General features: G+C 67.3%; 53 protein-coding genes (2 of these 53 cut by a window edge). 26 read left to right on the top strand and 27 right to left on the bottom strand.

Going from position 1 to position 56,621, the window contains the following annotated elements; translation table 11 throughout:
- The 3 genes from cysS to DYQ94_RS11585 form a co-directional block, all read left to right on the top strand.
- On the top strand, positions 1-170 hold the final stretch of the coding sequence (cysS, locus tag DYQ94_RS11595; protein WP_160954543.1) for a cysteine--tRNA ligase. The gene continues 1,255 nt to the left of window position 1, outside the view; only the last 170 of its 1,425 coding nucleotides appear in the window; its start codon lies beyond the left edge, outside the window; its stop codon occupies positions 168-170.
- 289 nt (positions 171-459) lie between these two features.
- Positions 460-897 (top strand): SufE family protein, encoded by a 438-nt coding sequence (locus DYQ94_RS11590; RefSeq protein WP_016903219.1) that lies wholly within the window; start codon positions 460-462, stop codon positions 895-897.
- A complete protein-coding gene (locus tag DYQ94_RS11585) occupies positions 894-2,144 on the top strand; it encodes an MFS transporter (RefSeq protein ID WP_039521872.1) in 1,251 nt (416 codons plus the stop codon). Before DYQ94_RS11590 ends, DYQ94_RS11585 begins: the two co-directional genes overlap by 4 nt.
- A 198-nt stretch (positions 2,145-2,342) precedes the next feature.
- Here the strand turns inward: DYQ94_RS11585 and dksA are convergent, their stop codons facing one another.
- A complete protein-coding gene (dksA, locus tag DYQ94_RS11580) occupies positions 2,343-3,386 on the bottom strand; it encodes an RNA polymerase-binding protein DksA (protein ID WP_080689536.1) in 1,044 nt (347 codons plus the stop codon).
- Positions 3,387-3,476: 90 nt separating this feature from the next.
- Between dksA and yidD the strand changes: the two genes are divergently transcribed.
- From yidD to eutC, 6 genes are all read left to right on the top strand, one after another.
- Positions 3,477-3,764 carry a membrane protein insertion efficiency factor YidD gene (yidD, locus tag DYQ94_RS11575; protein ID WP_046343020.1) on the top strand — a complete coding sequence of 96 codons (288 nt, stop codon included), beginning with the start codon at positions 3,477-3,479 and terminating at the stop codon, positions 3,762-3,764.
- Positions 3,761-5,110 (top strand): dihydroorotase, encoded by a 1,350-nt coding sequence (locus tag DYQ94_RS11570; protein ID WP_160954544.1) that lies wholly within the window; start codon positions 3,761-3,763, stop codon positions 5,108-5,110. Before yidD ends, DYQ94_RS11570 begins: the two co-directional genes overlap by 4 nt.
- Complete coding sequence (locus DYQ94_RS11565) at positions 5,110-5,949, top strand: M23 family metallopeptidase (protein ID WP_160954545.1); 840 nt, start codon at positions 5,110-5,112, stop codon at positions 5,947-5,949. Before DYQ94_RS11570 ends, DYQ94_RS11565 begins: the two co-directional genes overlap by 1 nt.
- A 207-nt stretch (positions 5,950-6,156) precedes the next feature.
- On the top strand, positions 6,157-7,521 hold the full coding sequence (gene eat, locus DYQ94_RS11560; RefSeq protein WP_024940405.1) for an ethanolamine permease: 1,365 nt from the start codon (positions 6,157-6,159) through the stop codon (positions 7,519-7,521).
- On the top strand, positions 7,518-8,927 hold the full coding sequence (locus DYQ94_RS11555) for an ethanolamine ammonia-lyase subunit EutB (protein ID WP_039521883.1): 1,410 nt from the start codon (positions 7,518-7,520) through the stop codon (positions 8,925-8,927). Before eat ends, DYQ94_RS11555 begins: the two co-directional genes overlap by 4 nt.
- Entirely contained in the window at positions 8,924-9,775 is an 852-nt protein-coding gene (gene eutC / locus DYQ94_RS11550) for an ethanolamine ammonia-lyase subunit EutC (RefSeq protein ID WP_160954546.1), read from the top strand. Before DYQ94_RS11555 ends, eutC begins: the two co-directional genes overlap by 4 nt.
- A gap of 9 nt (positions 9,776-9,784) precedes the next feature.
- On the opposite strand, the gene DYQ94_RS11545 is transcribed toward eutC, so the two are convergent.
- Both DYQ94_RS11545 and DYQ94_RS11540 read right to left on the bottom strand, forming a co-directional pair.
- Positions 9,785-10,075, bottom strand: coding sequence for a hypothetical protein (locus DYQ94_RS11545; RefSeq protein ID WP_104589885.1), 291 nt, complete (start codon positions 10,073-10,075; stop codon positions 9,785-9,787).
- Positions 10,076-10,252: 177 nt separating this feature from the next.
- The gene (locus DYQ94_RS11540) at positions 10,253-10,741 is read right to left on the bottom strand and encodes a pyridoxamine 5'-phosphate oxidase family protein (RefSeq protein ID WP_024940409.1); all 489 of its coding nucleotides are present in this window, start codon (positions 10,739-10,741) and stop codon (positions 10,253-10,255) included.
- Between the two features lie 456 nt (positions 10,742-11,197).
- On the opposite strand from DYQ94_RS11540, the gene DYQ94_RS11535 reads away from it, so the two are divergent.
- Complete coding sequence (locus DYQ94_RS11535) at positions 11,198-12,337, top strand: putative acyl-CoA thioester hydrolase (protein ID WP_425519424.1); 1,140 nt, start codon at positions 11,198-11,200, stop codon at positions 12,335-12,337.
- Positions 12,338-12,511: 174 nt separating this feature from the next.
- On the opposite strand, the gene DYQ94_RS11530 is transcribed toward DYQ94_RS11535, so the two are convergent.
- Genes DYQ94_RS11530 through efp form a run of 6 tightly spaced genes read right to left on the bottom strand, consistent with a single transcriptional unit; the run spans position 12,512 to position 17,535 of the window.
- Positions 12,512-13,201, bottom strand: coding sequence for a squalene/phytoene synthase family protein (locus DYQ94_RS11530; protein ID WP_160954548.1), 690 nt, complete (start codon positions 13,199-13,201; stop codon positions 12,512-12,514).
- Between the two features lie 28 nt (positions 13,202-13,229).
- Entirely contained in the window at positions 13,230-13,955 is a 726-nt protein-coding gene (locus DYQ94_RS11525; protein WP_425519420.1) for a phosphoglycolate phosphatase, read from the bottom strand.
- A 55-nt stretch (positions 13,956-14,010) separates the two neighbouring features.
- Positions 14,011-14,730 carry a bifunctional 2-polyprenyl-6-hydroxyphenol methylase/3-demethylubiquinol 3-O-methyltransferase UbiG gene (gene ubiG / locus DYQ94_RS11520; RefSeq protein ID WP_024940414.1) on the bottom strand — a complete coding sequence of 240 codons (720 nt, stop codon included), beginning with the start codon at positions 14,728-14,730 and terminating at the stop codon, positions 14,011-14,013.
- 29 nt (positions 14,731-14,759) lie between these two features.
- Positions 14,760-16,097: a TRZ/ATZ family hydrolase gene (locus DYQ94_RS11515; RefSeq protein WP_024940415.1), complete on the bottom strand. Its 1,338-nt coding sequence runs from the start codon at positions 16,095-16,097 to the stop codon at positions 14,760-14,762.
- A gap of 18 nt (positions 16,098-16,115) precedes the next feature.
- A complete protein-coding gene (locus DYQ94_RS11510) occupies positions 16,116-16,916 on the bottom strand; it encodes a PA3715 family protein (RefSeq protein WP_456362850.1) in 801 nt (266 codons plus the stop codon).
- A gap of 52 nt (positions 16,917-16,968) precedes the next feature.
- A complete protein-coding gene (gene efp / locus DYQ94_RS11505; protein ID WP_007962665.1) occupies positions 16,969-17,535 on the bottom strand; it encodes an elongation factor P in 567 nt (188 codons plus the stop codon).
- A gap of 103 nt (positions 17,536-17,638) precedes the next feature.
- Here efp and epmB point away from each other — a divergent pair, with 103 nt between their 5' ends.
- The gene (gene epmB / locus DYQ94_RS11500; RefSeq protein WP_160954550.1) at positions 17,639-18,667 is read left to right on the top strand and encodes an EF-P beta-lysylation protein EpmB; all 1,029 of its coding nucleotides are present in this window, start codon (positions 17,639-17,641) and stop codon (positions 18,665-18,667) included.
- A gap of 96 nt (positions 18,668-18,763) precedes the next feature.
- Here epmB and DYQ94_RS11495 read toward each other — a convergent pair whose 3' ends face one another.
- The 3 genes from DYQ94_RS11495 to DYQ94_RS11485 are packed head-to-tail and all read right to left on the bottom strand — an operon-like array spanning position 18,764 to position 22,626.
- The gene (locus tag DYQ94_RS11495) at positions 18,764-20,881 is read right to left on the bottom strand and encodes a putative bifunctional diguanylate cyclase/phosphodiesterase (protein WP_024940418.1); all 2,118 of its coding nucleotides are present in this window, start codon (positions 20,879-20,881) and stop codon (positions 18,764-18,766) included.
- Positions 20,878-21,807, bottom strand: coding sequence for a phosphate/phosphite/phosphonate ABC transporter substrate-binding protein (locus DYQ94_RS11490; protein ID WP_160954551.1), 930 nt, complete (start codon positions 21,805-21,807; stop codon positions 20,878-20,880). Before DYQ94_RS11490 ends, DYQ94_RS11495 begins: the two co-directional genes overlap by 4 nt.
- Before the next feature lie 51 nt (positions 21,808-21,858).
- Positions 21,859-22,626 carry an RNA methyltransferase gene (locus DYQ94_RS11485; RefSeq protein ID WP_160954552.1) on the bottom strand — a complete coding sequence of 256 codons (768 nt, stop codon included), beginning with the start codon at positions 22,624-22,626 and terminating at the stop codon, positions 21,859-21,861.
- 116 nt (positions 22,627-22,742) lie between these two features.
- Between DYQ94_RS11485 and DYQ94_RS11480 the strand changes: the two genes are divergently transcribed.
- Positions 22,743-23,576, top strand: a complete 834-nt coding sequence (locus DYQ94_RS11480) for an inositol monophosphatase family protein (RefSeq protein WP_016905058.1) — start codon at positions 22,743-22,745, stop codon at positions 23,574-23,576.
- Positions 23,577-23,940: 364 nt separating this feature from the next.
- On the opposite strand, the gene DYQ94_RS11475 is transcribed toward DYQ94_RS11480, so the two are convergent.
- Positions 23,941-24,552, bottom strand: a complete 612-nt coding sequence (locus DYQ94_RS11475) for a superoxide dismutase (protein WP_016904847.1) — start codon at positions 24,550-24,552, stop codon at positions 23,941-23,943.
- Between the two features lie 257 nt (positions 24,553-24,809).
- On the opposite strand from DYQ94_RS11475, the gene DYQ94_RS11470 reads away from it, so the two are divergent.
- Both DYQ94_RS11470 and DYQ94_RS11465 read left to right on the top strand, forming a co-directional pair.
- A complete protein-coding gene (locus DYQ94_RS11470) occupies positions 24,810-25,259 on the top strand; it encodes a guanyl-specific ribonuclease (RefSeq protein WP_160954553.1) in 450 nt (149 codons plus the stop codon).
- A complete protein-coding gene (locus DYQ94_RS11465; protein ID WP_160954554.1) occupies positions 25,256-25,681 on the top strand; it encodes a barstar family protein in 426 nt (141 codons plus the stop codon). The genes DYQ94_RS11470 and DYQ94_RS11465 overlap by 4 nt, the downstream gene beginning before the upstream one ends.
- A 208-nt stretch (positions 25,682-25,889) precedes the next feature.
- On the opposite strand, the gene DYQ94_RS11460 is transcribed toward DYQ94_RS11465, so the two are convergent.
- Positions 25,890-27,782, bottom strand: coding sequence for an ATP-binding cassette domain-containing protein (locus tag DYQ94_RS11460; RefSeq protein WP_160954555.1), 1,893 nt, complete (start codon positions 27,780-27,782; stop codon positions 25,890-25,892).
- A 109-nt stretch (positions 27,783-27,891) separates the two neighbouring features.
- On the opposite strand from DYQ94_RS11460, the gene dbpA reads away from it, so the two are divergent.
- Positions 27,892-29,268, top strand: coding sequence for an ATP-dependent RNA helicase DbpA (gene dbpA / locus DYQ94_RS11455; protein WP_160954556.1), 1,377 nt, complete (start codon positions 27,892-27,894; stop codon positions 29,266-29,268).
- A 146-nt stretch (positions 29,269-29,414) separates the two neighbouring features.
- Here the strand turns inward: dbpA and DYQ94_RS11450 are convergent, their stop codons facing one another.
- Positions 29,415-29,975 (bottom strand): adenine phosphoribosyltransferase, encoded by a 561-nt coding sequence (locus tag DYQ94_RS11450; RefSeq protein ID WP_024939306.1) that lies wholly within the window; start codon positions 29,973-29,975, stop codon positions 29,415-29,417.
- 94 nt (positions 29,976-30,069) lie between these two features.
- On the bottom strand, positions 30,070-31,626 hold the full coding sequence (locus tag DYQ94_RS11445; protein ID WP_160954557.1) for a protein adenylyltransferase SelO: 1,557 nt from the start codon (positions 31,624-31,626) through the stop codon (positions 30,070-30,072).
- A 169-nt stretch (positions 31,627-31,795) separates the two neighbouring features.
- Here DYQ94_RS11445 and DYQ94_RS11440 point away from each other — a divergent pair, with 169 nt between their 5' ends.
- Positions 31,796-32,671, top strand: a complete 876-nt coding sequence (locus DYQ94_RS11440; protein WP_160954558.1) for an alpha/beta hydrolase — start codon at positions 31,796-31,798, stop codon at positions 32,669-32,671.
- Between the two features lie 106 nt (positions 32,672-32,777).
- On the opposite strand, the gene DYQ94_RS11435 is transcribed toward DYQ94_RS11440, so the two are convergent.
- Positions 32,778-33,476 carry a glutathione S-transferase gene (locus DYQ94_RS11435; protein ID WP_024939303.1) on the bottom strand — a complete coding sequence of 233 codons (699 nt, stop codon included), beginning with the start codon at positions 33,474-33,476 and terminating at the stop codon, positions 32,778-32,780.
- 175 nt (positions 33,477-33,651) lie between these two features.
- Positions 33,652-33,861, bottom strand: a complete 210-nt coding sequence (locus tag DYQ94_RS11430) for a cold-shock protein (protein ID WP_006451993.1) — start codon at positions 33,859-33,861, stop codon at positions 33,652-33,654.
- 267 nt (positions 33,862-34,128) lie between these two features.
- On the opposite strand from DYQ94_RS11430, the gene DYQ94_RS11425 reads away from it, so the two are divergent.
- The 4 genes from DYQ94_RS11425 to DYQ94_RS11410 all read left to right on the top strand — a co-directional run bounded on the left by DYQ94_RS11425 (position 34,129) and on the right by DYQ94_RS11410 (position 38,585).
- The gene (locus tag DYQ94_RS11425) at positions 34,129-34,608 is read left to right on the top strand and encodes a YaiI/YqxD family protein (RefSeq protein ID WP_160954559.1); all 480 of its coding nucleotides are present in this window, start codon (positions 34,129-34,131) and stop codon (positions 34,606-34,608) included.
- A gap of 62 nt (positions 34,609-34,670) precedes the next feature.
- On the top strand, positions 34,671-35,219 hold the full coding sequence (locus DYQ94_RS11420; RefSeq protein WP_024939301.1) for a YaeQ family protein: 549 nt from the start codon (positions 34,671-34,673) through the stop codon (positions 35,217-35,219).
- Positions 35,216-36,397: a BaiN/RdsA family NAD(P)/FAD-dependent oxidoreductase gene (locus DYQ94_RS11415; RefSeq protein ID WP_160954560.1), complete on the top strand. Its 1,182-nt coding sequence runs from the start codon at positions 35,216-35,218 to the stop codon at positions 36,395-36,397. The genes DYQ94_RS11420 and DYQ94_RS11415 overlap by 4 nt, the downstream gene beginning before the upstream one ends.
- Positions 36,398-36,515: 118 nt before the next feature.
- Positions 36,516-38,585: a GGDEF/EAL domain-containing response regulator gene (locus DYQ94_RS11410; RefSeq protein WP_046343058.1), complete on the top strand. Its 2,070-nt coding sequence runs from the start codon at positions 36,516-36,518 to the stop codon at positions 38,583-38,585.
- 104 nt (positions 38,586-38,689) lie between these two features.
- On the opposite strand, the gene htpX is transcribed toward DYQ94_RS11410, so the two are convergent.
- On the bottom strand, positions 38,690-39,568 hold the full coding sequence (htpX, locus tag DYQ94_RS11405; protein WP_160954561.1) for a protease HtpX: 879 nt from the start codon (positions 39,566-39,568) through the stop codon (positions 38,690-38,692).
- 97 nt (positions 39,569-39,665) lie between these two features.
- Between htpX and gluQRS the strand changes: the two genes are divergently transcribed.
- From gluQRS to phaR, 3 genes are all read left to right on the top strand, one after another.
- Positions 39,666-40,565: a tRNA glutamyl-Q(34) synthetase GluQRS gene (gluQRS, locus tag DYQ94_RS11400; protein WP_160954562.1), complete on the top strand. Its 900-nt coding sequence runs from the start codon at positions 39,666-39,668 to the stop codon at positions 40,563-40,565.
- Between the two features lie 84 nt (positions 40,566-40,649).
- Entirely contained in the window at positions 40,650-41,390 is a 741-nt protein-coding gene (locus tag DYQ94_RS11395) for a beta-ketoacyl-ACP reductase (protein ID WP_024939297.1), read from the top strand.
- A gap of 158 nt (positions 41,391-41,548) precedes the next feature.
- A complete protein-coding gene (phaR, locus tag DYQ94_RS11390) occupies positions 41,549-42,112 on the top strand; it encodes a polyhydroxyalkanoate synthesis repressor PhaR (RefSeq protein ID WP_024939296.1) in 564 nt (187 codons plus the stop codon).
- 47 nt (positions 42,113-42,159) lie between these two features.
- On the opposite strand, the gene DYQ94_RS11385 is transcribed toward phaR, so the two are convergent.
- The 6 genes from DYQ94_RS11385 to DYQ94_RS11360 form a co-directional block, all read right to left on the bottom strand.
- Positions 42,160-43,110: a TraB/GumN family protein gene (locus tag DYQ94_RS11385; protein WP_160954563.1), complete on the bottom strand. Its 951-nt coding sequence runs from the start codon at positions 43,108-43,110 to the stop codon at positions 42,160-42,162.
- Positions 43,111-43,138: 28 nt separating this feature from the next.
- Entirely contained in the window at positions 43,139-44,077 is a 939-nt protein-coding gene (locus tag DYQ94_RS11380; RefSeq protein WP_160954564.1) for a DUF1684 domain-containing protein, read from the bottom strand.
- Positions 44,077-45,948 carry a DNA mismatch repair endonuclease MutL gene (gene mutL, locus DYQ94_RS11375; protein WP_160954590.1) on the bottom strand — a complete coding sequence of 624 codons (1,872 nt, stop codon included), beginning with the start codon at positions 45,946-45,948 and terminating at the stop codon, positions 44,077-44,079. The genes DYQ94_RS11380 and mutL overlap by 1 nt, the downstream gene beginning before the upstream one ends.
- A gap of 137 nt (positions 45,949-46,085) precedes the next feature.
- Positions 46,086-47,786 (bottom strand): N-acetylmuramoyl-L-alanine amidase, encoded by a 1,701-nt coding sequence (locus tag DYQ94_RS11370; protein ID WP_126966066.1) that lies wholly within the window; start codon positions 47,784-47,786, stop codon positions 46,086-46,088.
- A 70-nt stretch (positions 47,787-47,856) separates the two neighbouring features.
- On the bottom strand, positions 47,857-48,357 hold the full coding sequence (gene tsaE, locus DYQ94_RS11365) for a tRNA (adenosine(37)-N6)-threonylcarbamoyltransferase complex ATPase subunit type 1 TsaE (RefSeq protein ID WP_054592731.1): 501 nt from the start codon (positions 48,355-48,357) through the stop codon (positions 47,857-47,859).
- A complete protein-coding gene (locus DYQ94_RS11360) occupies positions 48,354-49,841 on the bottom strand; it encodes an NAD(P)H-hydrate dehydratase (RefSeq protein WP_126966065.1) in 1,488 nt (495 codons plus the stop codon). The genes tsaE and DYQ94_RS11360 overlap by 4 nt, the downstream gene beginning before the upstream one ends.
- 24 nt (positions 49,842-49,865) lie before the next feature.
- Between DYQ94_RS11360 and queG the strand changes: the two genes are divergently transcribed.
- Positions 49,866-50,933 carry a tRNA epoxyqueuosine(34) reductase QueG gene (queG, locus tag DYQ94_RS11355; protein WP_126966064.1) on the top strand — a complete coding sequence of 356 codons (1,068 nt, stop codon included), beginning with the start codon at positions 49,866-49,868 and terminating at the stop codon, positions 50,931-50,933.
- A 54-nt stretch (positions 50,934-50,987) separates the two neighbouring features.
- Entirely contained in the window at positions 50,988-52,328 is a 1,341-nt protein-coding gene (gene xseA, locus DYQ94_RS11350; RefSeq protein ID WP_160954566.1) for an exodeoxyribonuclease VII large subunit, read from the top strand.
- 235 nt (positions 52,329-52,563) lie between these two features.
- Here the strand turns inward: xseA and DYQ94_RS11345 are convergent, their stop codons facing one another.
- Entirely contained in the window at positions 52,564-53,811 is a 1,248-nt protein-coding gene (locus DYQ94_RS11345; RefSeq protein WP_160954567.1) for a virulence factor, read from the bottom strand.
- A 244-nt stretch (positions 53,812-54,055) separates the two neighbouring features.
- Positions 54,056-55,921 carry a formylglycine-generating enzyme family protein gene (locus DYQ94_RS11340; protein ID WP_046345973.1) on the bottom strand — a complete coding sequence of 622 codons (1,866 nt, stop codon included), beginning with the start codon at positions 55,919-55,921 and terminating at the stop codon, positions 54,056-54,058.
- 97 nt (positions 55,922-56,018) lie between these two features.
- On the opposite strand from DYQ94_RS11340, the gene rnd reads away from it, so the two are divergent.
- Positions 56,019-56,621, top strand: the 5' portion of a protein-coding gene (gene rnd / locus DYQ94_RS11335) for a ribonuclease D (protein WP_160954568.1). 492 nt of this gene lie beyond the right edge of the window; 603 of the gene's 1,095 nt are visible here — the first part of the coding sequence; it begins with the start codon at positions 56,019-56,021; the stop codon falls past the right edge of the window.

Here is a 56,621-nt window from a genome sequence, read left to right as displayed (position 1 = left end):
GCGGCACCGACGCCGGCGACGATGCGCGCATCACGGCGCTGGTCGAGGAACGCAATGCCGCCAAGAAAGCCAGGGACTTCGCCCGCGCCGACGCCATCCGCACGCAGCTGGCCGACGAAGGCATCGTGCTGGAAGACACCCCGCAAGGCGTGCGCTGGAAGCGCGCATGACGCTCCTCCCTTCTCCCTTCGGGGGAAGGTGCCCCGCAGGGGCGGATCAGGGTGCGAGCGCAGCCACATGCACCTTCCTTGCGGTAAGGGCGAAGCCACCCGCATCGAATTCCAGCGAGGCTTCGCCCGTACCCTCCCCGCTCCGCGCCCCGGCCCGCGCTGGCGGCGCGGGCGCTCCAAGGCACGCGCGCCAATGGCGCGCAAACCGCGCCTTCTCGCCCCGGCGGGTGAGGGGCGCCATTGCGGTGTCGCCGGGCAGCGCTACCACCGACCGAATCTGGATTTTTTGATGACCACCACCCCCTTCCCGCTTGAACCCACCGCCGTCGACGCACAGGCCGCCATTGCCGAGGAGTTCTCCTTCTTCGGCGACTGGTCCGAGCGCTACCAGTACCTGATCGACCTGGGCCGCAAGCTGCCCAGCTTCCCCGAACAGTGGAAGACCGAAGAACACCGCCTGCATGGCTGCCAGTCGATGGTGTGGATCGTGCCCGAGGGCAATGCCGAGCGGCTGGACTTCCACGCCGTCAGCGACTCAGCGATCGTCTCCGGGCTGATCTATCTGGCCTTGCGCGTGTACTCCGGGCGTAGTGCGCAGGAAATCCTGGCCACCGAGCCGGACTACATCGCCGGCATCGGGCTGGCCAAGCATCTGTCGCCGACCCGCAGCAACGGCGTGGCGGCAATGCTGGCCTTCATCCGCGACACCGCCCGCGCCCAGCAGTGAGCACGCCGACGCCCTCGCCTGCCGCTTCGCTGCGTACGCTGCTCGCCCACCCCGGCTTCGGCCTGGTGCTGCTGTATCGCGTGGCGGCGATGCTGTCGTACCAGATCGTCGCGGTCACGGTCGGCTGGCATATCTACGAGATCACCCGCAATCCGCTCTCGCTCGGGCTGATCGGCCTGGCGGAGATCCTGCCGTTCTTCTGCATCGCGCCGTTTGCCGGCTATCTGGTCGATCATCTGCCGCGCCGACGCCTCGGCATGGTCGCGGTGCTGGGCCTGGTCGCCACTGCGTTGCTGCTGTTGGCCATCACCCATGGCTGGCTGCCGGTGCAGGGCGTGTGGCCGATCTACGCGGCCATCGCGCTGACCGGTGCGGCGCGCTCGTTCCTGTCGCCGGTCTACAACGCGCTGTTCGCACGTGCGCTGCCGCGCGAGGCGTTCGCGCGCGGCGCCAGCATCGGCAGCGTCACCTTCCAGGCCGGCATGGTGATCGGCCCGGCGCTGGGCGGCGTGCTGGTCGGCTGGGGCGGCAAGGGCCTGGCCTATGGCGTGGCCGCCGGCGTGGCGCTGGTGGCGATCCTGGCGCTGGCGCTGCTGCGTGTCAGCGAGCCAGTCAACGCAGGCCCGCGTGCGCCGATCTTCCGCAGCATCGCCGAAGGTGCGCAGTTCGTGCTGTCCAACCAGATCATGCTGGGCGCGATGGCGCTGGACATGTTCTCGGTGCTGCTGGGCGGCGCGGTGTCGATGCTGCCGGCCTTCATCCACGACATCCTGCACTACGGCCCGGAAGGGCTGGGCATCCTGCGCGGCGCCCCGGCACTGGGCTCGATCGTGGTCGGCGTGTGGCTGGCGCGGCACCCGCTGCAGCGCAATGCCGGGCGCATCCTGATGCTGTCGGTGGCCGGCTTCGGGCTGTGCACCATCGCGTTCGGCCTGTCGCGGCATTTCTGGCTGTCGGCGGCGATCCTGCTGGTCTACGGCATGTGCGACGGGGTGTCGGTGGTGGTGCGCCAGACCATCCTGCAGCTGGCCACGCCCGATGCGATGCGCGGCCGGGTGTCGTCGATCAACGGCATCTTCATCGGCTCGTCCAACGAGCTGGGTGCGTTCTACGACGGCGTGATGGCACGCCTGGTCGGCCTGGTGCCGGCCGTGGTGATCGGCGGCTGCGTGACCCTGGGCGTGGTCGCCACCACCGCGTGGAAGGCGCCGAAGCTGCGCAAGCTGGATCTGCGCGACCTGCAGTGAGGTCTGCGGCAGTGAAGTCTGCGACGGTGCCCGCAGGTCTGATCGATATCACCTGATCGATGCCTGCCTGGCCGCATGACACGCGCCAGGCGTGTCGACCACTGCAACGTCCGTTGCGCTGGCACGATGCGCATAAAAAAACCCCGCACATGGCGGGGTCTTTCAGTCGACGGACAAGGCCTGGACCTGGTCGAACGATCAGTCGCCCTGCTGCTTCTGCAGGTGCTCCCAACGCTCCTGGGCGTCGATGGTGCGTTCGGCGGTCAGGCGCGCTTCCAGCCGATCCAGGCCAATTTCTTCGCCGGTGTCCACGCAGTAACCGTAGTCGCCGTCTTCCAGACGCTTGAGCGTGCTGTCGATCTTGCCGATCAGCTTGCGATGACGGTCGCGGGTGCGCAGCTCCAGCGAGTTCTCGGTCTCGCGCGTTGCACGCTCGGCTTCGTCGCCGATGTCGCGCACTTCTTCGCGCAGGTTTTCGATGGTCTGCTTGGACTCTTCGATCAGGTCGTTGCGCCAGCTCTGCAGACGCTGACGGAAGTACTCCTGCTGCAGCTTGCTCATGTACTCCTCATCGGCTGCAGGCTTGTAGCCCTGCGGCAGGATCGGACGACCGGTGGCCTCATCGGTCTTGTACTCGACCACCTTGTACTTGGTCTTGGGGGTCGGGCTGGACGGCTTGGAGGTCACGGCCACGGCCACCTTGCCGACCGGACGGGTCGCGGCGGGCTTGGCGGGGGCTTCGGTTTTGGTTGGCGTTTTTGCTGAAGATTTCGAAACGGGCACGGGATTCTTGAGTGACGGGGTCGCAGGCTTTGCCGGCTTCGCAGGGGCGGCCTTGGAGGCCGGTGCGGGCGCGGGCTTTTCAGCCTTGACCGGGACTGACTTGGCCGGAGTCGACTTGGTAGCCGGCTTCGGTACGGACTTGGGCGCCACCGGCTTGGCGGCCGGTTTGGCGGCAGCCGGAGCTGCCTTGTTCGCCGCCGGCTTGGCAGCACGCTTGGCGACAGAAGATTTTACAGGTTTGGCGGCCGCGGGTTTGGACGCTGCGGTCTTGGCGACCGGCGCCGGCTTGGCCGCGGTCTTGCTCGCAGCTGCCTTCTTGGCAACCGCTTGCTTGGCAGCCGGCTTGACCTGCTTGGCGGCCGGTTTTGCAGCGGCAGGCGCCGCTGCCTTCTTCGCAACGGGTTTGGCGGACTTCTTGGCGGCCTCTACGGCCTTTTTTGCAGGTTTTTTAGCAGCCACGAAACGCTCATCCTTGGTTCCCCCGGGGCCCGGGAAAGCGGGCCTTTATAGCTTACCCCACGGACCCCCGGCAACCACGTATTAATCCAAGTGGCATATCATTGGCAAGTGATCTCACGCCTGCTCATCGCGCTGCTGCGCTTCTACAAGCGGTTCATCAGCCCCCTGCTGGGGCCGCGCTGCCGTTTTGCGCCCAGTTGCTCGGAATACGCGATGACCGCGATCGGCCGCTTCGGCCCGCTGCGCGGTTGCTGGCTGGCCGCACGCCGGCTTGGCCGCTGCCATCCCTTTCATCCGGGCGGGTTCGATCCCGTCCCCGACGCGCCCGCGTCCTCGCCCGCTTCCCCTTCCTGTAGTTGCAAAGGACCTCATCCATGAGCCGAACCCTCATCGTCAACGCCCGCCTGGTCAATGAAGGCAAGGAATTCGACGCCGATCTGCTGATCGAAGCCGGCCGCATCGCCAAGATCGCCAGCAAGATCGCCCCAGCCGCAGGCGACACCGTGGTAGACGCGGCCGGACGCTGGGTGCTGCCGGGCATGATCGACGACCAGGTGCACTTCCGCGAGCCCGGCCTGACCCACAAGGGCGATATCGCGACCGAATCCGGCGCCGCGGTGGCCGGTGGCCTGACCAGCTTCATGGACATGCCCAACACCAATCCGCCGACCCTGGACGCGGCCGCACTGCAGGCCAAGTACGACGCGGCGGCCGGGCGCGCCTGGGCCAACTACGGCTTCTACATGGGCGCCAGCAACGACAATCTGGCCGCGATCCAGACGCTGGACCCGAAGACCGCCCCGGGCATCAAGGTGTTCATGGGCGCCTCCACCGGCAACATGCTGGTCGACAACCCCGAGACGCTGGACGCGATCTTCCGCGACGCGCCGACGCCGATCATCACCCACTGCGAAGATACCCCTACCATCGACGCGACGCTGGCGCAGTACAAGGAAAAGTACGGCGACGCGTTGACCCCGGAGATGCATCCGGACATCCGCTCACGCGAGGCCTGCCTGAAGTCCTCGCGGCTGGCGGTGTCGCTGGCGCGCAAGCACAACACCCGCCTGCACGTGCTGCATATCTCCACCGCCGACGAGCTGGCGCTGTTCGAGGCCGGCCCGCTGGTCGATGCAGAGGGCAAGCTGCGCAAGCGCATCACCGCAGAGACCTGCATCCACTTCCTGCGCTTTGACCGCAGCGATTACGCGCGGCTGGGCAACCTGATCAAGTGCAACCCCGCGATCAAGGACGCCGACGACCGCCTGGCGTTGATCCAGGCGCTGGCCGAGGACGTCATCGACGTGCTCGCCACCGACCACGCCCCGCATACCTGGGAAGAAAAGCAGAAGCCCTACGCACAGGCGCCCTCCGGCCTGCCGCTGGTGCAGTACGCGCTGGTCGCCGCGCTGGAGCTGGTGCACGAGGGCAAGCTGCCGATCACCCGCATCGTGCAGAAGTTCGCGCATGCGCCGGCGCAGCTGTTCGATGTGGAAGAGCGCGGCTTCCTGCGCGAAGGCTATTTCGCCGACCTGGTGATGATCGACAACACCCCGTTCACCGTGAAGCGCGAGCAGGTGCTGTCCAAGTGCGGCTGGTCGCCGTTCGAAGGCACCACGTTCCGTTCGCGTATCGCCGCGACCTGGGTCAACGGCCAGCAGGTGTGGGATGGCGAACAATTGATTGGCGCTGCCGCCGGTCAGCGCCTGACCTTCGACCGCTGATGCGCGCAGCCATGGTTGGCGCCTGGCTTGCGCTGGCGCCGCTCTCGCTCGCTGCCGGCAGCGTCGCTGCGCAGTCCGCCGACGCCGCGGAGGTGGTATTTCCGCAAAGCGCTTCGCAGGGCGCGCTGGTGATCGGCAAGGTGCCGGCGGGCAGCCAGGTGCAGTACGCCGGCCGCAGCTTGCGGGTCAGTGGCTATGGCAGCGTGGTGTTCGGCATCGGCCGCGACGCCAGCGGACCGTTGCAGGTGCAGATCACCCGGCCAGATGGCAGCAAACAGACCGCCAGCATCGCAGTGACGCCGCGCGACTGGCCGGTGGAGCGCGTCAACGGCGTGCCGCCCAAGACGGTCAATCCGCCTGCGGCGATCGCCGAGCGGATCAAGCGCGAGCAGGCGCAGGTCACCGCCGCGCGTGACCGCGACGATGCCCGCACCGATTTCGCCCAGGCCTTCATCTGGCCCGTGCAGGGCCGCATCAGCGGGCGCTTCGGCAACGCGCGCGTCTACAACGGCCAGCCCGGTGCCGGCCACTCGGGCATGGACATCGCCGTGCCCACCGGCACGCCGGTCAAGGCACCGGCTGCCGGCGTGGTGACCTTTGCCGCGCCGGACCTGTATCTGACCGGCGGCACCGTGTTGCTGGACCATGGCTTCGGGGTGAGTTCGAATTTTCTGCACCTGTCGCGCATCGACGTGAAGGTGGGCGACCGCGTGGAGCAAGGCCAGGTGATTGCGGCAGTCGGTGCCACCGGGCGCGCGACCGGGCCGCATCTGCATTGGGGGATGAACTGGTTCGATGTACGCATCGATCCGCTGCTGGTGCTTGAGCGCAGCAAATAGCTAGCGCGCGCGGTGTGCCGGCAGGGCCGGCGCGGCGGCATGGTGTCTGCGACCCACCCGTTGCGCTTGTGTTCGCCGCAGGGCTTTGGGGTATAACCGGGACGACCGTCGATCGTCACCGGGCATCGGTGGACGATCGGTCACTGGCCGTCGGTCCGGTACCTAGCCGCCGGACCTGCGTCATCTCCCCTCCCCCGACCGCAGGAGATGTGCGACATGCGCAACGAGCAACTCAAACCCACCCTGGGCACCTGGCAACTGTGGGGGATCGCCGTGGGTCTGGTGATTTCCGGCGAGTATTTCGGCTGGAGCTACGGCTGGGGCACCGCCGGCACGCTGGGTTTTCTGGTGACCACGCTGCTGGTCGCGGTGATGTACACCTGCTTCATCTTCAGCTTTACCGAGCTGACCACCGCCATCCCCAATGCGGGCGGGCCGTTCGCCTATAGCCTGCGCGCATTCGGGACCTACGGCGGCATGCTGGCGGGCCTGGCCACGCTGATCGAATTCGTGTTCGCGCCGCCGGCCATCGCGATGGCGATCGGCGCCTATCTCAACGTGCAGTTCCCGACCCTGGACCCGCGCATCGCCGCGATCGGCGCGTATGCGATCTTCATGGGCTTGAACATCGTCGGCGTGGCGATCGCCGCCACCTTCGAGCTGATCGTGACCTTGCTGGCGGTGATCGAGCTGCTGGTGTTCATGGGCGTCGTGGCGCCGGGCTTCAGCGTTGCGCGTTTTGCCGCCAATGGCTGGGCCGGTAACGATGTGTTCGGCCCGGCCGCCATTTCCGGCATCTTTGCCGCGATTCCGTTTGCGATCTGGTTCTTTCTGGCGATCGAGGGCGCGGCGATGGCGGCCGAAGAAGCCAAGGACCCCAAGCGCACGATTCCGCGCGCCTACATCGCCGGCATCCTCACCCTGGTGGTGCTGGCGTTGGGCGTGATGGTGTTTGCGGGCGGGGTCGGCGACTGGCGTCAGCTCTCCAACATCAACGACCCGTTGCCGCAGGCAATGAAGGCCGTGGTCGGCAACAGCTCGACCTGGCTGCATATGCTGGTGTGGATCGGCCTGTTCGGCCTGGTGGCCAGCTTCCACGGCATCATCCTGGGCTATTCGCGGCAGTTCTTCGCGTTGGCGCGTGCCGGGTTCCTGCCGCACGGGCTGGCCAGGCTGTCGCGCTTTCGCACGCCGCATCGCGCGATTCTTGCCGGCGGCGCGATCGGCATCGCAGCCATCTGCAGCGACAGCGTGGTCAAGATCCAGGGCATGTCGCTGACCGCGGCGATGATCACCATGTCGGTGTTCGGTGCGATCGTGATGTATGTGATGAGCATGCTCAGCCTGTTCAAGCTGCGCCGCGCCGAACCCGGGCTGGAGCGCAGCTTTCGTGCGCCGGGTTATCCGGTGGTGCCGGCAATCGCGCTGCTGCTGGCGCTGGTGTGTCTGGTGGCGATGGTCTGGTTCAACCCGATCGTGGCGCTGATCTTCGTGGGCCTGCTGCTGTTCGGTGCGCTGTGTTGCGTGCTGAGCTTGCGCAGCCAGGCCACGCCTGCGGCTAGTGCCAGATGAGCGGGTTCGCGTTTACCGCTGGCGGCGAGCGCTTCCAGTTTGCCGATCTCAAGACCTTGCTGGCCAAGGCCACGCCGCCGCGCTCGGGCGACCAACTGGCCGGGCTCGCCGCCGACTCCGGGCTGCAGCGGGTGGCCGCGCAGATGGCGCTGGCGGACCTGCCGCTGCGTCACTTCCTCGATGAAGCGGTGGTGCCGTACGAATCGGACGAGGTCACCCGCCTGATCGTCGACCAGCACGATGCGGCCGCATTTGCTGCGGTGGCGCATCTTACCGTCGGCGGCTTTCGTGATTGGCTGTTGAGTGCGCAGGCCGACGAAGCGGCACTGGCCGCACTGGCGCCCGGACTGACGCCGGAGATGGTGGCGGCGGTCTCGAAGTTGATGCGCGTGCAGGACCTGATCCTGGTCGCGCAGAAGACGCGGGTGGTCACGCGCTTTCGCAATACGCTGGGCTTGCGTGGCCGCCTGTCCACGCGCCTGCAGCCCAACCACCCTACCGACGATGCCACCGGCATCGCCGCCAGCGTGCTCGACGGCCTGCTATACGGCAACGGCGATGCGGTGATCGGCATCAATCCTGCCAGCGACAGCCTGGCCGCCACCACCGCCTTGCTGCGCATGCTCGATGCGGTGATCACCGGCTACCAGATCCCCACGCAGTCCTGCGTGCTGGCACACATCACTACCACCATCGACGCGATCAACCGCGGTGTGCCGGTGGACCTGGTGTTCCAGTCGATCGCCGGCACCGAAGCGGCCAATGCCAGCTTCGGCATCAATCTGGCGCTGCTGCAGGAAGGCCATGACGCCGGGGTGTCGCTGCGGCGCGGCAGTGTCGGCGACAACGTGATGTATTTCGAGACCGGCCAGGGCAGCGCGTTGTCGGCCAATGCGCACCATGGCGTCGATCAGCAGACCTGCGAGGTACGTGCCTATGCCGTGGCGCGGCAGTTCAAGCCGCTGCTGGTGAACACCGTGGTGGGCTTTATCGGCCCGGAATATCTCTACGACGGCAAGCAGATCATCCGTGCCGGGCTGGAGGATCACTTCTGCGGCAAGCTGCTGGGCGTGCCGATGGGCTGCGACATCTGCTACACCAATCATGCCGAAGCCGACCAGGACGACATGGACGTGCTGCTGACCCTGCTCGGCACCGCCGGCATCAACTTCATCATGGGCATTCCCGGCTCCGACGATGTGATGCTCAACTACCAGACCACCTCGTTCCACGATGCGCTGTATGCGCGCCAGGCGCTCGGGCTGCGCGCTGCGCCCGAGTTCGAGCACTGGCTGGAACAGCAGGGCATCCTGCGCCTGCGCGATGGCCGTTTCGAACTCGGCAGCGAGCTTCCCGCACCGTTCCGGCGTGCGCTGGAGCAATTGAACGCCGGCAGCGTGCAATGAGCAGCCCCACCACCCCTCCGCGCGATGCCTGGGCGCAGCTGCGTGAGCTCACACCGGCGCGCATTGCGCTGGGGCGCGTCGGCACCAGCCTGCCGACCGCGGCACATCTGGATTTCCAGCTTGCGCATGCGCAGGCGCGCGATGCGGTGCATCTGGCACTCGACCCACAGCCGCTGCAGGCAGCGCTGCAACAGCGCGGGCGGGACAGCATTCTGCTGCACAGCGCAGCGGTGGACCGGCACACCTATCTGCAACGTCCGGATCTGGGCCGGCGCCTGGGCGAGGATGCGGCCGCGCACCTGCGTGGCCTGACTGCGGTCCACGGCGGCGGGCACGATATCGCGGTGGTGGTCGCCGACGGACTCTCTGCATTGGCGGTGCATCGACATGCGGCGCAGATGCTGGAGCATATCGACGCGCTGGCCGCACACGAAGGCTGGTCATTGGCGCCGGTAGCGTTGATCGCGCAAGGCCGCGTCGCCATCGGCGACGAAGTCGGCGAACTGCTCAAGGCGCGCCTGGTGATCGTGTTGATCGGCGAGCGGCCAGGCCTGAGCTCGCCCGACAGCCTGGGCCTGTATCTGACTTACACCCCACGCGTCGGCCTGACCGACGCCGCGCGCAATTGCATCTCCAATATCCGCGCCGAAGGACTGAGTTACGCCGAAGCCACGCACAAGCTTGCGTACCTGCTGCGCGAATCGTTCCGGCGCAAGCTGTCCGGTGTGCAACTCAAGGACGAGGCCGAGCAACCGGCGCTGCCGTCGGCGGGCCCGTCCGATGCCGCGCCGCGGACGTTTCTGCTTCCTGATGGCGCGCCACCAGACGCTGAAGCTGGGTGCGGCTAGCCGACCTAATTAGGTAAGCGCGCCATCGTGCGGATCGCTGGCCGCATAGGTGCTGGTCGGCAACTCGTTGTCGTGCGGATGGCGCAGGGCATTGCGTACGTCTTCCGGCAGTTGCGCGACATCCAGCATCACCTTGCCGGAATGCACATCACGCACCACCGACGCAGGCAGCACGAAGTCGCCCCCGTTTTCGATATTGATGACCAGCTCGGCGCCATCCTTGCGCACCTCGCGGACGGCACCGACGCCGACTTCGCCATCGCGCAGAAACACCATCTGGCCGATTTCGATCTGTTGCATCTTGTGTCTCCTCTGTCAGGCAGCGCGTGAACGCGCAGTGCCATGAACGTTCTTGTCTGCAATCCAGGCTGACAACGCCGATCCAGCCTCACGACTGGATCGGCGCTTGCGCAAGCGACAGCAGTGAAATGAGAACGCCTACACCATCTCGAAGATCGTGCAGGCGTGCAGCAGGCCTCAGCGCAGCGGAACGTCCGCCACCTTGTCCTGGTAATCCTTTTTCGGATCGACGCCGAACAACACCTTGATACCGGCCAGCAGACTGGAACCGTTGAGCCAGATCTGCGCGTGATCGGTGTCCAGACGCAGCAGCGCCAGCTTGGGATCGTCCTTGCCGCCTTCGTACCAGGCAGCCACATGCGGGTTCCACAGGCGCTCGACCACGGCCGGATCGGTGTCTTCGCGCAACGAGCCGCTGATGCTGGCGAACAGGTCGTGCCCCTTGCTGCTGAAGGCGCCGATGACGCGGCGGCCCTGCCCCAGCATGGCAATCAGCGCATTGTCCTTGGAGGTGAAGAACCAGATCGGACCACCGCTATCGCCTTCGATCTGTGCGGTCATCGGGCGGGCATGCCCGTCTTCCACGCCATCCAGGCCAAGCATCACGGTGCGATCGGATTTCAGGGCTTTCCAGAATTTTTCCTGCAGCTCTTTGGGGTCTGCCATCTCGATGTCTCACATGCGCGTGTCTACGCGGGTGACTCAGTCTGGAAGTCTCCCCGCCCACGGCATGTGACGATGTGCACTCCTGCCTGCACATGGCGGCAACGCGATCGCCTCCGGTGAAATGGTGCACCTGCATAAATCACGCAAGCCAATGGCGCCTGTTTGCGACGCAGTCACGTTGCAGAGCGTGATGCCACCGAAGCTCTTGGACATTGCATCTGAACGCCAGACCGCCATAGCGACCACGTCAGTAAGATCGCCCCGCCGATTGCTCCGCCATCCAGGAACACCCGGACGCGGTGACCGGCATCCGCCGATCGCGTGCTGCGCCATGGTTGTGGCACATGCACGCGACGTGCGGCGGCTGAAGCGTATCCATCAATCGTCTGCGTCCCTTCCGAGAGAGCGCCACTCATGTCTGCATCGCCCTTGCGCACGACCTGTATCGCCGCCGTCCTGCTGAGCCTTGTCAGCGCCGATGCCACCGCCTTGACCGGCACGGCCAGCCGCCCACAACTCACCAGTAGCGAGGCGAGCACGTACACCATCTCCAAGGCCCTGGCCAAGGCCGGCCCGATCACCGCCCTGGTCACCGACAACTGGAATCCCACTGCAGGGGTGGCGCTGCTCAGTGCAGACTTCGCCGTGGCCGCCGATGGCTCCACGCGCTATCGCACCGTGCAGTCGGCAATCGATGCCGCTGTCGCTGCCGGCGGCAGCACCCGTCGCTACATCAGCATCAAGGCCGGCACTTACACCGAACTGGTCTGCGTGCCGACCAACGCGCCGCCGCTGACCGTGTTCGGCCTGGGCACCAACACCGCCGACACCGTCATCCGCTTCAACAACGCCAACCCCACGCCCAAGCCGGCCGGCACCGCAAGTCACCCCTGTGCCAGCAATGCAGCGGCAACCACGGTGGGCACCTCCAACAGCGCGACAGTGACCGTGCGCGCCGCCGGCTTCCAGGCGCGTCACCTGCGCGTGGACAACAACTATGTCGAAGACACTTACCAGGACAACAACCAGTCGGCAGTCGCGCTGGCGGTGCGTGGCGACCAGGCCAGCTTCGAAGACGTGCTGGTGACCGGCAATCAGGACACCTTGCTGATCAGTGCGACCAATGCCGCCAATGTGATCCGCGCCTATTTCAAGAACAGCACGATCGAAGGCGATGTCGACTTTATCTTCGGCTCGGGTGTGGGCGTGTTCGACAACGCCACCATCCGCTCGGCCGGTGCGCGCCTGGGCAGCAGCCGTGGCGGCTACATCTTTGCGCCAAGCACACGTCCGGGCAGTGCCTATGGGTTCCTGGCGATCAATAGCCGCTTCGTCGCCGGCTCCGGATCACCCGACAACCAGACCTACCTGGGGCGCGCCTGGGACGAAGGCATCAGCAGCCTGTCCGCCTACGTCAACGGCACCTCACCCAATGGCCAGGTCACGGTGCGCAATTCCAGCCTGGGCAGCCACATCCGCAAGACCGCACCGTGGAATGCCTCCACCGTCAGCCGCCCGTACTGCAGCAGCAACTGCGCCAATTCGGCCAACCGGTTCTACGAATACGGCAATAGCGGTGCCGGCAGCGCGGACTGATGGCTCGCCACGCCAGGTCGTCCTGGAGCACCACGTCGCAACGCGTTGACGTTGCCACCCCCGCCTGTCGGCAAGCCGTGTGATGCGGTACGCCGACAGGCGTTGTCGTTTCCTACGATTGCGGCACCATCGCCACGTCGTTGGTCGTGCAGTGACGGAACCAGATCCGCGCGCTCAGTCCGCGCCGCTGGCAGCACGCCAGCTATGCCACAACTGCTGCATGGGCGGTGGATAGGCGGCCTTGCCGGCAAACTCGCGCTGCAGGCGCAGGCGTGCCAGCCGCGACCATACCCGGTGCGGGCGCGCCAACGCCGGTTTGCGCGGCCAGGCGCGCAGCAATTGCGTGCGCCATGCGGCCAGCGTCATGTCGCCAGGTGCGGCGCTGTCGCCGGCCACACGCTGGCGTGCATCCAGCCATTGCAGCGCCACTGCGGTGGCATCGCCAGGCTGGGTGCGCGCAAACAGCGTGGCTTCCACGCCGACCACAGCCTCGGCGAAGGCACGCAATCTCGCCAATGCCTGCTGCAACGATTGCGGCTGCGCACGGGCGTCCTGCATCGCCGGCAAGGTGTCGGCCAACTGCGCCCATGGCGCAGGCACCGGCTCCAGCACGCGCCCCAGCGGATGGCGCGAACGCTGCTGCGACCAGTCGCGCAGCTCCTGCTGCCACCATGCCAGCTTGGCGTCGGCCGGCAACGGGTCGCCGGCGATGTTCATGATGTCTTCCCATTCCTGCAGCAGCGCAAACCAGGCCGCCGTGAGGCGTCGCTGCGGCTCGGGAATGAAGGGCTCGGCAACCGACCATTCCGGCCAGCGCGTGCGCCACTTGTCGAGAAAACTGTCGAGAGCGCTGGATTGGCTCATGGCGGGTCCAGAAGAAAACGAAAGAAGATCAGGTCTGCGGCCACGCCACGGCATCCCACAGCGTCTGCGGCTGCGAGACGAGGACGTCGGCCTGCCAGCGCGACGGCTCGTCGTCGTGCAGGCGATAGCCCCACAACACCGCCACCGACGGCATCGCCGCCGCGCGCGCGGCCAGGATGTCGCGCTCGTCGTCGCCGACGTAGACGCAGTGCGCCGGCGCAACCCCGATGCGCTCGGCCGCTGTCAGCAAGGGCAGCGGATGCGGCTTGCGCTTGGCCAGCGTATCGCCGCCGATCAGCACCGCGCAGCGCTGCTCCCATCCCAGTTGCGGCAGGATCAGCCGGGCCAGATATTCGGGCTTGTTGGTGACCACGCCCCAGACGCAACCTGCACGCTCCAGCCGCAGCAGCAGTTCTTCGACACCGTCGAACAGCTGCGACTGCGTGCCGATCAAGGCTTCGTAACGACGCAGGAATTCCGGCACCAACGTATCGCGCTCGAGCGCATCGAGGTCGGCAAACGCCACCGCCAGCATCGCGCGCGCGCCCTTGGACACCACCGGACGCAACTGCGCCAAGGCGATTGGCGCACGCCCGCGCGCATCCAGCATCGCGTTGACGGTCGCCAGCATGTCCGGCGCACTATCGAGCAAAGTACCATCCAGGTCGAACAACACCGCACGCGGAAACTTCATTGCCGCCCCGCTACTCTGCGCTTGCCTGCGGTCATCGGTAAATTGCGATTCGGCCGACATCAAACACGCACGTGCCGTTGCGAATCCCGAATCTCCACTGCCCAATCCCCGCCCGTCACGGCTTCACCGCATAAGCCAGGTAATTGACCTCGGTCCGCGACGACAGGCGCGCACGATTGCGCCACGGCTCGTACACCATGCCGCTGACATCTTCCAGCTGCAGTTCGGCACTGCGCAACCACGCCGCAAGCTCTGCCGGCTTGATGAAATCCTTGTAGTGATGCGTGCCCCTGGGCAGCAGCCGCGCGATGTATTCGGCGCCGACCACCGCCAGCGCAAACGCGGCCGGGGTGCGGTTGAGCGTGGACAAAAACAGCTTGCCGCCCGGCTTGAGCAGGCTGGCGCAGGCGCGGATGATCGCGGTCGGGTCCGGCACGTGTTCGAGCATTTCCATGCAGGTCACCGCATCGAAACTGCCCGGCTGTTCGGCGGCCAGGTCTTCCACCGACTGCACGCGATAATCCACCTGCACGCCCGATTCCAGGCTGTGCAGGCGCGCCACCTTGACCAGCTCCGGCGCCAGGTCGATCGCGGTGACCTGGGCGCCCAGACGCGCCATCGACTCGCTGAGCAGACCGCCGCCGCAGCCGACATCGAGCACGCGCGCGCCGGCCAGGCCCAGCCGCGCGGAGACATAGTCCAGACGCACCGGATTGAGCGCATGCAGCGGCTTCTGCGGGCCGTCGGCATCCCACCAGCGGTTGGCCAGCGCCGCGAACTTGTCCAGCTCGCTCTGATGGAAGTTGCTGGAATTGGATTGGGGATTCGGATTCATGCGGAGCTCCGTGATGGGGTGACGCGCGCTCAGGCGCGGACGGTGCGGATGCGCTCGCGCCACTGCCGCGCGTTGGCGACCAGGGCAGCGGTGTCCATGTCGATGAGCTCGCGCTGCACCAGTTTGGGCTTGCCGGCGATCCACACATCGGTGACCTGATGACGGCCGGCAGCGTAGATCAGTTGCGACAGCACATGATGCAGCGGTTGGGTCTCCAGTGCGGACAGATCCACGCAGACCAGATCGGCCTGCTTGCCGATTTCGATCGAGCCGATCCTGTCGCCGAAGCCCAACGCGCGCGCGCCGCCCAGCGTGGCCGCGCGCAGCGTGGTGGCCGCGTCCAGTGCGGTGGCATCGTTGGCCACTGCCTTGGCCAGGATCGCCGCCGTGCGGTTCTCGCTGAACATGTCCAGGTCGTTGTTGCTGGCGCAGCCGTCGGTGCCGATCGCCAGGTTGACGCCTGCACGTTGCAGCGCGCAGGCCGGGCAAAAGCCCGAAGCGAGCTTGAGGTTGGACTCCGGGCAATGCACCACGCTGACGCCGCGCTCGGCGCACAGGTGGATTTCCGCCTCGGTGAGCTGGGTCATGTGCACGGCGATTAGGCGGTCGTTGACCAGCCCCAGGCGGTCCAGCCGCGCCAGCGGGCGCTGCCCGTACTGCGCAACCGAATCGGCCACTTCCTGCGCGGTTTCGTGCGTGTGCAGATGCACCGGCAGATCCAACTGGTCGGCCAGCATGCGCACGCGTTCGAAGTTGGCGTCGTTGACCGTGTACGGCGCATGCGGCGCGAAGGCGGTGCTGATCAGCGGATCGTCGCGCCACTGGTCGTGCAGTTCGCCGGCCCGTGCGAAGTATTCGTCGTCCGACGATGCCCAGGCGGTGGGGAAATCGATGATCACCGCGCCGACCAGCGCACGGAACCCGTGCTGCTTGTACACGGCCGCCTGCACATCGGCGAAGAAGTAGTTCTCGTTGACGCAGGTGGTACCGCCACGCAGCATTTCGGCGATCGCCAGCGTGGTGCCGTCGGCGACGAATTCCGGCCCGATCACCGCCGCTTCCACCGGCCAGATGTGCTGCTGCAGCCATACCATCAGCGGCAGATCGTCGGCAACGCCACGCAGCAGCGTCATCGGGTTATGCGTGTGCGCATTGACCAGGCCCGGGATCAGGGCCGCCTCCGGGCGCGAGACGGTCTGCGTCGGCGCAAACCGCAGGCGCGCCTCGGCGGTCGGCAGGATCGCCACGATGACGCCGTTGTGCACCGCCACCGCGTGATCGTCGAGCACCACCGCATGCGGCTCGATCGGCACGACGTAGCCGGCTTCGATCAACAGGTCGCAGACTTCGGGAGGGGCATTGGTCATGAGCGGATCCATAAAAGGTTAGTTGTCGAACGGCCAGCTGGGATCGCCACCGGCCACAGGCACATAGCGCTGGCCGTCGTAGCGCAGCACCTGGCGCGCGCGACGGGTGTGTTCGGTATCGGTGTCGCTGCCAGCGGCGCTCTCCACGGTAGCCACGTTGGCTGTCAGCACGATGTCCGCATAGCCAGCGTGTACCTGCGGCGCCATGCTCACGCTCAGATTGGCCACTTCGGTGATCACATCGCCCTTGCCGAAACTGCACGGCTCGCCTTTCACACGTTGCCACGCATAGAGATCGCGTTGCAGCACCGGGCGCAGGCTGCGCCCCTCGCGCACCAGCAGGGTCAATGCCTGATTGCTGTAAAAATCCGGGCAGCTGGGCCCGCGCGCGGCACTGCGCACCACCACGCCGATCGCACGCACGCCCTTGGTCAGGTCGTAGCGCGCGGTGTCCAGGCGCAGGCTGTCGGCAGCCAGTTCGAAGGCGGCGTCCTCGCCCATTGCCTGCGCGTAAAACGCCAGCACCTTGCCGCTGGCGGCATCGAGCATGGCCACGCGCAACTCGAGGTCGCGCTCGCCAGGCACGGTTTCCGCATCGCCGGCAAATGCGATTGCCGCCAGCCGGATCGCCGCATCGTTCGGCCACGGCTTGCAGCTCTGGGCCACCAGACGGTCGACCGGCACCGCGGCGGCAGCGCCGCCCACGACGCCGGACGTTGCAATGGCCGCAACGGCGGCCACGTCATCGGCATCGCAGGTTGCGGCAGCCGATTGCGCAAACGCCGGGCACGCGAGCAGCGCACCCCACAGCCCCAACACGACACTGGCACTGCGTCCCGCTCGATCAGGCCAGTGTCCCGGACGCATCGTCTTACTTGACGCGCGCCGAGTATTCGCCCGAGCGGGTGTCGACTTTGATGATTTCGTCCTGGTTGACGAACAGCGGCACACGCACCACCGCGCCGGTTTCCAGCGTCGCCGGCTTGCCGCCGCCGCCGGAGGTATCGCCGCGCACGCCCGGGTCGGTCTCGGTGATCTTCAGCTCGACGAAGTTCGGCGGCTGCACCCAGATCGGCGTGCCGTTCCACAGCGTCACGATGCAGTCTTCCTCGCCCTTGAGCCACTTGTCGGCGCCGCCCATGCCGGCCTTGTCAGTCTGCACCTGCTCGAAGGTTTCCGGGTCCATGAAGTGCCAGTACTCGCCATCGCTGTACAGGTAGCGCATGTCGGTATCGACCACGTCGGCCACTTCCACGTCGTCGGTCGCCTTCATGGTCATTTCGACCACGCGACCGGACTTGATGAAGCGGTACTTCATGCGGGTGAAGGCCTGGCCCTTGCCCGGCTTGACGTATTCGGTCTCGGTGATGACCGCCGGCTCGTTGTTGACCAGGATCTTCATGCCGTTCTTGACGTCGTTCATGCCAACAGTGGCCATGGTGCAGCTCCTCGATAAGACCACGACCTGCCACAGGCCGTGGCAGGTCGGATTAGAATGGGGCGCCCGCCGCAACCGGCGGGCATTGGTTTTGTGACCGCACATGATACCCGCAGCCCCCCTCGCCTTGCAGCCATCTCCGCCGCCCACCCTGCAACCGCCGCGCTGGCAGCAGCAGTGGCGCGACGCCGTGCGCGACCCGCGCGCGCTGCTGGCGCTGCTGGGCCTGGACGCGCAGGCGGCCGGGATCAGCGATGCCGCCGCCGCCCAGTTCCCGCTGCGGGTTCCGCAGGCATTCGTGGCGCGCATGCGCCATGGCGACCTGCACGACCCGCTGCTGCGCCAGGTGCTGCCGCTGGACGATGAAATGCGGCCGGTGCCCGGCTTCGGCCTGGATGCGGTCGGCGATGGCGCCGCCAAGACCGCCGACGGGGTGATCCAGAAATACCGCGGCCGTGCGCTGCTGATCGCCACCGGCAGCTGCGCGGTACACTGCCGCTACTGCTTCCGCCGCCACTTCCCGTATGCCGAGGAAACCGCCGCGCGCGACGGATGGCGCGACGCGGTCGCCACGATCGCGGCCGACCCCGGCATCGACGAAGTGCTGCTATCCGGCGGCGACCCACTGTCGCTGGCCACCGGCAAGCTGGCCGAACTCACCGACGCGCTGGCCGCCATCGGCCACATCAAGCGCCTGCGCATCCACAGCCGGCTGCCGATCGTGCTGCCCGAGCGTGTCGACGCGCCGCTGCTGGCCTGGCTGCGCAGCCTGCCGTGGCCGGTGGCCTTCGTGGTGCATGCCAACCACGCCAACGAATTCGATACCGCCGTGGACGATGCCATGCGCGCCCTGCGCGAGGCCGGCGCGCAGTTGCTCAACCAGGCCGTGCTGCTGCGCGGCGTCAACGACAGCGTGGACGCGCTGGCGGCCCTGAGCGAACGCAGCTTCGCCGCCGGCGTGCTGCCGTATTACCTGCATCAGCTCGACCGGGTGGCCGGCGTGGCGCATTTCGAAGTGGACGATGCGCGCGCGCGCGCGCTGCACACCGAGCTGGCCGCGCGCCTGTCCGGCTACCTGGTGCCGCGCCTGGTGCGCGAAATCCCCGGCGACACCGGCAAACGGCCGCTGTAACCACCAGCTCGAACACACCGGATCGTAGGAGCGCACCCGGGCGCGACGAAGCATGACCGGTAACACCCGTCGCGCCCGGGTGCGCTCCTACGCTGATCAGCCCGCGGCGATCAGCTTGACCATGTCGGCCGGGCTCAGCGGGCGGCTGAACCAGTAGCCCTGGCCCAGGTCGCAGCCACGCTCGCGCAGCAGGTTGAACTGCGCTTCCTGCTCGATCCCCTCGGCCACCACGGTGATGCCCAGCGAATGCGCCATGCCGATGATGGCTGTGGTCAGCGCCAGATCGTCCGGGTCGCGCTGCAGGTCGGCGATGAAACTCTTGTCGATCTTGACCCCGTCCACCGGCACCTGGCGCAGATGGCTCAAGCCGGAGAAACCGGTGCCAAAGTCGTCCAGCCACACCTTCACACCGGTACGGTGCAATTGATCGAGCAGGCTGGCCGCCATCATTTCGTCCCCGATCACCGCCGTTTCGGTCAGCTCCAGATGCAAGCGCGCGGCCGGCAGGCCGGACTCGGCCAGGCACTCGGCCACGGTGTCGATCAGGTCGCCGCTGCGCAGCTGACGCGGGGAGACGTTGACCGAGATGAACAAGCCCTCGCCCACCACCGGCCATTGCGCCGCTTCCAGGCAGGCCGCGCGCAGCACCTTGGGGCCGATCACCTCGATCAGGCCGCTCTGCTCGGCGATGTCGATAAAGGTGGACGGCGCAATCGTGCCCAGCGCCGGGTGCTGCCAGCGCAACAGCACTTCCACCCCCACCAGCACCCGGTCGCTGGTGCGGTAGATCGGCTGATAGACCAGCCGCAGCTCGTCGCGCTCCCAGGCCCCGCGCAGCTCGTGCTCCATGTGCACGCGCCGCTCCACCGCATGATCGGCGGCACGGCTGTAGAAGCGATGGCAGTTCTTGCCGGCCACCTTGGCCTGGTACATCGCGATGTCGCCGTTCTTCAGCAACGCGGTGGCATTGCTGGCATCGTCCGGGAACAGCGTGATGCCGATCGAGGTGCCCAGGAACACCTCCCGGCCCTGCACGTTCAAGGGGCGGCTCAATTCGTGCACCAGCCGGTCCGCCAGCTGGGCGGCAAGCAGGCTGACATCGCCGTTCTGCAGCAGGATCACGAACTCGTCGCCGCCAAAGCGCGCCAGGATCGCGTCGTCGCCGCCCAATGCACCGACCGCGCGGCTGATGCGGCTGGCGAACTGCAGCAGCGCCTCGTCGCCGGCTTCGTGCCCCAGCGTGTCGTTGACGCGCTTGAAGTCGTCGATATCGGCGAACAGCAGCGCCAGCTTGCTGTCGGTGCTGCGGGCGGTGTTGAGCAGATGGTCCAGGCCTTCGCGGAACCCCAGCCGGTTGGTCAGACCGGTCAGCGCGTCGGTGTAGGCCATGTGGCGCACCTCGCGATCGTGCCGGGCGATGCTCTCGCTCATGCGGCCGAAGGCGGAAATCAACTCGCCGATCTCGTCGTTGCGCGGATGCGGCGGCAGCTGCACCGCATAGTCGCCACGCTCGATCTGGCGCGCGGCCGCCGCCAGCAGCCGCACCGGTGCCACCAGGGTGCGCTGCACGTAGATGGCCAACAGCACCCCCAGCGCCACCAGCGCGGCCAGCAGCACCAGCAGCCAGCCCAGATCGCGCTTGCCGATCGCGTTGAGGTTCTGCACCAGGGTCAGGTTGGCGCCGGATTCGACCCTGCGCACCCGCTCGCGCGACATGCCCACCCGCACCCCGCCGATGCGCTGGTCGCCGATCTTGATCGGCATCGTCACGTCCAGCACTTCCGGCGAGGACTGCGACAGCATGGCGCGCGCGGTCACCGCCCTGGCCGCGAGCGGGTCAGTCATGGGCTGGCCGTAATGCTGCAGATCGGGCGAGCCATCGTGCACCAGCCGGCCGCGTCGATCGAACACCAGCACGTAGCTCACCACCTGCTGCCGCGAGGCGTTGCGCACCAGCGCACCCACCGTGCCCAGGTCGGAGTAGTACAGCGGATTGGCCAGGCCGTTCGCCAGTTCGGTGGCCAGGGTCTCGCCACGCGTGCGCAGGCTGCGATCGAACAGCTCGTGCAGGATCTGCGCGCTGAGCCCGCGCACCTCGCGTTGCATCGCGCTCTGGCGCTGCAGCAGCGACGCCAGGATCGCACCGACCAGCAGCAGCGTCAGCGCCATCACCAACAAGAAGCGTGCCTGCAACCCGAAGCGCACCTGAGTCATTCCACTTGGTCCCTGACACGTTGCAAGCCGGCGCTCAGCGCATCCAGGCGCCGACGGCTGGCAGCATCCAGCGGGTGGAAGGCGGTGGTGCCGAAGAAGCGCTTCAGGGCCGGCCCGGCCTTGGGGTCGGAGGCCGCCTGCAGCAGCACCACGCGCAGCCGCCGTTCCACCGCCGGATCCATGCCGGTGCGCACCATCTCCACCGCGCGCGGCACCGGCGCACTGCGATGGACGATACGGAAATCACGCTTGAACACCTGCGGCAGGTGGCGTTCGTCATCCCAGTCGGCGTTGCTGAAGGCGCCCGCATCGATCAGGTGCTGATGCACGAAGGCGGAGATATTCAGTTTCGACCCGACCATCAGGTAACCCACCGAGCCCGGTACCTGGCTGTCGTCCGGCGACAGCAGCACATCGCAGGCGATGCCGTTGCGCACCAGCTCCAGCATCGGCAGCAGGTAGCCGCTGGTGGAGGAGGCGTTCTGCAACGCCAGGGTGTGCCCGCGCAACTGCTTGAGCGACTGGATCGGGCTGTCGCGGCGGACGAAGAACACCGTGTGGAACTCGCGCAGGCCGCCGCGCTCGGTCATCACCAGCGGGTGCGCACTGCCGCGCTGTTCCAGCAGCATTGCCGCACCGGTGGTTTCGCTGACCCAGTCGACGCGGCCACGCCGCAGGTAACTGGACATCTGCCGCGCATCCGGCGCCATCAGGATTTCGCCACGGCGGATCCCGACCTCGCGCATGCGCGGCACCACGTAATCCAGCAGGGGCTTGAGTTGCGCGTAATGGGTGGCGGGATCGTCGCTGATCCGTCCAAGCACCAATACCGGGGAAGGCGCCGCTGTCGCCGTCGCGGCCAAGCCTGCCCCGGCCAACAGCCCGCAGGCAATCAGACACCATCGTAGACCGCGCAAAACGGACACTCCCCTAGAGCCGCCGACAGCCTAGCCGAATCTTTCCAGATGTGACAGACGTCAGCTTCCGTTGCGCTTTGCCAGCATGGCCATGCGCTGCGCATCGGACAGAATGCCGCGCAGCAGACGCACTTCCTGCTCGCTCATGTCCGCGCGCAACAGCAGCCGCCGCAGCTTGCGCATCGCCGATTCCGGCGCGCGCCCCTTGTGGAAGTCGATCTCGTCCAGGGTCTGGCCCAACTGGCCGAACATGCCTTCCAGTTGGGCATGGCTGGCCGGGCCCTCGCGCAGCGCGCCCGCCGCCGCGGCGGGCGCAACCTCCGCTTCGCCGGCATCCAGCTGCGCCAGCCGCACCTCGTACGCCACGACCTGTACCGCCGCCGCCAGGTTGAGCGAGCTGAACGCCGGATCGGAGGGGATATGCAGCGCCGCATGGCAGAGCTGCAGTTCGTCGTTGGTCAGGCCGGTGCGCTCGCGGCCGAACACGATCGCCACCTCGGCCGGTTCGCCGGCCTTGGCCCAGGCACGGCGCGCGCCCTCGTCCGGCGGCAACTCTTCCAGCGCGACCCGGCGCGCACGCGCGGTGCAGCCGATCACCAGGGTGCAATCGGCCACCGCCTCGGCCAGGGTGGCGAAGATCGGCGCCTCGCCGAGCACGTCCTCGGCACCGGCCGAACGCCGATAGGCGTCTTCGTCGAGCGCACGCTCCGGCGCCACCAGCACCAGGCGCGACACGCCCATCGTCTTCATCGCGCGCGCGGCGGCGCCGATGTTGCCTGGATGCTGGGTGCCGACAAGAACGAAACGGATGCGCTGGCTGACGGACATGAACGGAGATTGGGGAGCGATTCGGTCGTAGATGGTAAACTGCGCGGCCGGCTTTGGTGCCGGACCGCTCTTTTACCTTCGCCATTTTCGATTCTGCCTTCACGGGAGCTTTAACCATGCAGAAACCCGCCGTCACCGTCATGGTCAAAGCCGCCCGCCTCGCCGGCAATGTGCTGTTGCGCGGTATCAACAAGCTCGATGCGCTCAACGTGGTGCAGAAAGGCCGCATGGACTACGCCAGCGAAGTCGATGCCGATGCCGAGAAGGTCATCATCAAGGAACTCAAGCGCGGCTACCCCGAGTACGCCGTGTTCGGCGAAGAAGGCGGCGTGCAAGGTGGCAAGAGTGGCCGCTACACCTGGGTCATCGACCCGCTGGACGGCACCAGCAACTATCTGCGCGGCTTCCCGCATTACTGCGTGTCGATCGCGCTGGTGGAAAACGGCGAGCCCACCGACGCGGTGATCTTCGACCCGCTGCGCAACGAGCTGTTCACCGCCAGCCGCGGCGCCGGCGCGGTGCTCAACGACCGCCGCATCCGCATCGCCGAACGCAAGGACCTGGAAGGCGCGATGGTCCACACCGGCTTCCCGCCGCGCGAGCGCGCACGCATCAGTGCGCAGCTGAAGTGCGTCGATGCGTTGCTGGTGCAGGCAGAGGATGTGCGTCGCACCGGTTCTGCCGCGCTGGACCTGGCCTACGTGGCCTGCGGCCGCGCCGATGCGTATTTCGAAGCCGGCGTCAAAGCCTGGGACATCGCGGCCGGCGTGCTGCTGGTGCGCGAAGCCGGTGGCCGCGTCTGCGACTACAAGGGTGCCACCCCGCCGCGCATGGACAACATGGGCCCGGAAACGCAGCAGATCGTGGCCGGCAACATCAAGATCAGCGACGCGCTGCAGAAGGTCATCGTCAACACCGGCTACGCCCGCGAGTTCGACGCCAAGTTCTGATCGCTTCCCGGGCGCAAGTTCTGACCGACGCCCGCACACCGTAGGAGCGCGCCCGAGCGCGACGGGGCTTTCCCAGCAAAGCCCCTCGCGACCAGGGTCGCTCCTACGACAGCGCGCAGCAAAACACACAAGGCCGGGATCGCTCCCGGCCTTGTGCGTTTCAGCTCGACGCCAAGCCCATCGGCGCCGCACAACGTAGGAGCGCGCCCGAGCGCGACGGGGCTTTCCCGGCAAAGCTCCTCGCGACCAGGGTCGCTCCTACGACAGCGCGCAGCAAAACGCACAAGGCCGGGATCGCTCCCGGCCTTGTGCGTTGGGTGCCGCTGTCACAGCGCTACGTGGAACCTAGCGCTGATGCACGACTTCAGGCGATCGCAGCGTGGTAGCGGCGCTCGACTTCTTCCCAGTTCACCGCGTTGTAGAACGCGCCGATGTATTCCGGACGACGGTTCTGGTACTTCAGGTAGTACGCGTGTTCCCACACGTCCAGACCCAGAATCGGGGTGTTGCCTTCGAACAGCGGGCTGTCCTGGTTGGCGGTGCTTTCCACCACCAGCTTCTTGTCCGGGGTCACGCTCAACCAGGCCCAGCCCGAGCCGAAACGGCTGACGGCGGCCTTGGTGAAGGCTTCCTTGAACTTCTCGAAACCACCGATGTCCTTGTCGATCGCCTTGGCGACCTCGCCCTTGGGCTCACCGCCGCCATTGGGCGACAGCACGGTCCAGAACAGCGAATGGTTGGCATGGCCACCACCGTTGTTGCGCACCGGGCCCTGCAGGTTTTCCGGCAGGCTCTTCAGCTTGGACACCAGCTCTTCCACCGGCAGGTCGGCGTACTCGGTCCCTTCCAGCGCCGCGTTGACGTTGTTGATATAGGTCTGGTGATGCTTGGTGTGATGGATTTCCATCGTCTGCGCATCGATATTGGGTTCCAGCGCGTCGTAGGCGTAGGGCAACTGCGGGAGGGTGTAAGCCATGCGTGTCTCCTGGACTTGCCGCCCGGCGAAGACCGGGCGTTGCGGGGTAGATGGTAAGGACGGCGGCGACGCTTACCAAGGGTATTGGCAGGGAAACTTCATCCCATCGCATGCCGCGTCGTGTTCGCTGCATACCTTGCACCATGCCCCGGTTACTCGGGCGTGAACCGTCCCGCCGCCCGGCGCGTTCAAAGTCGACACAGTCGCGCAACGGCATACTTGCTCTGCCGTCCCAACACCCTGTTTCCGGAACCGTCATGCGCAAGCCCGCTTTGCTGATCGTCGCCATCGTGCTGCTCGTCGCCGGGTTATGGGGCATGCGCGCGATGCAGACCCCCAAGCCGCACTTCGCGCCGCAACTCAGCGCGCCGATCGCCGCCGCAGCACCGGTCGAACGCTCACCGCAGCAGCAAGCGTTGCCGGGGTTTCTGCCGACCGAGGCCATGGCCACGATCGTGCTGATCCAGCGCGGCGGGCCATTCCCGCATCCGCAGGACGGCAGCGTGTTCGGCAATCGTGAGCAGCGCCTGCCCGAGCGTCCGCGCGGCTACTACCACGAATACACCGTGGAAACCCCAGACAGCTCCGATCGCGGTGCGCGCCGCATCGTCACCGGCGGTACGCCGCCACAGGCGTGGTATTACAGCGACGATCACTACCAGAGTTTCAGATCGTTCCAGGGCCCGGCCCCGGAGCAGGCGCCATGAGCACAGGCGACTTCGCACTGGACCTGTCCGACCCGCAGCAATCGGGCGTCTACCAAGCCGAGACCGACGATCTGGACACCATGGCCGCGCTTGCCCGCGATGCCGGCCTGCACATCCTGCGCGTGGACCTGGCCAGCTGCAGCGACAAGCACAGGCTGCTGATGCGTCTGGCCACCCAACTGGACTTCCCTGCCGGCTTCGGCCGCAACTGGGACGCGCTCTCCGATGCCTTGCGCGATCTGGCATGGCTGCCAGCGTCGCATGGCTATGCGCTGCTGATCGACGGCGCCGATGCGCTGGCCCGCACTGCGCCGAACGACCGCGACACCTTGCTGGACATCCTCGACGAAGCGGCTACCACCTGGGCCGCGCGCGGGCTCACGTTTGCGGCATTCGTGGCGCCTGCGAGCGCCTGCGACTAGGCGCTGCCTGCAAGACGCATCCCGCACTCGCCGGGCACAGCACGATCAACACGGCGTGGTGGTGGTCGGTGATCACCGGCGCGTATCCAGCGCGTGTTTCACGCGACGCGCTGCCCCACGGCTGCCCCCCCTGGAGTGGGAGGTGTGGTGCCAGTTATCGCTCCACACATCCACAAGTCCGACACGCAGTCGCGCACCGGCCCGACCATCAACTATCCAGTTCGCTCCAGCGCGCGAACGCCGCATCCAGCCGAGCCTGCGCATCGCCCAATGCGGCCGTATGCGCGGCCATCGCCGCACTGTCGCGCTGGTAGAAGGCCGGGTCGTTCATCGCCTCGGTCAATGCCGCGACCTGCTGCTCCAGGGTTTCGATCAAGGCAGGCAATTGCTCCAGCTCACGCGCGTCCTTGTAGCTGAGCTTGCGCTTGGGCGCGGCATCGACCGGCAGCGCAGCCGCCACCGGCGTGGTTGCCGCCGCCGTCGCCGATGCCTTGGCAACCGCCATCGCATTGGGCGCCGGGGTGCGACGCTGACGCAGCGAATCGCTGTACCCGCCGACGTAATCGCCGATCAGGCCCTCGCCCTCCATCACCAGGGTGGAGGTCACCACGTTGTCGAGGAAGTCGCGGTCATGGCTGACCAGCAACAAGGTGCCGGTGTACTCGCCCAGCAGCTCTTCCAGCAGCTCCAGCGTTTCCACGTCCAGATCGTTGGTCGGTTCGTCCATCACCAGCAGGTTGGACGGCTGCGCGAACAGGCGGGCCAGCAGCAGCCGATTGCGCTCGCCGCCGGACAGCCGGGTGATCGGCGCACGTGCGCGCTCGGGGGTGAACAAAAAGTCCTGCAGATACGCATGCACATGCTTGCGCTTGCCGTTGATCTCGATGAAGTCGCGGCCTTCGGCCACGTTCTCGATCGCGCTCCAGTCCTCGCGCAGCGTGGAACGGTACTGATCGAAGTAGGCGATCTGCAGATTGGTGCCGATGCGGATCTCGCCCTGTTGCGCCTGCAGATCGCCCAGCAACAACTTCAGCAAGGTGGTCTTGCCGCTGCCGTTGGGGCCGATCAGCCCGATGCGGTCGCCGCGCTGGATGATGGTCGAAAAATCCTTGACCATCGTGCGCGCGCCGAATGCGAAACCGACTTCCTTGGCCTCGATCACCTTCTTGCCGGAGGACTCGCCCTGCGAGACTTCCATGCGCACGTTGCCGGTCAGGTCGCGGCGCTGTACGCGCTCGTTGCGCATCGATTCCAGACGCCGTACGCGGCCTTCGTCGCGGGTACGCCGCGCCTTGATGCCCTGACGGATCCAGATTTCTTCCTGCGCCAGCATCTTGTCGAAGCGCGCGTTTTCCTGCGCCTGCGCATTGAGCCGCTCTTCGCGGCGCCGCTCGTAATTGGCCCAGTCGCCCGGCCAGCTGGTGACCTGCCCGCGATCGATCTCGACGATGCGAGTGGCCAACGCACGCAGGAAGCGCCGGTCATGGGTGACGAACAACACGCTGCCGTTCCAGTTCTTCAGGAACGACTCCAGCCAGTCGATGGCTTCGATGTCCAGGTGGTTGGTCGGCTCGTCCAGCAGCAGCACATCCGGCGAGGACACCAGCGAGCGCGCCAGCAAAACGCGCCGCTTCATGCCGCCGGACAACCGCGCAAACTCCGCATCGCCGTCCAGTTCCAGCTTGGTCAGCGTCTCGCTGACGCGCTGATCCAGCGCCCAGCCGTCGGCCGCATCGATCTTGGCCTGCACCTTGCCGAACGCGTCGCCATCGAACACCTCGGCATGACTGAGCTGGTGGAATTCGGCCAGCCAATGACCCAGCTCGCCCAGGCCGTCGGCCACCACATCGAACACGCTGCCGCCGGTGCCCTGCGGCACTTCCTGCTCCAGCCGCGCGATGCGCACGCCCTGTTGCACGCGCACTTCGCCATCGTCGGGCTTGAGCTCGCCGGCAATCAGTTTCATCAAGGTCGATTTGCCGGCGCCGTTGCGGCCGATCAGGGCGATACGCTCGCCCGGCTCGATCGTGAGGTCGGTTTTTTCCAGCAACAAGGGGCCGCCGACGCTGTAGTCGACGCTTTGCAGAGTGATTAAAGGCATGGCGTAATTGTACGGGATTGGTGCTTGGGGATTCGGGATTGGCACAAGCGCACGCTGCCGCGGTGACGAATCCCGAATCCCTACTCCCCAATCCCGGCTAAAATGCGCCATGAACGAATTCTCCGCGCTGCCGCTGTCGCCGGCCCTGGCCCCCGGCATCGACGCCCTTGGCTACACCGTCCTCACTCCCATCCAGGCGCAGAGCCTGCCGCCGATCCTGCAGGGGCTGGACGTCATCGCCCAGGCGCCGACCGGCAGCGGCAAGACCGCCGCCTTCGGGCTGGGCCTGCTGCAGAAGCTCGACCCGGCGCTGACCCGCGCGCAGGCGCTGGTGCTGTGCCCCACCCGTGAACTGGCCGATCAGGTCGGCAAGCAGTTGCGCAAGCTGGCCACCGGCATCCCCAACATGAAGCTGGTGGTGCTGACCGGCGGCATGCCGCTCGGCCCGCAGCTGGCCTCGCTTGAAGCGCACGACCCGCAAGTGGTGGTCGGCACGCCCGGCCGCATCCAGGAACTGGCCCGCAAGCGCGCCCTGCATCTGGGCGGGGTGCGCACGCTGGTGCTAGACGAGGCCGACTGCATGCTCGACATGGGCTTCGAAGAGCCCATCCGCGAGATCGCCAGCCGCTGCGACAAGCACCGCCAGAGCCTGCTGTTCTCGGCCACCTTCCCGGACATCATCCGCACGCTGGCGCGCGAGATCCTCAAGGACCCGGTCGAAATCACCGTCGAAGGCGCCGACAACGCGCCGGAAATCGACCAGCAGTTCTTCGAGGTCGACCCGACCTACCGGCAGAAGGCCGTCGCCGGCCTGCTGCTGCGCTTCAATCCCGAATCCAGCGTGGTGTTCTGCAATACCCGCAAGGAAGTGGACGAGGTGGCCGGCTCGCTGCAGGAGTTCGGCTTCTCCGCGCTCGCCCTGCACGGCGACATGGAACAGCGCGACCGCGACGAAGTGCTGGTGCGCTTCGTCAACCGCAGCTGCAACGTGCTGGTGGCCAGCGATGTGGCTGCACGCGGGCTGGACGTGGAAGACCTGTCGGCAGTGGTCAATTACGAGCTGCCCACCGATACCGAAACCTACCGCCACCGCATCGGCCGCACCGCGCGCGCCGGCAAGCGTGGATTGGCGCTCAGCCTGGTGGCCTCGCGCGAGAGCGGGCGCGCGCAGGCGCTGGAAGCCGAACAGGGCCAGCCGCTGAAGTGGTCGCGCGCGCCCCTGGCCACCGCCCGCCCGGCGCAGCTGCCGCAGGCGGCCATGACCACGCTGCGCATCGACGGCGGCAAGACCGACAAGCTGCGTGCCGGCGACATCCTCGGCGCACTGACCGGCGAAGCCGGATTGTCGGGCGCGGCGATCGGCAAGATCGCGATCTACCCCACCCGCTCCTATGTCGCCATCGCCCGCGCGCAGGTCGCCAAGGCGCTGGCGCATCTGCATGCAGGCAAGATCAAGGGACGCCGGTTCCGGGTCAGCAAGCTGTAATCAACGCGCGGCAGCGACCCTGCCGACCAACCGCTCGGGCGGCGGCGACAGCGCCTGCCGCACGATCCAAAGGGATGCGCACGCTTGCGCATTCCTGTTTTCAGAAGACCTGATCGGCGAGCTGCTCGATCGGCAAGACGCCTGGGTCAGTAGCTCAACGTGGCCAGCAACGGCACGTCATTGGCCCACTTCTCACGGCCCTGCAGCGCCAGCAACTCGACCAGCACCGCCGCGCCGACCACTTCCAGCTCCAACTGTGCAGCCAGACTCAGGGCCGCGCGCAGCGTACCGCCGGTGGCAAGCACGTCGTCGACGATCAACACGCGCGCGCCGCGTGGCAACGCGTCCTCGTGCATTTCGATGCGGTCGGTACCGTATTCCAGCGCATATTCCTGGACCAGCGTACGCCCGGGCAGTTTGCCAGGCTTGCGCACCGGCACAAATCCGGTGCGCAGCTCGCGCGCCAGCGCCGACCCCAGGATGAAACCGCGCGCCTCGATGCCCAGCACCGCATCCAGCGGTGTGGTGCGCCAGGGCTGCGCCATCTCGTCCAACGCCGAGGCGAAGTCCGGGCCATCGGACAGCAGCGGTGTGATGTCCTTGAAGACGATGCCCGGCTTGGGAAAATCGGCGATGTCGCGGATTCGCTCGGACCATTGGTTGGGTCCGGAAGAATTGGTGCCGGCGCAGCGGGTGCAGTCAGTCATGGTGGTGGTGGCGTCTAGGCCGGTGGGGACCACCCTATTCTAGGCTGCGCGCGCTCACGACGCCGCGTTTACGACATACCTGCATCTGAGCGCGTCAGGAACTGCAGGACAGCATCGAGCAACCGGCGCGGTCGCGCGCCCAGTCCGGCCGCCGCGCGGCAAACGCCTCGCGGCCCGGCTGTTCGTCGTACGGGTGCCGCATGACCTCCAGCAACTCTTCTACGCCGGACGGATCGCCCTGCTCGGCCAGATCGATCGCCTGCTGCGCCAGATAGTTGCGCAGCACATAGCGCGGGTTGGCCAGGCGCATGCGTTCGCGCCGCGCCTCCGGCGACAGCGTGTCCTGCTGCAGCCGCTCAGCGTAGCGCTGCAGCCATTCCTGCAGCTGCGCGGCATGCGCGAGACGCTTGTCCTGGTCATAGAACGCCTCACGCAACAGCTCAGGATCGGGATGCTCCGGCGCAAATGCGATCAGGCCGCGGAAGGTCAGCGTCATGTCCATTTCCGCGTTGTGCATCAGCACGCGCAGCGCATCGATCAGCTGTAGATCCTCGTCGCGGCAGTCGGCCAGACCCAACTTGGCGGCAGTGTCGCGGCGGTCGCAGGCCAGGTAGGTATCGCGGAAGCGGTCCAGCCCCAGCCGCAACTGCGCCTGGTCGGCGAACAGCGGCGCCAGCGCCTGCGCCAGGCGTCCCAGGTTCCAATACGCGACCTGGGGCTGGGTGCCGAAGCGGTAGCGACGGCCCTGCGCATCGGTGGTGTTCGGCGTCCAGTCCGGGTCGTAGTCGTCGACCCAGCCGTACGGGCCGTAGTCGATGGTCAGCCCCAGGATCGACATGTTGTCGGTGTTCATCACCCCATGCACGAAGCCCACCCGCATCCAGTGCGCCACCATCACCGCCGTGCGCTCGCAGACCTGTGCGAACCAGGCTGCGTACAGCGCCTCGCCAGCACCTTCCAGCTGCGGGAAGTCGCGCGCGATGGTGAAGTCCACCCATTGCCGCAGCAGCGCCAGATCGCCGCGCGCACCGGGCAGCTCGAAGTTGCCGAAGCGGATGAACGACGGCGCCACCCGGCACACGATCGCGCCCGGCTCGCGCTGCGGCCGGCCGTCGTAGAACATGTCGCGCACCACCGCATCGCCGGTGGTGACCAGGCTCAGCGCACGCGTGGTCGGCACGCCCAGGTGATGCATCGCTTCGCTGCACAGGAATTCGCGGATCGACGAGCGCAATACCGCCCGGCCATCGGCACCGCGCGAATAAGGTGTCGGGCCGGCACCCTTGAGCTGCAACTCGTAGCGACCGCCATCGACTCCGATTGCCTCGCCGAGCGAGATCGCCCGGCCATCACCCAACTGGCCGGCCCAATGTCCGAACTGGTGCCCGCCATAATTGACCGCCCAAGGCTGCATGCCCGGGTACAGCGCATTGCCGGCGAATACCTCGGCAAAGTGCGCGCTGCCGATCTCGGCCTCATCCAGCCCCAGCCGTTGGGCGACATCGGTCGAATACGCCAGCAGACGCGGCGCGGCTACCGGCGTCGGCATCACCGTCGACCATGCAGCGCGTACCTCGCGGCGGCGTGGACCTTGTTCGGAATCACCGGGCAGCTGCTGGCGCAGGCGGTTGTCAAACTGCAGAGTCGTCATGCGTGCCAGCGTAGGCCAACGACAGTGAACTTCGCATGGGCAACCACGCATCCGGCGTTGCGCACGTACCGTATCTTCGAGCAGCTGGCCGCCGGCGAACGGGCTCGTCCTGCACACGTTGGCGACAGCCTTAGCGCTATTCCTCCCCGCCCCTCACATGACATCGCCCATGCCCTCGCGCACTTCCCGCTGGTTTCGCCCCGCCCTGCTGCTGCTCGGCTCGCTGACACTGACCGCCTGCAGCAGCGTGTTCTTTGGTGGCATCAACGCCGCCTCCAGCCGCGACGGCATTGTCGAGCACCGCGACCAGGTGTTCGATCCGGCGCATGGTCTGGCCCTGGACGTCTACCAGCCGCGCGGCGCGGTGGATGCCCCGGTGGTTGTGTTCTTCTATGGCGGCACCTGGAAGCGCGGGACGCGCGCCAACTATCGCTGGGTCGGACGCGCGCTCGCGCGCCAGGGCGTGGTGGCAATGGTGGCCGACTACCGCAAGTATCCGCAGGTCGGCCTGCAGGGCTTCATGTCCGACGCTGCCGGCGCCACCGCCTGGAGCTATCGGCATGCGCACGACTACGGTGGCGACCCGACGCGCCTGGCGGTGATGGGCCACTCTGCAGGCGCGCATATGGCCGCGCTGCTGGGTACCGACGCGCGCTGGCTGCAGGTGCAAGGCCTGCAACCCCGGCAACTGTGCGGGGTGGTGGGTCTGGCCGGGCCCTACGACTTCCTGCCGCTGACCGACCCGGAGCTGATCGAGATCTTCGGCGAGGCACCGGCCGCGCAACAGCAATCGCAGCCGGTGCGCTACGTCGGCGGCGACGAACCGCCGATGCTGCTGCTGCACGGCGATGCCGATCGCGTGGTCGAGCTGCAGAACAGCACCTCGTTGCAGCACGCCCTGCAACGCAAGGGCGGCACGGCCGAGTTGAAGGTCTACCCGGGCATGGGCCATCTCGGCATCGTGCTGGCGCTGCGCAAACCGCCCGAGCGCTCGCCCGTGCTGCGCGACACGCTGCAGTTCCTGCGGCAATGTCGGGCGCCTTGATTGGGCGGTATGGGATTGGGGAGTCGGGATTGGGGATTCGCCAAACCCTGGCAGGACACCGTCAAGGCACGGTGACCTGCGGCTTCCCTGCGCGCATACCGCAACGTCACTCGGCGGGCTTGCGTCCCATCAGCTCGAATGGGCCGCCCTTCTTCAGCGCGGCCTGGTACGCCGGGCGCGCTTCGATACGCGCGAGAAACGCGCGCAGGCGCGGATAGCTCTCCAGCCCGCCGCCACGTGCAGCGGCGGCCTGTACCGGGAAGCTCATCTGGATGTCGGCTGCAGTGAAACGCTCACCGGCAAACCATTCGCTTGCCTGCAGCGACTGCTCCATCCAGTCCAGATGCAGCTTGAGCTGCGGACCGACGAAGCCGGACATGGCCTTGTCCACGATCGCACGTGCGATCGGCTTGGCGAAGAACGGCATCGGCGCACTGCGAATCCGCCCGAAGATCAGTGTCATCAGCAGCGGCGGCATTGCCGAGCCTTCGGCGTAATGCATCCAGTACCGGAACTTCAGGCGCTCCGGCGACTCCAGCGGACGCGGCGGCGGCGACAGCGCGCATTCGGTGTCGTAGCGTTCGGTCAGGAACTCCAGGATCGCGCCGGACTCGGCCACGGTCAGCTCGCCGTCGACAACCACCGGCGACTTGCCGAGCGGATGGATGGCACGCAATGCCGCCGGCGCCAGCATGGTCTTGGGATCGCGCTCATGCCGCACGATCTGGTACGGCAGCGCCAGTTCCTCCAGCAGCCACAGCACGCGCTGGGAACGGGAATTGTTGAGATGGTGGACAGTGATCATGGAAGAGGCTGCACGCGGAAAACGCACATGCTACCGATTGGCGTGTCGTCGCTGCGCTCACCTGGGCGGTTCGAACCGCCCGCACTCTCTATTGCACTGATCAAACCGCGCCCAATAAAAAACGCCGGTCGCTTGCGCAACCGACGTTTTTGGCAACCTTACGGTTGCAGACGGATTAGACCGCCTGCACCTGGTCAGCCTGCATGCCCTTCTGGCCCTGCACGGCGACGAAGGTCACCTTCTGGCCTTCCTGCAGCGACTTGAAGCCGGTGCCCTGGATGGCACGGAAGTGCACGAACAGGTCCGGGCCGCTTTCCGGGGTGATGAAGCCGAAGCCCTTGGCATCGTTGAACCACTTCACGGTACCGCTCTGACGATCTGACATTTACAAACTCCTGAACTATAGATGGATAAATCGCAGCGTCCGAAAAGCCGGAGCTGAGACTGAGTTGCAGGCGTTGGTAAAGCGGAACGATGAAGCGAGATCTGTAACGATCCGGCTGCATCAGGCCACGATTCACGGTGACCCTTGCAAACACAGTGCGTGCACAGTACTCGCGTTCCCAGCAAAAAGCGACACCTTGCGTCAAATTTTTTACTGTCAGGCCGAATCCGACCACCTGTCAGGCCCCTTCCCTCTCGATTTCAGCACATGAATACGCCTCCCCTGCCGTCCCGCCCGCATATCTGGGTCGATGCCGATGCCTGCCCCGCAGTCATCCGCGACATCCTTTTCCGCGCCGCCGCACGTACCGGCACGGCGGTGACGCTGGTCGCCAATCATTTCCTGCCCACCCCTCGCCTGGCCCACGTGCGAGCGCTGCAGGTGCCTGGAGGCGCGGACGCGGCCGACGATGCCATTGCCGCACGGGTGGCCGCAGGCGACCTGGTCGTCACCCAGGACATTCCGCTGGCCGCTCGCGTACTGGAGGCGGGAGCGGCCGCCGTCAGCCCGCGTGGCGAACCGTTTACCCGCGACAGCATCAACGAGCGCCTGTCGGTCCGCAGCTTTCTGGAGCAACTGCGCGGTGCCGGCGTGGTCACCGGTGGACCGGCGGCCCTGCACCCGCGCGACCGCCAGGCATTTGCCGCCCAGCTGGACCGTTGGCTGGCCGAGATGGCGCGGCGCTGACCGCAACACGCCGGCATTGCAACGGGGGCGTATCATAAGTGCCCTTTGCAACCGGCATCCTGATGGCCCTTACCGCCACCGTCCGCAGGGCGGAACTCCAGATCAGCGACATGGACCGTGGCTACTACGCCAACCATTCGTTGACCCTGGCCCAGCACCCCTCCGAAACCGACGAGCGCCTGATGGTGCGGCTGCTGGCGTTCGCGCTGTTCGCCGACGACCGCCTGGAATTCGGTCGCGGCCTCAGCAACGAGGACGAACCCGACCTGTGGCGGCGCGACTACACCGGCGACCCGGACCTGTGGATCGACCTTGGCCAGCCGGACGAAAGCCGGGTGCGCAAGGCCTGCAATCGGTCGCGCGAGGCGGTGGTGATCGGCTATGGCGGCCAGGCCACCGAAACCTGGTGGAAGAAGCAGGCCAACGCGCTTAGCCGCCAGCGCAACCTGCGCGTGATCGAGCTGGACTCGCAGGCCACCGAGGCGCTGGGCGCGCTGATCCAGCGCGGCATGCGCTTCGACGTGATCATCCAGGACGGCGAGGTGCAGATGCTGGCCGACCACGGCAGCGTCACACTGACCCCGATGGTGCGGCAAGCCCCGGCCGAATGAACATGCGTTGCGACGTGCTGGTCATCGGTGCCGGCGCGGCCGGACTGATGAGTGCCTTCACTGCGGGCCGGCGCGGCCGCCAGGTGCTGGTGATCGACCATGCCAACAAGGTCGGCAAGAAGATCCTGATGTCCGGTGGCGGCCGCTGCAACTTCACCAATACCGGCACCACGCCGGGCAACTTCCTCTCGGCCAACCGCCACTTCTGCAAGTCCGCCCTCGCCCGCTACAGCCCGCTGGATTTCGTGGAGATGGTCGAGCGCCACGGCATTGCCTATCACGAGAAAGAGCTGGGCCAGCTGTTCTGCGACATCTCGTCCAAGCAGATCGTGCGCATGCTGCTGGACGAGTGCGAGGCGGCGGGCGTGCAGGTGCGTACCGACTGCAAGGTGCAATCGGTGCAGCGCGGCAGCGACGGCTTCAGCGTGGAGACCAGCCAGGGACGCGTGCAGGCGCAGTCGCTGATCGTGGCGACCGGCGGGCTGTCGATTCCGAGCATGGGCGCCAGCGGCTTCGGCTACACGCTGGCCCAGCAGTTCGGCCACACCCTGTTGCCGACGCGTGCCGGGCTGGTGCCGCTGACCCTGAGCGGCAAGCACCAGGAACGGCTGCAGGACCTGTCCGGGCTGGCGCTACCGGTCCAGGCGCAGTGCAACGGGGTCAGCTTCCGCAACTTCATGCTGGTCACCCACCGCGGCGTCAGCGGCCCGGCCATCCTGCAGATCTCCTCGTACTGGCAGCCCGGCGACGACCTGCGCCTGGACCTGCTGCCCGGCCAGGATGCCGCGGCCTGGCTGCGCGACCAGAAAAATCAGCGTGGCGCCACCGAACTGCGCAACGTGCTGGCCGACGTGCTGCCGCGGCGGTTCGCCCAGCGCCTGTGCGAAGTGTGGTTGCCGGACAAGCCGGTCCGCCAGCTCGACCCACCGCAGTTGCAGGCCGCAGCCGACCTGCTGGCCGCCTTCCCGCTGATCGCCAGTGGAACCGAGGGCTATCGCACCGCTGAAGTAACGCTGGGAGGTGTCGATACCAACCAGGTCTCCAGTGCGAGCATGGAGTCTCGGCTGGTGGCCGGCCTGTACTTCGTCGGCGAGGTGCTGGATGTGACCGGCTGGTTGGGCGGCTACAACTTTCAGTGGGCATGGGCATCCGGCCATGCCGCCGGAAGCGTCGCCTGAGGTCGGCTTCGACACATGGAAACGTGGCCTGAGTCTCACCCCGGATGCGGCCGTGTCCACAGACATGGACGCAGCCGAGTTCCTTCGTGTATTAAAGCCCGTCGCTAGGGAAACGCGCATGCAAAAAGGCAAAGATCTCACCCTCCGCCTGATGATCGTCGACGACAGTGTCGAAAGCGCGGAGGCGATCGTGACCGCGCTGCGCAACGGCGGCATCGCAGTGCGTCCGTCGCGTCCGCAGACACCGGAAGAGCTCGCCAGCATGCTGTCGGGACAGATCGACCTGGCCCTGCACGGGCAGGCGCTGCAGATCCCGATGAGCGCGTTGCGGCAGCAGATCGCCGGCAGCGGCAAGGATATTCCGATCATCCTGCTGGCCGAGCGGATCGAGGAAAACGCGCTGGTCGAGGCCGCGGCACATGGCATTCGCGCCATCGCGCTGCGTCATCGCCCCGAACACCTGCTGTCGCTGGTGCGCTCGGAATGGGCTGACCTGCAGGCACGCCGTGGCCTGCGCCGCATCGAGGCACAGATGCGCGAGACCGAGCGGCGCTGCGACGCCCTGATCGCCTCCTCGCGCGACCCGATCGCCTACGTGCACGAAGGCATGCACATCCGCGCCAACGAGGCGTATCTGGACATGTTCGGCTTCGAGTCGTTCGACGATGTCGAAGGTGTGTCGCTGCTGGACATGATTGCCGCCCAGTACGTCGACGATTTCAAGCAGCTGCTCAAGGCCATGTCCAAGGGCGAGCCGCCGCCGGCGCAGTACAAGGTCGACGCGCGCCGGCTCGAAGGCGACACCTTCCCGGCGACGATGGAGTTCGCCACCGCGACCTACGAAGGCGAGCCGTGCATCCAGGTGGTGTTCCGCCGTCGCGAGGAATTCGACCCGGAGCTGGCGCGCGAGGTCGAGGACCTGCGCCAGCGCGACCAGGTCACCGGCCTGCTCAACCGCCCCACCTTCATGGTGGCGCTGGAACAGGCGGTGGCGCGCGCCGGCCGCAGCGAAGGCCAGTCCGGCTTCCTGTTGATCGAGCCCGACCACTATGCGCGCCTGCTGCCCGAGATCGGCCTGGATTCGGCCGATGCGCTGATCGCCGCGCTGGCCGCCCACGTGGCCAGCGTGAGCGATGACAGCGTGGTCGCCGCACGTTTCGGCGAGCACAGCTTTGCGTTGTTGATGGACGGCAATTACGCGCGCACGCATGCACTGGCGGAGCTGGTACGCGACGCCTTCGCGCAGCACGTCTTCAGCATCGGCGCGCGTTCGGCCACGGTGACGGTGAGCATCGGCGGCGTGCAGATCGGCGAGAAGATCGCCAGCATCGGCCAGGTGCTCAACCGTGGCACCGAGGCAGTGCGCACCACCGCCGAGCTCGGCGGCAATGCGGTCAGCATCTACGACCCGGCAGCAGCCGACCGGGCTGAAGAGGAACGCATCGAGCGCTGGGTGCAGCAACTGCGCGAGGCGCTGGTCGGCGACGGCTTCCTGCTGCATTACCAGCCGGTGCTCAACCTGCAGGGCGAGCCGCTGGAGCTGTACCAGGCCTTCCTGCGGCTGGAGCGCAACGGCGAGATGATGTCGCCGAACGCCTTCATGGCGATCGCCGAAGAACACGATCTGATCACCGAGATCGACCGCTGGGTGGTGGCACGCGCGATCCGCCAGCTCGGCGAGCGGCAACGTGCAGGACACAGGACGCACCTGCTGGTACGCATCGGGCCCAACTCGTTCTCCGATCCGCAGATGATCGACATCATCCGCGAGCAGCTGGCCGTGTACGGCGTGCCGGGCGAACGGCTGTGGCTGCAGACGCCGGAATCGAAGGTGTTCACCCATCTACGCAATGCCCAGCAGTTCCTGGCGGCGGTGTCGGCGATGGGCTGCAAGGTCGGGTTGGAACAGTTCGGCTCGGGCCTGGACTCGTTCCAGCTGCTGGCGCATTTCCAGCCGGCCTTTCTCAAGCTCGATCGCGGCATCACCGGCGAAGTGGCCTCGGCGCGCGAAAGCCAGGAGAAGATCCGCGAGATCACCTCGCGCGCGCAACCGGCCGGCATCCTCACCGTGGCCGAGTTCGTGGCCGATGCGCAGTCGATGAGCACCTTTTTCAGCGCCGGGGTGGACTATGTGCAAGGCGATTTCGTCGCCCCGACCGGGCCATTGATGAACTACGAGTTCGGCTGAGACCTGCAGCCGTAGCGCATCACTGCCGCCGCGCTCCAGCCAACAAAAAACCCGCAGGACGCGGGTTTTTTGTTGGACGGCACGCATCGGTTGGCGCTACTGTCTTACATCGCCGCACCGTTGGCGGCGCGCAGCGCGGCGATACGCTCGGACAGCGGCGGGTGGCTCAGAAACAGCCGGCGCAACCCATCGCCACCACCGCCGGAAATGCCGAACGCCTGCACCTGCGAAGGCAGGCTGTTCTGGCCATGGTTGAGCGACAGGCGCTCCAACGCGGCGATCATCTTGCCGCGGCCCGCCAGTTGCGCGCCACCGGCATCGGCGCGGAATTCGCGGCGCCGCGAGAACCACATCGCGATCATCGTCGCGAACAGGCCGAACACCATCTCCAGCACGAACACGATGATGAAGTAGGCAAAGCCGCGGCCACCGTCGCGGTTGCCCGACATGGCGCTGTCGATGACGCCGCCGACCACGCGCGCCAGCACGATCACGAAGGTATTGAGCACGCCCTGCAGCAAGGCCATGGTGACCATGTCGCCATTGGCGACATGCGCGATTTCATGGCCCAGCACCGCCTCGGCCTCGTCCTGGCTCATGTTCTGCAGCAGCCCGGTGGACACCGCCACCAGCGCGTTGTTGCGGTTGGCGCCGGTGGCGAAGGCATTGATCTCCGGGCCGTCGTAGACCGCCACTTCCGGCATGCCGATGCCGGCCGCCTCGGCCTGGCGCCGCACCGTCGCCAGCAGCCAGCGCTCGGTTGGCGTGCGCGGCTCGCTGATCACCTGCGCGCCGGTGCTGCGCTTGGCCATGAACTTGGACAGCAGCAACGAGATGAACGAGCCGCCGAACCCGAACACGGCCGCCATCACCAGCAGGCCGCTCATCTGCGCGGGATTGACGCCCAGCACCGACATCACGATGCCGGCCAGCATCAGCACCGCAAAATTGGTCAGCAGGAACAGGAAAATGCGGTTGAACATGGTGCGACGACTCCACGCGAGCAGGATGGACTGCAGCGGATCTGCGGTCGTCAGCGCTTGAAATCAAGCGATCACCTGACCGACGATTCAGCCGATCATGCCAGCTCTCCCCTACCGCGGCCGCTTCGCACCCTCCCCGACCGGCCCGCTGCACTTCGGCTCCCTGCTAGCGGCATTCGGCAGCTGGCTGCTGGCGCGGCATGCCGGCGGTCAGTGGTGTGTGCGCATCGAAGACATCGATCCACCGCGTGCCGAACCCGGCGCCTCCGCACGCCAACTGCGCACGCTGGCCGCCTTCGGCCTGCACTCGGACTTGCCGGTGCTGTATCAATCCGAGCGCCACGCACAGTACGACGCCGCCGTCACCACCTTGCTGGAGGCGGGACTGGCGTTCGAATGCAGCTGCAGCCGGGCCGACCTTGCCGGCATGGGCGGCATCCACCACGCCTGCGTGGCGCCACTGGGCGCCCGCCGCGCGGTGCGCCTGCGGGTGCCGCCACAGCCGCCGGTCGGCTTCGACGACGCGCTGCAGGGCCATGTGGTGCAGGACGTGCATGCCGAGGTCGGCGACGTGGTGCTGCGCCGCGCCGATGGCTACTGGGCTTACCAGCTGGCGGTGGTGGTCGACGATGCCGCGCAGGCCATCACCGATGTCGTGCGCGGCGCCGACCTGCTGGACTCCACCCCGCGCCAGTTGTTGCTGCAGCGCGCGCTGGGCCTGCCGCAACCGCGCTACCTGCACCTGCCGCTGATCCTGGATCACACCGGCCGCAAGCTGTCCAAGTCGCACGCTGCGCCCGCGCTGGACGATGCCGATCCGCAACCGGCCCTGCACGCAGCCTGGGCCGTGCTGGGACAGCAGCCGGCAGCCTTGCCGCGCCGGGCGGCGCTGGACACCTTGCTGCAGCATGCGGTGCAGCATTTTTCGCCACAGCGGTTGCCCCGGCACCTGCATCTGGACGCGGACGGACGCGCATCGCAGCCCCGGCGTGACTAGAATTGCGCCCCGGCACTGGCGTCGGGCCAGGCAGCGCGCCTGTGCCCCGCCCGCCCCCAGTCTTACCTGTCCATTGGAGTCGTCATGACATCTCGCGTCGTATTGGTCACCGGCGGCACCGGCGGTATCGGCACCGCCATCTGCAAGCGCCTGGCCGACCAGGGCCACCGGGTGGCCAGCAACTTCCGCAATGCCGAAAAAGCCCAGGCGTGGCAGCAGCGCATGCAGACCCAGGGCTACGATATCGCCCTGTTCCGAGGAGATGTGGCGTCCTCCGAACATGCGCGCAGCCTGGTCGAGGACGTCCAGGCAGCGCTGGGGCCGATCGAAATACTGGTCAACAACGCCGGCATCACCCGCGACACCACCTTCCATCGCATGACTGCCGAGCAATGGCATGACGTCATCAACACCAATCTCAACTCGGTGTTCAACGTCACCCGCCCGGTGATCGAGGGCATGCGCCAGCGCGGCTGGGGACGGGTGATCCAGATCAGTTCGATCAATGGTCTGAAGGGCCAGTACGGGCAGGCCAATTACGCGGCCGCCAAGGCCGGCATGCATGGCTTCACCATTTCCCTGGCACGCGAAAATGCCGCGTTCGGAGTGACCGTCAATACCGTGTCGCCGGGGTATGTGGCCACCGACATGGTGATGGCGGTCCCTGAAGAGGTGCGCGCCAAGATCGTTGCCGACATCCCCACCGGCCGCCTGGGCCGGCCGGAAGAAATCGCCTATGCGGTCGCATTCCTGGTCGCGGAAGAGGCCGCCTGGATCACCGGCTCCAACCTGGATATCAACGGCGGCCACCACATGGGCTGGTGAGCTTTGCTGCAACTTTGCGATGCAGCATAAAAACCCTTGAAAATCATGCTGCGCAACATTTTTTATGTGTCTACTTAAGAAAATAAGGCCTTGTGGCGGTTGCAAGGGCTGCTGCGGTGCGCCATCCTGCGCGCACTATCGTTGTGAGTGAACGTTCCATGGCCGGACTTCGCATCATCAAGAAGTATCCCAATCGCCGTCTCTACGACACGGAAATTTCCAGCTACATCACCATCGAGGATGTGCGTCAGCTCATCATCGACGGCGAAGAATTCGAGGTACGCGACGCCAAGAGCGGCGAAGACCTCAGCCGCGCAGTCTTGCTGCAGATCATTGCCGACCGCGAGCAGGACGGCGAGCCGATGCTGTCGACCCAGTTGCTGAGTCAGATCATCCGTTTCTACGGCGACTCGCTGCAGGGCTTCATGGGCAACTACCTGGAGCGCAGCATGCAGGTGTTCCTGGATCAGCAGCAGCAGTTCCGCCAACAGATGGGTAACCTGCTCGGGCAGACCCCGTGGGCGATGATGAACCAGCTGACCGAGCGCAACCTGGAGTTGTGGCAGGAGTTCCAGCGCAACTTTGGTGCCGGCTTCGGCCGTCCTGGCGGCCCCGGCACGCCGCCGACCCCGCCGGGTGCCAGCGGCATGGGCAGCGGCCCGATGGGCACCGGCACGCACGGCACTGCCGGCAGCGCCGGCAAGGCCCGCAACCGCGGGTAACCCACGCGCGGCGCCGGGAGCCGTGACACGCTCCGCGGCGCCACCGATCAGCGGCTTGCCTGCCCCGCGCAGGCCGAGCAGATCCGCTCCACGTGATAGCCCCGTGCGCGCAGACGCTCCACCACGCCATCGCTTCCCAGCAGGTGCAGCGCACCGACCACCACCAGCGTGGTCCCGCTGCCTTTGCCGAGCCGCTGCTCCAGCCGCGGCACCCAGCGCGCATTGCGCTCGACATTGATGTCCTGGTACAGCGCCGGGTAGTGCTGCCGCATTTCTTCGGCCATCTGCGTGGACAGGGTACGCACATCGCCACTGCGCCAGGCCGCGTGCAGCTGACGTAGCTGATCGTTGCCGCCGGCATCGTCCAGCGATTCCTCCAGCAGCTGATGCTGTTCGGTGGGCGACATGCCATCGAGCAAGGCAATCTGCTCTTCGGCACGCTCCAGCCCATCGGCCGGTTTGCCACCGGCCTGTGCCTGCGCCATCAGGTAATGATCCAGACCGGCGTTCGGGTCCATGCCTTGCCGGCTCATCTCCGCCAGGCTGATCGTCAGCGCCACGAACCAGGGTTCCAGGGTCTGCAAGCTGTCCACCGGCATCCCGTGTTTGCGGGCATAGGTGGTCAGCGCCTGCCAGGTCTTCGGATCCAGTGCGTCCTGCAGGCGACGCCCGTCGCTGCGCCGCGCCGCCTGCAGCATGCGGCCGGCCAGCTCGGGCGACTGCGCATCGGAGGGCGGCAGTTCGAACACCAGCCGGTCGGCCTTGGCGAAAGCCTGCATCACATCCGGCGACAACGGGTAATCACTGGGCTTGAGCACATGGAACGAACCCAGCAGATACAGCGTGCCGCCCTTGCCATCCACCTTCCACAACAGCGGCACCGGCGGACCGGCCGGCGCCTCGTTGCCGGCGCGCGCCCAGGTCGGCGCGACCGCCCCGCTCCATAACGCCAGAGCGATGACCGCACTGCTGGACCAGGCTATCAACCGGGCGCGCATGCTTGCCTTCACCACGTTGGTCTCCACGTCAGTGCGGCACCTTGTAGGTCTTCTCGCCGGCCGACACCGCCAGGTCGATGCGGTTTTCCGGCGGCGGCAGCGGACAGGTCGCAAACGGAGTGAACGCGCACGGCGGGTTGTAGGCACGGTTGAAATCGACGACCACATGCCCGGAGGCGTCGGGCACGTCCAGGTCGAGAAAGCGCCCGGCCGGATAGCTGCCGTGCCCACTGGTGCGGTCGGCGAACACCACGAACATCGGCCGCCCGGGTTCGCCGATGGTCTCCAGCCGATACGCCTTGCCATCGCGCTCGAAGGTGATTGCCCCGGCGTTGGGCTGTTCGCTGCTGATGCCGACGATGTCCACGATCGGAATGGTCTTGCCGACATCATTGGGCACATAGCGCGCACTGATGCGCCAGGACGGATCGACCGGCCAGTAGTCCAGCCCGGCGAAGTGGCTGCGCGATGGCGCGTCGGCATGCTTGACCCGCAGCGCGTTGCGGTCGCCGCGATGGATCAGGCTCAACACGCCCTTGCCGCCATCGAAATGGATGAAGGTCGGCTGCGGGTCGCGATCGGACTGAAAGCGGATCCTGCCGGTCAGCGGCTTGCCGTCGACGGTCAATGCTGCGCCGCGCTCGGGCACGAACCAGACCGTATCGGCCTCGGTCGCGACCATGCCCATCTTGGGTGGCCCGACCGCCAGCCTGATGCCGCTATCGGCACTGCTGCCGATGTAATGCGCCTTCAGCGACAGCCAGTGCAGGCCGACCAGGCTGGTCCAGCCATCGGGCGCGCGCAACTCGGTCAGGCGCGCTTCGCGCCAGGCCGCGTTGTCGGCCAGGAAGGCCTTGTCGAGTGCGGCCGGCGCTGCCGGTGGCGATGCATCCTTGCCGCAGCCGGCCAGCGCCGCACACACCAGCATGCCGAGCAGCCAGCGGTTCCCCTTGTGCAATACAGCCATCAGCGCCCCCTCAGGAACCAGCGATCGATTTCTCCCAGCGTAAACCGTGCCCAGGTCGGTCGGCCATGGTTGCATTGGCCCGAGCGCTCGGTGACTTCCATGTCGCGCAGCAGTGCGTTCATTTCCGGCACGGTCAGGCGCCGGTTCGCGCGCACCGCGCCGTGGCACGCCATCGTGGAGAGCAGTTCGTCGCGCGCACTGGCAATGCGCCGGCTCTGGCCATGCTCGCGCAGATCGCCGAGCACATCGCGCAACAACGCCTCCGGGTCGGCATTGGCAAGCAGCGCGGGAATGCTGCGCACATGCAGCGACTGCGGGCCGGCGCGAGTGATCTCGAAGCCCAGGCTGGCCAGCGTGTCGGCCTCGCGCTCGGCGGTGTCGGCCTCGCGCTCGCCCACCGCCAGCGTCATCGGCACCAGCAGCGGTTGTGCGTGCAGGCCGATGCTGTCGTGCGCGTTCTTCAGCCGCTCGTAGCCGATGCGTTCGTGCGCGGCATGCATGTCCACCACGATCAGGCCTTCGGCGTTCTCGGCCAGGATGTAGATGCCGTGCAACTGCGCGACGGCATACCCCAGCGGCGGCACGCCACTGTCCGCGGCAGTCGCCGGCAAGCCCATGCCGGCGCCCTCCGGCAAGGTGGCAGACTGCTGCTGCGCGCCACTGGACGGCGGCGCATACAGCGCGCTGTAGGCCGCACGCGCCTCGTCCACGCGCAGCCCCAGTGGAGTCTGCGATGGCGTCCACTGACCATAGCCGGCACCGCCGCCACCGCCTCCGCCTCCGCCTCCGCCTCCGTAGTTTGGTCGGTCGAGCATGCCGCCCGGCGCCGCAACCGCGTCGCTGGCGCCCTCGGTGCCAAGGCTGTTGGGCATCGCACCGGCACGCGTATGCGTCAGCGCGTCCTGCAAGGTGCGGTAGACAAAGTCGTGGATCAGCCGCGCCTCACGGAAACGCACCTCGTGCTTGGCCGGATGCACGTTGACGTCCACGCGCGCCGGATCCAGTTCCAGGAACAGCACGTAGGCCGGCTGGCGACCATGGAACAGCACATCGCCATAGGCCATCTTGACCGCGTGCGCGACGCTGCGATCGCGCACCGAGCGGCCATTGACGTAGAGATACTGCTGGTCGGTACTGGCGCGCGAGTAATGCGGCTGCGCGACCCAGCCATGCAGCCGCAGGCCGGCGCCACTGTGATCGACGCGCAAGGCCTGCCGCGCGAAATCCTCGCCCAGGGTTTCGCCCAGCCGCGCATCCGAATACAGATCGCCCGGCTTGTAGCGACGCGACGGTTTGCCGTTGTGCGAGACCCGCAATTCCACGTCCGGGCGCGCCAACGCCAACGAGCGCAGCCATTCTTCGATATGCCCCAGCTCGGTGCGCTCGGCACGCAGGAACTTGCGCCGCGCCGGCACGTTGAAGAACAGCTCGCGCACTTCGACCGTGGTGCCGGGCGCATGCGCGCGTGGCATCACCTCGCTCAGGCGCCCGCCATCGATCTCCAGTGCGGAGCCATGTTCGGCATCGTGGCGCCGCGAGATCAGCGTGAAACGGCTGACCGAGGCGATCGACGGCAGGGCTTCGCCGCGGAATCCGAGCGTGGCCACGGTCTCCAGATCGTCCAGCGATGCGATCTTGCTGGTGGCATGCCGCGACACCGCCAGCGGCAGTTCGTCGGGGGCGATGCCGCCACCGTTGTCGCGGATACGGATCAGCCGCACGCCGCCCTCTTCCAGCTCGATATCCACGCGGGTGGCGCCAGCATCGAGTGCGTTTTCGACCAGTTCCTTGACCACCGACGCAGGCCGCTCGACGACTTCGCCGGCAGCAATCTGGTTGATCAGGATCTCGGGGAGCTGACGGATCGCCATCAGCACAGGCGCTCGCACTGGACGCAGACTGCAGAGCGCATCGGGGGTGTCGCAGGCAAGACAGAGGTCGGCACGGCAATCCGGCGGCGCGCAGGCGCCGTCATCAAGGAATCAGTGCGGAATGATAGCCGAGCGGCTCAGCGGCTGCCGCCGGCCACGGTGCCAGCGCTGGCATCGGCTTCGGCCTGTGCGCGCGCGGCAAACAGGGTGCCCGGCGGCGGCTGGCGGGTGAAGAAGGTATCGATGCCATCCAGCACGGCCGAGGCGATCTTGCGCTGGTAGGCCGGGTCGATCAGCCGGCGCTCTTCGTCCGGATTGGAAATGAAGGCGGTTTCCACCAGCATCGCCGGCATGTCGGAGGTGCGCAGCACCGCAAAGTTGGCGCGCTCCAGCTGCGGCTTGTGATTGTTGCCGATCCGCTTGAGGCCGCCGAGCACGTGCCCTGCCGCATCTTCGGAGGCCTTCATGTGGCCGCTCTGCGCCAGGTCCAGCAACACGTTGGCCAGCGTGCTTTCGGTCTGCTGCAGACGCACGCCGCCGACCAGGTCGGCGGCATTTTCCTTGTCGGCCAGCCAGCGCGCGCGCTGCGAGGAGGCGCCCTTGGTCGACAGTACATAGACCGACGAGCCGGTCGCACTGCGGTTTTCGGCAGCGTCGGCGTGGATGGAGATGAAGATGTCGGCCTTGGCGGCGCGTGCCTTCTGCGCGCGCATCGGCAGCGGAATGAACACGTCGGTATCGCGCGTCAGGTAGGCCTTCATGCCGGGCGTGGCATTGATCTGGCGCGCCAGTTCGCGGCCGACTGCCAGGGTGACGTCCTTTTCGCGCTTGCCGGTGGGGCCCATGGCGCCAGGATCCTGGCCGCCGTGTCCCGGATCGATGGCCACGATCAGCGGCCGCATACCCGGTGCCATCTTGATCCGCGAGGCCTCGCTGGGCAGCACCGGACGCGGCGGCAGGTCATCGCTGTCCGCCGAGGCCATACTGCCGGCAGCCGCATTCGGCATGGCCGCCATGGCATTGGCGGATGCAGCACCCAGCGGCGCGCTGCCGCCATTCAAGATCGCAGCCGGCGATGCGGCGTTGCCTGGCAGTGCCGAGCCGGGCGCGGCACCGGCGGTGGAGACGGTGACGCGGTTCGGGGTGCCGGCGGTGCTTGCGGGCGTGGCCGTGCTGGTCGTCACCGCGGTCGTGGCGGTGCCTGGACGCGGTGTCGGCACGCCGGTGGCGACCGTGGTCGGTACCGGTGCCGGAGTCACGCTGGGCATGGCCGACGCAGGCACATACGGTGCGGGCGCCGGAGCAGGCGGCACCACCGACGCGCGCTGCGCAGACGCCGCCAACGCAGCGGTTGCGCGGGCGGCTTCCGATTGTGCATTGGCCGGGCGCGGCGGCGGCGCGGCAGGCGCGGCGGTGGTGGCCACCGTGCCGGCAGCCGGCGGATCGCCCGGCCACTCGATCACCAGGGTGGATGCACTACCCAGCGTCTGCATCTGCGGCTTCAACGGCGTCACCGGCGTTGCCAGCTCGAATACCACCCGAAAGGTGCCCGGCACCGGTTGACCGGTACGCACCGACGTCACCAGGCCGGCAGCCGGCGGCAGCTTCAGGCCACGCACACCCGAGGAATCAGGAAAGTCCACCACCAGCCGATTGGGGTTGGCCAGCGACAGCGTCTTGAATCCGCCGCTACCGGCGAGCTGGATCTCCGCACGCGTGCCGGTGGGACCGGTGCTGACGCCTACGCCCTTGATTTCACCGGCCCACGCAGCAAAAACCGCCAGGCTGAGGCTGGCGGTCACGGTGGAAACACAGAACTGGCGGAACCCCGGTGTCATGGCGCTGGATTCAATCACCCAAACGTGGGAATTGCAAGGTGATTTCCCTTAATAATCCACAACCTGGCGTTCATTCTTCCTGTGAGCTGGCACAAAGGGACTGCAACTGAGGCAAGTCCGACAGCCGCCTCAGCCAGTCGCGGCCGGTTTCGCTGCGGCCCAGCAACGTCACGCTGCGCCCCTCGCCGTCGACTGCCAGTTCCACGTCCAGATCCACCGGCGGCAATGCACCAGCGCCGCGTTCCGGCCATTCGACCAGCCACAGGCTGGCGCTGCCCTCGTCGAGCCCGAGAAAATCCAGTTCCCCGGCCTGCCCGATGCGGTACAGATCCAGGTGCCAGGCCTCGTCGCCAGTGCCGAGCGGATAGCGCTCGACCAGCGTGTAGGTGGGGCTGCGAATCGGCCCGGTGACGCCGAGTGCGCGCAGCAGGGCGCGCGCCAGTGTGGATTTGCCGGCGCCGAGATCGCCGTGCAGTTGCACCATCGCGCGGGTGGGCCGCACCGCGGCCAGGGCCTGTCCCAGGGTTTCGGTGGCCTGCGCATCGACCAGGTGTGCGCTGAGTTGGCTCATGCAATGGCTCCGGCATTGGCGAGGCGGCGCAGTTCGGGCAGCAGATCGGTCGGCAGCAGGCCGCGCTCGCCCGCGCGCGCCGCTGCATCGCCGGCACAGGCATGCAACAAGGCGCCCAAGCTGGCGGCATCGAAGGGCGACCAGCCCTGGGCCAGCAAGGCCGCGATCACGCCAGTCAGCAGGTCGCCCATGCCGCCGACCGCCATGCCCGGATTACCGGCATCGATGATGCGCGGCACTGCGTGCGGCGCGGCGATCACGCTGCCGGCGCCCTTGAGCACCACCACTGCATCGAAACGTTTGGCCAATGCGTCTGCGGCAGCCAGTCGATCCTGCTGAACCTGCCTGGTCGACATCCCCAGCAGACGTCCAGCCTCGCCGGGATGCGGGGTCAACACGCGCGGGCCGCGCGCCGGCACCGGGTTGGCAGCCAGCAGATTCAGGCCATCTGCATCGATGACGAGAGCGCTGTCCAAGGCCAGCACCGCGCGCCACAACTGCTGCGCCCAGGCGTCCTGCCCCAGGCCCGGACCCAGCGCGACCACGTCGGCGGCGTCAGCCAACGCGGCGATGTCGTCGTCGGCCTGCACCGCGCGCACCATCGCTTCCGGGCAACGCGCCAGCAGCGGCGCGACGTGCTCGGCGCGGGTGGCGACCTGCACCAGCCCTGCCCCGCTGCGCAGGGCCGCTTCGGCGGTGAGCATGACCGCGCCGCCGCTGCCGAGGTTGCCGCCGACGCACAGCACGCGACCGGACTCGCCCTTGTGCGTATTGCGTCGCCGCGGGCGCAACTGCGCGGCCAGGGCGTCGATGTCCCAGCTGTGCGCGGCCGGCGCCAGGCCGTCGAACGCGGCATCCGGCACGTCCAGCGACGCGGTTGCGCGCGTACCGGCATGCTCCAGCGCATCGCCGGTATAGAGCCCCAGGTGCGGCACGATGAACTGCAAAGTAGCCTCTGCGCGCACCGCGGCACCGAAGGCCACGCCATGATCGGCATCGATGCCGCTGGGCACATCCAGCGCAAGCACCGGCACACCAGCGGCGTTGATGGCGTCGATCAAGGCGGTGGTCTCGGCGTCGGGCGCGCGGTTGAGGCCGATGCCGAACAGCGCATCGACGATCACATCGGCCTGCGCCAGCGGCGAGGGAAACAGCTCGATCGCACCGCCCACGCCCAGATAGTCGGTACAGGCGCGTTGCGCCAGCGGCGAGGCCGGGCCGTGCTCGGCAAGATGCACCACCTGCACCTGGCGCCCGGCCCGCTGCGCCAGGCGTGCCAGCACATAGCCATCGCCACCATTGTTGCCGGTGCCGCAGACCACCACGATGCGGCGCGCCTGCGGCCAGCGTTCCAGCAGATGCTGCCAGGCGGCCTGCCCGGCGCGCTGCATCAAGATGTAGCCGTCGCCGCCGAGCAGCGTGGTGGCCTGCGTGTCCAGCCTGCGCGCGGCAGCGGTGTCGTAAAGATCGAGCGGTGCGTACATGCCGGGAATTCTATACTTGTCGCCATGTCTGCCGTCCTTGCCCGCCCCGACCCCAATGACGCTGCCGCGCGCATCCGTGCGCTCGCGCGCGAGGCGGGCTTCCAACGCTGCGGCATCACCGGCATCGAGCTCGGCGAAGACGAGGCGCATCTGCGCAGCTGGCTGGAAGAAGGCCTGTACGGAACGATGCACTGGATGGCCCAGCACGGCGACAAGCGTTCGCGCCCGCAGGAGCTGGTGCCGGGCACCTTGCGCGTGCTGTCGGTGGGCATGGACTACGGCCGCAAGGACGACACTGAGGCCTGGAACACCTTGCACGACGGCCGCCGCGCCTACGTGGCGCGCTATGCGCTGGGGCGCGATTACCACAAGCTGATGCGCAACCGGCTGCAGAAACTGGCCGAGCGTATCCAGGGCGAAGTCGGCGCGTTCGGCTATCGGGTCTTCGTGGATTCGGCACCGGTGCTGGAGCGTGCGCTGGCGCGCAATGCCGGGCTGGGCTGGATCGGCAAACACACCTGCCTGATCGATCGCAATGGCGGCTCATGGTTCTTCCTGGGCGAGATCTACCTCGATCTGCCCTTGCCCATCGACACCCCGGCCACTGCGCATTGCGGCACCTGCACGCGCTGCATCGACGTCTGCCCGACCCAGGCCATCATCGCCCCGTACCGGCTGGATGCGCGCCGCTGCATCGCCTATCTCACCATCGAACACGACGGCGCGATTCCCGAGCAGATGCGCAAGCCGATCGGCAACCGCATCTTCGGTTGCGACGACTGCCAGCTGGTCTGCCCGTGGAACAAGTTCGCCCAGCGCACCGACGAAGCCGATTTCCGCGCCCGCAACGAGCTGGATGTGGCGACGCTGCCGCAGCTGTTCGCCTGGGACGAAGACGAGTTCCTGCGCCGCACCGAAGGCAGCCCGATCCGTCGCAGTGGCCATCAGCGGTGGCTGCGCAACATCGCGGTCGGCCTGGGCAATGCGCCCGGTACGCCGGAGGTGTTGGCGGCGCTGCAAGCGCGCCGCCACGACGCCTCGGAGCTGGTGCGCGAACACGTGGGTTGGGCGCTGGCGCAACACGGCTTGTGAGGTCCCGCCCGATGCGCTCACGCATGCGCATCGCCGCTGCGGGATAATGCGGCGATGGCCGACCGCAACGAACAGATCCTCACCCCCAGCCAGCTCAATACGCTGGCACGCGACCTGCTGGAAGGCAGCTTTCCGCTGGTCTGGGTGGAGGCAGAGCTGAGCAGCGTCACGCGCCCGTCCTCGGGCCATCTGTACTTCACGCTCAAGGACGCGCGCGCGCAGATCCGTTGCGCGATGTTCAAGCCCAAGAGCACCTGGCTGAAGTTCCAGCCGCGCGAAGGGCTGCGCGTGCTCGCGCGCGGACGTCTCACGCTGTACGAAGCGCGCGGCGACTACCAGCTGGTACTCGACCACATGGAAGAGGCTGGCGAAGGCGCCCTGCGCCGGGCCTTCGACGAACTGCGTGCGCGCCTGGCCGCCGAAGGTCTGTTCGACGCCGAGCGCAAGCAGCCGTTGCCGGCGCATGTGCGGCGGCTGGCAGTGATCACCTCGCCCAGCGGTGCGGCGGTGCGCGACGTGCTCAGCGTCCTGGCGCGCCGCTTTCCGTTGCTGGAAGTGGCCCTGCTGCCCTCGCTGGTGCAGGGCGACAGCGCCGCGGCGCAGATCACCTCGTTGCTGCAGCGCGCCGATGCCTCCGGGCGCTACGACGTCATTCTGATCACCCGCGGCGGCGGCTCGCTGGAAGACCTGTGGGCCTTCAACGACGAACGCCTGGCCCGCGCGATTGCCGCCGCGCACACGCCGGTGGTGTCGGCGGTCGGGCACGAGACCGACTTCAGCCTCAGCGATTTCGTGGCCGACGTACGCGCGCCCACGCCCTCGGTGGCGGCGGAGCTGCTGGTGCCCGATCAGCGCGAGCTGGTCGCGCGCGTGCGGCGTGCGCATGCCCGCATGGCCCAGCTGCAGCAGCACGCGCTGGGCAATGCGATGCAGCGCGCCGACCGGCTCGCCCTGCGCCTGCGTGCGCACAGCCCGCAGGCGCGGCTGCAATTGCTGCAACGCCGGCAGCAGGACGCCGGCCGCCAGCTGCGCGCGCGCATGACCCAGGTGCTGGAGCGTCTGCAGGCACGCCTGCAACGGACGCAGGCGCGCCTGCACGCGCACAACCCGCAACGTGATCTGGCCAGGCTGCAGCAACGACTGCGCGCACTGCATCCGCAGGCAGCGATGCAGCGGCGCTTGCAGCACGATCAACTGCGGTTGCGCAGCCTGGCACGCTCGCTGGAAGCGGTCAGCCCGCTCGCCACCGTCGCGCGTGGCTATGCCATCGTGACCCGCCCTGCCGATGGCAGCGTGGTGCGTAGCGCCGCCGAGGTCAGCGCCGGCGAGCGCCTGCGTGCGCAGCTGGCCGATGGCAGCATCCAGGTGCGGGTCGAACCAGGCAACGACGACTGACGGCGGTAACCACGCGTGCTGCCTGGTTGACGCGGGCGATCAGCAAGCGCACACGCTTCGCTTTGTCGCGATAACGATGAGCTGCAGGGCGGTCGCCCGAGCAGCGTCGTGGATTGGGACAGAGGGAGCGCCGATGCGGCGTCACCCGCTTTACCCGGGCGGGCCACACCTGGGGCGGGCCCTTCAACACGCCACCGACCGCTCCGCATGCCCGCCGGCAGGCCTCGCACGCTTTTTATCCATGACTGGGCGTCTGCGCGGCCTGCTGCCAGCCCTGCAGCAGCAGCCCGGCCAGCACCACCGGATCATGGTCGAAGTGATGCCCGCCCGGACGCGCCACCACCTGCACGCCACGCGCGCGCAACTCCGGGCAAAGCGTGTCCTTTTCCTGATCGCCATAGATGCATTGCAGGCGATGCGCGTCCAGCGACTGGATCGCCGGCTCCACATCGCGCTCGGCATCGTTATGCCAGCCAAGCCAGCCACCGACACGCACCTTGAAATCGGCTTGATGGGCAAGGCCGAGCAGGCTGACAAACTGCACCGATGCGCGCTGCTGCGGCGACAGCTCGGGATAGGCAAACGGCAGCACATCGGCGCCGAACGAGTAGCCCACCAGCGCGACATGGTGGATATGCCAACGCTGTTGATAGGTCGCAATCACCCGATCCAGGTCCGCCCCGACCTGCTGCGGCGTGCGGCTGGCCCAGAAGTAGCGCAGGCTGTTCCAGCCCACCACCGACACGCCCTGCTGCTGCAGTCGCGCGGCAATGCCCTTATCGAGTTCGCGCCAGCCGCCGTCGCCGGACAGCATGACCACCATGCGGTCGCTGCCGGGCGCATGCAGCTCGACCAGCGGCAGATCGCCCACGCCCTGCGCCTGGGCCGTCAGGAAATGGCCCCGGGTGGCCGCAGCGATCTGCATGGGGCTGGCAGCGTCGACCAGGTCGTCAAGGAAGCCTTGATTGGCATCGGGCACGTCGCGCGAGCAGGCCAAGCCGCCACCGCTGGCGTCGCCATCGGCGACAACCGCGCCGCTCAGCACGTCGGGCGCGGCCGAGGCCAGCGCCTGCCGCGCCAGCACCGCGCCATCGCCCTGCCCCACCAGCACCGGCGGCAGGAACGCGTCGACATGCTCGGCGCGCAGCAACTTCTTGCCCAATCGCTCGGCATCGTCGGCCAGGGAGCTGCAGGCTGCGTGATGCGCGCGCACCCGTTCGCGATAGCTGGCAGTATCGACCACCGCGACCAGCGCGCCGTCGTTGCTCAGCATCTCGGCAAGCCGCTGGCCGTCCTGCGCATGGCCGCTGTCGGGCAACAGCACCACCATGGCCTTCGGCGTGCCTTCCGGACGTAGCACCTCCACCGAGCGGTAATGCCCGGCAGTATTTCCGTCCTGCAGATGACGCGCCACGGCGTAGCCACTGCCGCCGATCAGCAGTGCCGCGATGACCCAACGAAACACCTTGATTCCCCAGTCCATCACCGCAATCCTCGCAAGCGCTGGCGCTTGGACCGCGGCCGAGGCGGCCGGTTCCATGGCGATTGCGGGCAGCGTTCGCTGCGGTTAAGCCTGCGCGTCCTGGTCCTGCGGCGGTAAAGGCTAGGCCCTGCCTAGGGCGTTGCGGCGGACGGGCACTGCGGGGGGCGCAAGCCACCCGGACGGCACGGCGATCGATCTGCGTGCCGGCGCAAAACGCGCATGCGCACGGACTTGCAGCTGCGCCCTAGATCCCGCGCGCTACGCGGAAGCCGATCCGCGCACTGGTGCTGTCCGAGTCCTGCGACTGCCGCCAGGCCGCACGCGTCTGCTGCGGCGAGTTGGCCCAGCTGCCGCCGCGGATCATGCGCTGCCGGCAGCCGGGATTGAACCAGGCGGCACCGTCGGCCGGCGCGCGACGATAGCTGGCATGCCAGCAGTCGGCCACCCACTCGCTCAGGTTGCCGCCCATGTCGTGCAGCCCCCAGGCATTGGCGCGAAAGCTGCCGACCGGCGCCGGACCCCAGAAGCCGTCGCCATAGCCGACAAAGCCGTTGTTCCAGTGCCGGCCGCTGCGCGAGACATCGTTGCCGCCGGTGAAGTTGCCCGCATCCAGCGGCGGCGAGCCGGCATTGCCCCAGGGATAGCGCCCGCTGGTGCCGGCGCGCACCGCGTATTCGAACTCGGCCTCGCTGGGCACGTGGTAATGACGGCCGGTCTGTTCCGACAGCCAGCTCGCATAGGCTTCGGCGTCGCGGATGCTGACGTGCATCACCGGGCTGTTGGGCGCGGCCTGCGCACCGTTGTAGTCGGACTGCCAATCCACCCCGCTGCGGCGGATGAAGTTGCCGCTGCGCTCGTCGTACACCACCGAGTGCCCGCGCCGGGTGGCACGCGGGCGCGCGCCGGTCGCCTCGACGAACTGGCGGAACTCGGCAACCGTCACTTCGGTGATCGACAACGCAAAGCCGCGCGCGAAACGCACGTAATGCGCCGGGCGCTCGTTATCGGAGGCGCCGGGCTCGGCATCGCCGGCGCCCATCTGGAACGCGCCATGCGGCACCACGATCATCTGCGGACCGCGCCCGCCGACCTTGAGCCCGTCGGTGAACACCTGCCCGGGGCGGAAGCTGCCGTAATGGGTGGCCAGTTCCAGCCGCCGCCGCAGATCGCCGGCCACCGCATCGCCCGGGTCGGCGATGCGCAGCACCTCGGCCAGTGTTTCGCCAGCCGCCTTGAGGCCGCGGGGCGAGGTGAGATCGTGAAGGCCGGCGTCGTGCAGGGCGGCGATCTGGGCACGACGCATGCGCTCGATGCGCGCACGTGCATCGGCAATGGTCGGTGCGCGCTCACGCACCTGCCCGGCCATCTGCAACCAGTAGCGTGCGCCGATGAAGTCGCTCGCCTCGGCCGCCTGCTCGGCGCGTGCCAGCAGGCCGCTTTCCACTGCAGCCAGCCCCTGGCGCGTGCGCGGGTTGTCCGGATCCAGCTGCGCCGCATCGCGAAAGTTCACCAGCGCCCCATTGCCGTCCTCGCCCAGGCGGCCGCCACGCAGATCCTCCTCGCCGGCACGGTTGAAGCTCAGCACCCGCTGTGCGGTTTCCACTGCGCGCTGCAGTGCGCGCACCTTCGGGTCCTGCGGAGCGAGCGCCAGCGCCACGATGGCCAGCTCACGCGCCTGTTCCAACGCGCTGTCCTGACGGTCGGTCTGCGCGATCAGCGCCTGGCCGCGCTCGATCAACCGGCGCCGCGCCTGCTCCAGTCCGCGCCGGCTGGCCGCGTCCTTGCCGTCGGCGCGTTGCTGGATTGCCAGATACAGCGGAATCGCATCGTCGGCGTCGCGATAGAGCCGATCGTCCTTCAATGCCTGGTCGGCGCGCTTGCGCACCTGCGCCAGCGGCTCATCGCCCAGGTCCACTGGCGGCGGCTGCCATTGCGTCACGGTTTCGGCGGATTCTTCGCCACCGATGGACACATTCGGCTTGCTCGGCACCGCGGCGGCGGCGGCAGGTTGCGGCGCAGCGGCAGGCGCCGGCGTCGGTGTCCGCGAACAGGCGCACACGCTTAGCGCAACCAATGCCCATGCTGCGATCCGGTTACCGCACTCACCCACCACCTGCTCCTTCCAGTGCTCTGCCGCACGACAGGCGATCGCGACGTTAGGCTATTCTGCGCGTTCTGCGCAAACCCTTGCTGTCGACGGAAATCACGTGCCCCATTGGATCACCCACCCCTCCGAGCTGAGCGAACGCCTGCAGGCATCGCGTCCGTCCCGCATTGGCCTGGATACCGAATTCATTCGCGAACGCACCTACTGGCCGCAACTGGCGCTGGTGCAGATGGCCATCGGCGAGGAGATCCTGCTGATCGACCCGCTGATCCCGGGCATGAACGAGGCGCTCAGGGAATGGTTGACCGCCACCGACATCGTCAAGGTGATGCATAGCGCCAGCGAGGATCTGGTCACCTTCAAATGTGCGTGCGGGGTATTGCCGCGGCCATTGTTCGATACCCAGATCGCCGCCGCGCTGGCAGGTGTGGGGGGTGGCATGGGCTATCAGAAACTGGTGCAGGAAGTGACCGGCACCTTGCTGACCAAGGGCGAGACGCGCTCGGACTGGATGCGTCGCCCGCTGTCGCCGGCGCAGCTGGAATACGCCGCCGACGATGTGCGTTACCTGTTCGCCATCCACGACGAACTCACCCGCCGCCTGACCGAGCAGGATCGCCTGGGCTGGCTGGCCGAAGACGCCGAGCGCCTGCTCGCCACGGTGGAGCATGACGATGGCGAGCGCTGGCCGCATGTGAGCCTG

The organism is Xanthomonas sp. LMG 8993 (assembly GCF_009835065.2).
Lineage (GTDB): Bacteria > Pseudomonadota > Gammaproteobacteria > Xanthomonadales > Xanthomonadaceae > Xanthomonas > Xanthomonas arboricola.
The sequence above is the reverse complement of the archived record's forward strand: the minus strand, read 5'-3'. Positions and strand labels throughout refer to the sequence as shown.

Coding starts and splice junctions, on each gene's coding strand:
- DYQ94_RS11590 (WP_016903219.1), top strand. CDS start 460: ATGACCACCACCCCCTTCCCGCTTGAACCCACCGCCGTCGACGCACAG.
- DYQ94_RS11570 (WP_160954544.1), top strand. CDS start 3,761: ATGAGCCGAACCCTCATCGTCAACGCCCGCCTGGTCAATGAAGGCAAG.
- DYQ94_RS11565 (WP_160954545.1), top strand. CDS start 5,110: ATGCGCGCAGCCATGGTTGGCGCCTGGCTTGCGCTGGCGCCGCTCTCG.
- eat (WP_024940405.1), top strand. CDS start 6,157: ATGTGCGACATGCGCAACGAGCAACTCAAACCCACCCTGGGCACCTGG.
- DYQ94_RS11555 (WP_039521883.1), top strand. CDS start 7,518: ATGAGCGGGTTCGCGTTTACCGCTGGCGGCGAGCGCTTCCAGTTTGCC.
- eutC (WP_160954546.1), top strand. CDS start 8,924: ATGAGCAGCCCCACCACCCCTCCGCGCGATGCCTGGGCGCAGCTGCGT.
- DYQ94_RS11545 (WP_104589885.1), bottom strand. CDS start 10,075: ATGCAACAGATCGAAATCGGCCAGATGGTGTTTCTGCGCGATGGCGAA.
- DYQ94_RS11540 (WP_024940409.1), bottom strand. CDS start 10,741: ATGGCAGACCCCAAAGAGCTGCAGGAAAAATTCTGGAAAGCCCTGAAA.
- DYQ94_RS11530 (WP_160954548.1), bottom strand. CDS start 13,201: ATGAGCCAATCCAGCGCTCTCGACAGTTTTCTCGACAAGTGGCGCACG.
- DYQ94_RS11525 (WP_425519420.1), bottom strand. CDS start 13,955: ATGTCGGCCGAATCGCAATTTACCGATGACCGCAGGCAAGCGCAGAGT.
- ubiG (WP_024940414.1), bottom strand. CDS start 14,730: ATGAATCCGAATCCCCAATCCAATTCCAGCAACTTCCATCAGAGCGAG.
- DYQ94_RS11515 (WP_024940415.1), bottom strand. CDS start 16,097: ATGACCAATGCCCCTCCCGAAGTCTGCGACCTGTTGATCGAAGCCGGC.
- efp (WP_007962665.1), bottom strand. CDS start 17,535: ATGGCCACTGTTGGCATGAACGACGTCAAGAACGGCATGAAGATCCTG.
- epmB (WP_160954550.1), top strand. CDS start 17,639: ATGATACCCGCAGCCCCCCTCGCCTTGCAGCCATCTCCGCCGCCCACC.
- DYQ94_RS11495 (WP_024940418.1), bottom strand. CDS start 20,881: ATGACTCAGGTGCGCTTCGGGTTGCAGGCACGCTTCTTGTTGGTGATG.
- DYQ94_RS11485 (WP_160954552.1), bottom strand. CDS start 22,626: ATGTCCGTCAGCCAGCGCATCCGTTTCGTTCTTGTCGGCACCCAGCAT.
- DYQ94_RS11480 (WP_016905058.1), top strand. CDS start 22,743: ATGCAGAAACCCGCCGTCACCGTCATGGTCAAAGCCGCCCGCCTCGCC.
- DYQ94_RS11475 (WP_016904847.1), bottom strand. CDS start 24,552: ATGGCTTACACCCTCCCGCAGTTGCCCTACGCCTACGACGCGCTGGAA.
- DYQ94_RS11470 (WP_160954553.1), top strand. CDS start 24,810: ATGCGCAAGCCCGCTTTGCTGATCGTCGCCATCGTGCTGCTCGTCGCC.
- DYQ94_RS11465 (WP_160954554.1), top strand. CDS start 25,256: ATGAGCACAGGCGACTTCGCACTGGACCTGTCCGACCCGCAGCAATCG.
- DYQ94_RS11460 (WP_160954555.1), bottom strand. CDS start 27,782: ATGCCTTTAATCACTCTGCAAAGCGTCGACTACAGCGTCGGCGGCCCC.
- dbpA (WP_160954556.1), top strand. CDS start 27,892: ATGAACGAATTCTCCGCGCTGCCGCTGTCGCCGGCCCTGGCCCCCGGC.
- DYQ94_RS11450 (WP_024939306.1), bottom strand. CDS start 29,975: ATGACTGACTGCACCCGCTGCGCCGGCACCAATTCTTCCGGACCCAAC.
- DYQ94_RS11445 (WP_160954557.1), bottom strand. CDS start 31,626: ATGACGACTCTGCAGTTTGACAACCGCCTGCGCCAGCAGCTGCCCGGT.
- DYQ94_RS11440 (WP_160954558.1), top strand. CDS start 31,796: ATGCCCTCGCGCACTTCCCGCTGGTTTCGCCCCGCCCTGCTGCTGCTC.
- DYQ94_RS11435 (WP_024939303.1), bottom strand. CDS start 33,476: ATGATCACTGTCCACCATCTCAACAATTCCCGTTCCCAGCGCGTGCTG.
- DYQ94_RS11430 (WP_006451993.1), bottom strand. CDS start 33,861: ATGTCAGATCGTCAGAGCGGTACCGTGAAGTGGTTCAACGATGCCAAG.
- DYQ94_RS11425 (WP_160954559.1), top strand. CDS start 34,129: ATGAATACGCCTCCCCTGCCGTCCCGCCCGCATATCTGGGTCGATGCC.
- DYQ94_RS11420 (WP_024939301.1), top strand. CDS start 34,671: ATGGCCCTTACCGCCACCGTCCGCAGGGCGGAACTCCAGATCAGCGAC.
- DYQ94_RS11415 (WP_160954560.1), top strand. CDS start 35,216: ATGAACATGCGTTGCGACGTGCTGGTCATCGGTGCCGGCGCGGCCGGA.
- DYQ94_RS11410 (WP_046343058.1), top strand. CDS start 36,516: ATGCAAAAAGGCAAAGATCTCACCCTCCGCCTGATGATCGTCGACGAC.
- htpX (WP_160954561.1), bottom strand. CDS start 39,568: ATGTTCAACCGCATTTTCCTGTTCCTGCTGACCAATTTTGCGGTGCTG.
- gluQRS (WP_160954562.1), top strand. CDS start 39,666: ATGCCAGCTCTCCCCTACCGCGGCCGCTTCGCACCCTCCCCGACCGGC.
- DYQ94_RS11395 (WP_024939297.1), top strand. CDS start 40,650: ATGACATCTCGCGTCGTATTGGTCACCGGCGGCACCGGCGGTATCGGC.
- phaR (WP_024939296.1), top strand. CDS start 41,549: ATGGCCGGACTTCGCATCATCAAGAAGTATCCCAATCGCCGTCTCTAC.
- DYQ94_RS11385 (WP_160954563.1), bottom strand. CDS start 43,110: ATGCGCGCCCGGTTGATAGCCTGGTCCAGCAGTGCGGTCATCGCTCTG.
- DYQ94_RS11380 (WP_160954564.1), bottom strand. CDS start 44,077: ATGGCTGTATTGCACAAGGGGAACCGCTGGCTGCTCGGCATGCTGGTG.
- mutL (WP_160954590.1), bottom strand. CDS start 45,948: ATGGCGATCCGTCAGCTCCCCGAGATCCTGATCAACCAGATTGCTGCC.
- DYQ94_RS11370 (WP_126966066.1), bottom strand. CDS start 47,786: ATGACACCGGGGTTCCGCCAGTTCTGTGTTTCCACCGTGACCGCCAGC.
- tsaE (WP_054592731.1), bottom strand. CDS start 48,357: ATGAGCCAACTCAGCGCACACCTGGTCGATGCGCAGGCCACCGAAACC.
- DYQ94_RS11360 (WP_126966065.1), bottom strand. CDS start 49,841: ATGTACGCACCGCTCGATCTTTACGACACCGCTGCCGCGCGCAGGCTG.
- queG (WP_126966064.1), top strand. CDS start 49,866: ATGTCTGCCGTCCTTGCCCGCCCCGACCCCAATGACGCTGCCGCGCGC.
- xseA (WP_160954566.1), top strand. CDS start 50,988: ATGGCCGACCGCAACGAACAGATCCTCACCCCCAGCCAGCTCAATACG.
- DYQ94_RS11345 (WP_160954567.1), bottom strand. CDS start 53,811: ATGGACTGGGGAATCAAGGTGTTTCGTTGGGTCATCGCGGCACTGCTG.